Origin of the sequence: Nocardioides eburneiflavus (genome assembly GCF_004785795.1) — a bacterium.
Taxonomy (GTDB): domain Bacteria; phylum Actinomycetota; class Actinomycetes; order Propionibacteriales; family Nocardioidaceae; genus Nocardioides; species Nocardioides eburneiflavus.
Window position 1 is genome coordinate 113,306 of record NZ_SRRO01000001.1, and the last position, 56,071, is coordinate 169,376.

General features: G+C 72.5%; 53 protein-coding genes and 4 tRNA genes (2 of these 57 cut by a window edge). 24 read left to right on the forward strand and 33 right to left on the reverse strand.

Annotation, left to right across the window (positions count from 1 at the left end; genetic code table 11):
- The 3 genes from EXE59_RS00535 to rplJ all read right to left on the reverse strand — a co-directional run.
- Window positions 1–353, reverse strand: the start of a protein-coding gene (locus tag EXE59_RS00535; protein ID WP_135837159.1) for a methylenetetrahydrofolate reductase. The gene continues 499 nt to the left of window position 1, outside the view; only the first 353 of its 852 coding nucleotides appear in the window; it begins with the start codon at window positions 351–353; the stop codon falls past the left edge of the window.
- A gap of 145 nt (window positions 354–498) precedes the next feature.
- On the reverse strand, window positions 499–891 hold the full coding sequence (rplL, locus tag EXE59_RS00540; RefSeq protein WP_056907137.1) for a 50S ribosomal protein L7/L12: 393 nt from the start codon (window positions 889–891) through the stop codon (window positions 499–501).
- A 79-nt stretch (window positions 892–970) separates the two neighbouring features.
- A complete protein-coding gene (gene rplJ, locus EXE59_RS00545; protein WP_135837160.1) occupies window positions 971–1,636 on the reverse strand; it encodes a 50S ribosomal protein L10 in 666 nt (221 codons plus the stop codon).
- A gap of 288 nt (window positions 1,637–1,924) precedes the next feature.
- On the opposite strand from rplJ, the gene EXE59_RS00550 reads away from it, so the two are divergent.
- The gene (locus EXE59_RS00550; RefSeq protein ID WP_135837161.1) at window positions 1,925–2,914 is read left to right on the forward strand and encodes a DnaB-like helicase C-terminal domain-containing protein; all 990 of its coding nucleotides are present in this window, start codon (window positions 1,925–1,927) and stop codon (window positions 2,912–2,914) included.
- Window positions 2,915–2,945: 31 nt separating this feature from the next.
- Here EXE59_RS00550 and EXE59_RS00555 read toward each other — a convergent pair whose 3' ends face one another.
- From EXE59_RS00555 to EXE59_RS00580, 6 genes are all read right to left on the reverse strand, one after another.
- Window positions 2,946–3,812: an SCO4651 family lipoprotein gene (locus tag EXE59_RS00555; protein WP_135837162.1), complete on the reverse strand. Its 867-nt coding sequence runs from the start codon at window positions 3,810–3,812 to the stop codon at window positions 2,946–2,948.
- Between the two features lie 134 nt (window positions 3,813–3,946).
- Complete coding sequence (gene rplA / locus EXE59_RS00560; RefSeq protein WP_135837163.1) at window positions 3,947–4,669, reverse strand: 50S ribosomal protein L1; 723 nt, start codon at window positions 4,667–4,669, stop codon at window positions 3,947–3,949.
- A 95-nt stretch (window positions 4,670–4,764) separates the two neighbouring features.
- The gene (gene rplK / locus EXE59_RS00565) at window positions 4,765–5,196 is read right to left on the reverse strand and encodes a 50S ribosomal protein L11 (RefSeq protein WP_135837164.1); all 432 of its coding nucleotides are present in this window, start codon (window positions 5,194–5,196) and stop codon (window positions 4,765–4,767) included.
- Window positions 5,197–5,390: 194 nt separating this feature from the next.
- On the reverse strand, window positions 5,391–6,182 hold the full coding sequence (gene nusG / locus EXE59_RS00570) for a transcription termination/antitermination protein NusG (RefSeq protein ID WP_135837165.1): 792 nt from the start codon (window positions 6,180–6,182) through the stop codon (window positions 5,391–5,393).
- 93 nt (window positions 6,183–6,275) lie between these two features.
- Entirely contained in the window at window positions 6,276–6,530 is a 255-nt protein-coding gene (gene secE, locus EXE59_RS00575) for a preprotein translocase subunit SecE (RefSeq protein ID WP_135837166.1), read from the reverse strand.
- Window positions 6,531–6,581: 51 nt separating this feature from the next.
- Window positions 6,582–6,654: transfer RNA gene (locus EXE59_RS00580), tRNA-Trp, on the reverse strand.
- 128 nt (window positions 6,655–6,782) lie between these two features.
- On the opposite strand from EXE59_RS00580, the gene EXE59_RS00585 reads away from it, so the two are divergent.
- A complete protein-coding gene (locus tag EXE59_RS00585) occupies window positions 6,783–7,823 on the forward strand; it encodes an adenosine deaminase (RefSeq protein ID WP_135837167.1) in 1,041 nt (346 codons plus the stop codon).
- Window positions 7,824–7,888: 65 nt separating this feature from the next.
- Here the strand turns inward: EXE59_RS00585 and EXE59_RS00590 are convergent, their stop codons facing one another.
- The 7 genes from EXE59_RS00590 to EXE59_RS00620 form a co-directional block, all read right to left on the reverse strand.
- The gene (locus EXE59_RS00590; RefSeq protein ID WP_135837168.1) at window positions 7,889–8,938 is read right to left on the reverse strand and encodes a UDP-N-acetylmuramate dehydrogenase; all 1,050 of its coding nucleotides are present in this window, start codon (window positions 8,936–8,938) and stop codon (window positions 7,889–7,891) included.
- On the reverse strand, window positions 8,931–9,344 hold the full coding sequence (locus EXE59_RS00595; RefSeq protein ID WP_210428837.1) for a MaoC/PaaZ C-terminal domain-containing protein: 414 nt from the start codon (window positions 9,342–9,344) through the stop codon (window positions 8,931–8,933). The genes EXE59_RS00590 and EXE59_RS00595 overlap by 8 nt, the downstream gene beginning before the upstream one ends.
- Window positions 9,341–9,754 carry an FAS1-like dehydratase domain-containing protein gene (locus tag EXE59_RS00600; protein ID WP_135837169.1) on the reverse strand — a complete coding sequence of 138 codons (414 nt, stop codon included), beginning with the start codon at window positions 9,752–9,754 and terminating at the stop codon, window positions 9,341–9,343. Before EXE59_RS00600 ends, EXE59_RS00595 begins: the two co-directional genes overlap by 4 nt.
- Window positions 9,755–9,863: 109 nt before the next feature.
- Complete coding sequence (gene rpmG, locus EXE59_RS00605; RefSeq protein ID WP_135837170.1) at window positions 9,864–10,034, reverse strand: 50S ribosomal protein L33; 171 nt, start codon at window positions 10,032–10,034, stop codon at window positions 9,864–9,866.
- Between the two features lie 53 nt (window positions 10,035–10,087).
- Window positions 10,088–10,164: transfer RNA gene (locus tag EXE59_RS00610), tRNA-Met, on the reverse strand.
- 37 nt (window positions 10,165–10,201) lie between these two features.
- Window positions 10,202–10,274, reverse strand: a tRNA-Thr gene (locus EXE59_RS00615).
- Window positions 10,275–10,332: 58 nt separating this feature from the next.
- A complete protein-coding gene (locus EXE59_RS00620; protein WP_135837171.1) occupies window positions 10,333–11,748 on the reverse strand; it encodes an amidase in 1,416 nt (471 codons plus the stop codon).
- A gap of 85 nt (window positions 11,749–11,833) precedes the next feature.
- On the opposite strand from EXE59_RS00620, the gene EXE59_RS00625 reads away from it, so the two are divergent.
- Entirely contained in the window at window positions 11,834–12,565 is a 732-nt protein-coding gene (locus EXE59_RS00625; protein ID WP_135837172.1) for a class I SAM-dependent DNA methyltransferase, read from the forward strand.
- A 12-nt stretch (window positions 12,566–12,577) separates the two neighbouring features.
- On the opposite strand, the gene EXE59_RS00630 is transcribed toward EXE59_RS00625, so the two are convergent.
- From EXE59_RS00630 to EXE59_RS00640, 3 genes are read right to left on the reverse strand one after another with little or no spacing between them, the layout of a single operon-like run.
- The gene (locus EXE59_RS00630; RefSeq protein WP_135837173.1) at window positions 12,578–13,165 is read right to left on the reverse strand and encodes a DNA-3-methyladenine glycosylase I; all 588 of its coding nucleotides are present in this window, start codon (window positions 13,163–13,165) and stop codon (window positions 12,578–12,580) included.
- A gap of 5 nt (window positions 13,166–13,170) precedes the next feature.
- Window positions 13,171–14,088 carry a pirin family protein gene (locus tag EXE59_RS00635; RefSeq protein WP_135837174.1) on the reverse strand — a complete coding sequence of 306 codons (918 nt, stop codon included), beginning with the start codon at window positions 14,086–14,088 and terminating at the stop codon, window positions 13,171–13,173.
- Window positions 14,089–14,129: 41 nt separating this feature from the next.
- Window positions 14,130–16,541, reverse strand: a complete 2,412-nt coding sequence (locus tag EXE59_RS00640; RefSeq protein WP_281280279.1) for an FdhF/YdeP family oxidoreductase — start codon at window positions 16,539–16,541, stop codon at window positions 14,130–14,132.
- 102 nt (window positions 16,542–16,643) lie between these two features.
- Here EXE59_RS00640 and nemA point away from each other — a divergent pair, with 102 nt between their 5' ends.
- From nemA to EXE59_RS00655, 3 genes are all read left to right on the forward strand, one after another.
- On the forward strand, window positions 16,644–17,738 hold the full coding sequence (gene nemA, locus EXE59_RS00645; RefSeq protein ID WP_135837175.1) for an N-ethylmaleimide reductase: 1,095 nt from the start codon (window positions 16,644–16,646) through the stop codon (window positions 17,736–17,738).
- 74 nt (window positions 17,739–17,812) lie between these two features.
- Entirely contained in the window at window positions 17,813–19,693 is a 1,881-nt protein-coding gene (locus EXE59_RS00650) for an ABC transporter transmembrane domain-containing protein (RefSeq protein ID WP_135837176.1), read from the forward strand.
- Window positions 19,690–21,621, forward strand: a complete 1,932-nt coding sequence (locus EXE59_RS00655) for an ABC transporter ATP-binding protein (RefSeq protein ID WP_135837177.1) — start codon at window positions 19,690–19,692, stop codon at window positions 21,619–21,621. Before EXE59_RS00650 ends, EXE59_RS00655 begins: the two co-directional genes overlap by 4 nt.
- 43 nt (window positions 21,622–21,664) lie before the next feature.
- On the opposite strand, the gene EXE59_RS00660 is transcribed toward EXE59_RS00655, so the two are convergent.
- Both EXE59_RS00660 and EXE59_RS00665 read right to left on the reverse strand, forming a co-directional pair.
- Complete coding sequence (locus tag EXE59_RS00660) at window positions 21,665–22,891, reverse strand: multidrug effflux MFS transporter (protein WP_135837178.1); 1,227 nt, start codon at window positions 22,889–22,891, stop codon at window positions 21,665–21,667.
- Between the two features lie 59 nt (window positions 22,892–22,950).
- Complete coding sequence (locus EXE59_RS00665) at window positions 22,951–24,225, reverse strand: homogentisate 1,2-dioxygenase (protein ID WP_135837179.1); 1,275 nt, start codon at window positions 24,223–24,225, stop codon at window positions 22,951–22,953.
- 65 nt (window positions 24,226–24,290) lie between these two features.
- On the opposite strand from EXE59_RS00665, the gene EXE59_RS00670 reads away from it, so the two are divergent.
- Genes EXE59_RS00670 through EXE59_RS00685 form a run of 4 tightly spaced genes read left to right on the forward strand, consistent with a single transcriptional unit; the run spans window position 24,291 to window position 28,053 of the window.
- Window positions 24,291–25,169 carry a hypothetical protein gene (locus EXE59_RS00670; RefSeq protein ID WP_246056402.1) on the forward strand — a complete coding sequence of 293 codons (879 nt, stop codon included), beginning with the start codon at window positions 24,291–24,293 and terminating at the stop codon, window positions 25,167–25,169.
- Window positions 25,169–26,398 (forward strand): fumarylacetoacetase, encoded by a 1,230-nt coding sequence (gene fahA / locus EXE59_RS00675; RefSeq protein ID WP_135837180.1) that lies wholly within the window; start codon window positions 25,169–25,171, stop codon window positions 26,396–26,398. Before EXE59_RS00670 ends, fahA begins: the two co-directional genes overlap by 1 nt.
- Before the next feature lie 23 nt (window positions 26,399–26,421).
- On the forward strand, window positions 26,422–27,330 hold the full coding sequence (locus tag EXE59_RS00680; RefSeq protein ID WP_135837181.1) for a phosphodiesterase: 909 nt from the start codon (window positions 26,422–26,424) through the stop codon (window positions 27,328–27,330).
- 42 nt (window positions 27,331–27,372) lie between these two features.
- A complete protein-coding gene (locus tag EXE59_RS00685; RefSeq protein WP_135837182.1) occupies window positions 27,373–28,053 on the forward strand; it encodes a histidine phosphatase family protein in 681 nt (226 codons plus the stop codon).
- Between the two features lie 142 nt (window positions 28,054–28,195).
- On the opposite strand, the gene EXE59_RS00690 is transcribed toward EXE59_RS00685, so the two are convergent.
- On the reverse strand, window positions 28,196–29,536 hold the full coding sequence (locus EXE59_RS00690) for an MFS transporter (protein ID WP_135837183.1): 1,341 nt from the start codon (window positions 29,534–29,536) through the stop codon (window positions 28,196–28,198).
- Window positions 29,537–29,555: 19 nt separating this feature from the next.
- Window positions 29,556–31,097, reverse strand: a complete 1,542-nt coding sequence (locus EXE59_RS00695; protein ID WP_135837184.1) for a hypothetical protein — start codon at window positions 31,095–31,097, stop codon at window positions 29,556–29,558.
- A gap of 125 nt (window positions 31,098–31,222) precedes the next feature.
- Between EXE59_RS00695 and EXE59_RS00700 the strand changes: the two genes are divergently transcribed.
- Window positions 31,223–32,224: a hypothetical protein gene (locus EXE59_RS00700; protein ID WP_135837185.1), complete on the forward strand. Its 1,002-nt coding sequence runs from the start codon at window positions 31,223–31,225 to the stop codon at window positions 32,222–32,224.
- Between the two features lie 5 nt (window positions 32,225–32,229).
- Here the strand turns inward: EXE59_RS00700 and EXE59_RS00705 are convergent, their stop codons facing one another.
- Window positions 32,230–33,519, reverse strand: coding sequence for a protein kinase domain-containing protein (locus EXE59_RS00705; RefSeq protein ID WP_210428838.1), 1,290 nt, complete (start codon window positions 33,517–33,519; stop codon window positions 32,230–32,232).
- Between the two features lie 89 nt (window positions 33,520–33,608).
- Between EXE59_RS00705 and EXE59_RS00710 the strand changes: the two genes are divergently transcribed.
- The 12 genes from EXE59_RS00710 to EXE59_RS00765 all read left to right on the forward strand — a co-directional run bounded on the left by EXE59_RS00710 (window position 33,609) and on the right by EXE59_RS00765 (window position 47,592).
- Entirely contained in the window at window positions 33,609–34,286 is a 678-nt protein-coding gene (locus tag EXE59_RS00710) for a vWA domain-containing protein (RefSeq protein ID WP_135837187.1), read from the forward strand.
- Window positions 34,283–35,491: a PP2C family serine/threonine-protein phosphatase gene (locus EXE59_RS00715; protein ID WP_168218346.1), complete on the forward strand. Its 1,209-nt coding sequence runs from the start codon at window positions 34,283–34,285 to the stop codon at window positions 35,489–35,491. The genes EXE59_RS00710 and EXE59_RS00715 overlap by 4 nt, the downstream gene beginning before the upstream one ends.
- Window positions 35,492–35,596: 105 nt before the next feature.
- Window positions 35,597–35,860 carry a WXG100 family type VII secretion target gene (locus tag EXE59_RS00720; protein WP_129456180.1) on the forward strand — a complete coding sequence of 88 codons (264 nt, stop codon included), beginning with the start codon at window positions 35,597–35,599 and terminating at the stop codon, window positions 35,858–35,860.
- A 1-nt stretch (window position 35,861) separates the two neighbouring features.
- Window positions 35,862–36,161, forward strand: a complete 300-nt coding sequence (locus tag EXE59_RS00725) for a hypothetical protein (protein WP_129456179.1) — start codon at window positions 35,862–35,864, stop codon at window positions 36,159–36,161.
- A 1-nt stretch (window position 36,162) separates the two neighbouring features.
- Window positions 36,163–37,209, forward strand: coding sequence for a hypothetical protein (locus EXE59_RS00730; RefSeq protein WP_135837189.1), 1,047 nt, complete (start codon window positions 36,163–36,165; stop codon window positions 37,207–37,209).
- Entirely contained in the window at window positions 37,206–37,796 is a 591-nt protein-coding gene (locus EXE59_RS00735) for a hypothetical protein (RefSeq protein WP_135837190.1), read from the forward strand. The genes EXE59_RS00730 and EXE59_RS00735 overlap by 4 nt, the downstream gene beginning before the upstream one ends.
- Before the next feature lie 20 nt (window positions 37,797–37,816).
- Complete coding sequence (locus tag EXE59_RS00740) at window positions 37,817–38,524, forward strand: hypothetical protein (RefSeq protein WP_135837191.1); 708 nt, start codon at window positions 37,817–37,819, stop codon at window positions 38,522–38,524.
- Window positions 38,525–38,541: 17 nt separating this feature from the next.
- Window positions 38,542–39,255, forward strand: a complete 714-nt coding sequence (locus tag EXE59_RS00745; RefSeq protein ID WP_135837192.1) for a hypothetical protein — start codon at window positions 38,542–38,544, stop codon at window positions 39,253–39,255.
- Window positions 39,252–39,935 (forward strand): vWA domain-containing protein, encoded by a 684-nt coding sequence (locus tag EXE59_RS00750; RefSeq protein ID WP_135837193.1) that lies wholly within the window; start codon window positions 39,252–39,254, stop codon window positions 39,933–39,935. Before EXE59_RS00745 ends, EXE59_RS00750 begins: the two co-directional genes overlap by 4 nt.
- A complete protein-coding gene (locus tag EXE59_RS00755) occupies window positions 39,929–44,014 on the forward strand; it encodes an FtsK/SpoIIIE domain-containing protein (RefSeq protein WP_135837194.1) in 4,086 nt (1,361 codons plus the stop codon). Before EXE59_RS00750 ends, EXE59_RS00755 begins: the two co-directional genes overlap by 7 nt.
- A gap of 39 nt (window positions 44,015–44,053) precedes the next feature.
- Complete coding sequence (locus EXE59_RS00760) at window positions 44,054–46,456, forward strand: FHA domain-containing protein (protein WP_135837195.1); 2,403 nt, start codon at window positions 44,054–44,056, stop codon at window positions 46,454–46,456.
- Complete coding sequence (locus EXE59_RS00765; RefSeq protein WP_168218347.1) at window positions 46,453–47,592, forward strand: BTAD domain-containing putative transcriptional regulator; 1,140 nt, start codon at window positions 46,453–46,455, stop codon at window positions 47,590–47,592. The genes EXE59_RS00760 and EXE59_RS00765 overlap by 4 nt, the downstream gene beginning before the upstream one ends.
- A 4-nt stretch (window positions 47,593–47,596) precedes the next feature.
- Here the strand turns inward: EXE59_RS00765 and EXE59_RS00770 are convergent, their stop codons facing one another.
- The 4 genes from EXE59_RS00770 to EXE59_RS00790 form a co-directional block, all read right to left on the reverse strand.
- Window positions 47,597–48,754 carry a hypothetical protein gene (locus EXE59_RS00770; protein ID WP_168218348.1) on the reverse strand — a complete coding sequence of 386 codons (1,158 nt, stop codon included), beginning with the start codon at window positions 48,752–48,754 and terminating at the stop codon, window positions 47,597–47,599.
- A 511-nt stretch (window positions 48,755–49,265) separates the two neighbouring features.
- Window positions 49,266–50,210: a carbohydrate kinase family protein gene (locus EXE59_RS00780; RefSeq protein ID WP_135837199.1), complete on the reverse strand. Its 945-nt coding sequence runs from the start codon at window positions 50,208–50,210 to the stop codon at window positions 49,266–49,268.
- Window positions 50,211–50,217: 7 nt separating this feature from the next.
- Window positions 50,218–51,462 carry an AGE family epimerase/isomerase gene (locus EXE59_RS00785; protein WP_168218349.1) on the reverse strand — a complete coding sequence of 415 codons (1,245 nt, stop codon included), beginning with the start codon at window positions 51,460–51,462 and terminating at the stop codon, window positions 50,218–50,220.
- 65 nt (window positions 51,463–51,527) lie between these two features.
- A tRNA-Tyr gene (locus tag EXE59_RS00790) sits at window positions 51,528–51,609 on the reverse strand.
- 84 nt (window positions 51,610–51,693) lie between these two features.
- On the opposite strand from EXE59_RS00790, the gene EXE59_RS00795 reads away from it, so the two are divergent.
- Window positions 51,694–52,185, forward strand: a complete 492-nt coding sequence (locus EXE59_RS00795) for a YajQ family cyclic di-GMP-binding protein (protein ID WP_135837200.1) — start codon at window positions 51,694–51,696, stop codon at window positions 52,183–52,185.
- On the opposite strand, the gene EXE59_RS00800 is transcribed toward EXE59_RS00795, so the two are convergent.
- The 5 genes in view from EXE59_RS00800 to EXE59_RS00820 are tightly spaced (at most 59 nt apart) and all read right to left on the reverse strand, a layout consistent with a single transcriptional unit that may run on beyond the window.
- On the reverse strand, window positions 52,169–52,819 hold the full coding sequence (locus tag EXE59_RS00800) for a cobalamin B12-binding domain-containing protein (RefSeq protein ID WP_135837201.1): 651 nt from the start codon (window positions 52,817–52,819) through the stop codon (window positions 52,169–52,171). The genes EXE59_RS00795 and EXE59_RS00800 overlap by 17 nt on opposite strands.
- A gap of 59 nt (window positions 52,820–52,878) precedes the next feature.
- Window positions 52,879–53,880, reverse strand: a complete 1,002-nt coding sequence (locus EXE59_RS00805) for a sulfate/molybdate ABC transporter ATP-binding protein (protein WP_135837202.1) — start codon at window positions 53,878–53,880, stop codon at window positions 52,879–52,881.
- Window positions 53,881–53,890: 10 nt separating this feature from the next.
- Complete coding sequence (locus EXE59_RS00810) at window positions 53,891–54,763, reverse strand: sulfate ABC transporter permease (RefSeq protein WP_135837203.1); 873 nt, start codon at window positions 54,761–54,763, stop codon at window positions 53,891–53,893.
- The gene (gene cysT / locus EXE59_RS00815; RefSeq protein ID WP_135837204.1) at window positions 54,756–55,607 is read right to left on the reverse strand and encodes a sulfate ABC transporter permease subunit CysT; all 852 of its coding nucleotides are present in this window, start codon (window positions 55,605–55,607) and stop codon (window positions 54,756–54,758) included. Before cysT ends, EXE59_RS00810 begins: the two co-directional genes overlap by 8 nt.
- 21 nt (window positions 55,608–55,628) lie before the next feature.
- Window positions 55,629–56,071, reverse strand: the 3' end of a protein-coding gene (locus tag EXE59_RS00820; RefSeq protein ID WP_135837205.1) for a sulfate ABC transporter substrate-binding protein. Its footprint extends 595 nt past the window's final position; only the last 443 of its 1,038 coding nucleotides appear in the window; the start codon falls outside the window, past its right edge; the stop codon is at window positions 55,629–55,631.

The following is a 56,071-nucleotide window of genomic DNA, read 5'->3' on the forward strand; positions in this document are numbered from 1 at the left end:
AGCAGCGCGAGCGCGTCGGGGTAGTCGCCGACGGCCTCGGCGTCGCCGCCGGGGACGAACACGCTCGTGATGCCCTTGCCGCGGAGCCGCTCGGCGATCTCGGCCAGCTCGCCGCGACCGGAGACCATGCGTGCCGCGAGGTGCGGCACCGTGGGATAGCCGTGACCGGTGAGCCGCTCGGCCAGGTCGAGCGTGGCCTCCAGCCCCTTGGAGGGCGAGGCCGTGACGGTGATCGTACGGTCGCGGGGCACGTGCTCGAGGACCTTCTCCTCCGTGGAGGCGGTCGGCAGGACCTCGTAGCGTGCGTTCTCGAGCAGCCGGACGAGTGTGGCCGTGGTTCGCTTGTTGCGCATGGAGCAACTCGTTTCGTGATGCGCATTCCAGTGGCCCCACTGTAGTGGCTCCGCGGCCCGGCTGACAGTCGTGGCGCACCCCGAAATGGCAACGAGGGGCGGCCACCTCACGGTGACCGCCCCTCGTGGCGCGACTAGCGGATCGTCACTTGACGGTGACGGTGGCGCCGGCGGCCTCGAGGGCCTCCTTCGCCTTGTCCGCGGCAGCCTTGTCGACGTTCTCGAGGATCGTCTTGGGCGCGGCCTCGACGAGGTCCTTGGCCTCCTTCAGGCCGAGGGAGGTGAGGGCGCGCACCTCCTTGATGACGTTGATCTTCTTGTCGCCGGCGGCCTCGAGGACGACCTCGAAGTCGGTCTTCTCCTCGGCGGCGGCGTCGCCACCGGCGGCACCACCGGCGGCCGGGGCGGCGGCCACGGCGACGGGGGCGGCGGCGGTCACGCCGAAGGTGTCCTCGAACTGCTTGACGAACTCGGAGAGCTCGATCAGGGTCATCTCCTTGAAGGCGTCAAGGAGCTCGTCGGTGCTGAGCTTCGCCATGGTGGCGGTTCCTTCCGTGTGTGGCCCGCCCGCGTGGTGCGGTCGTGCCGGATTTCAGGTGGTGTACGTCGGCCTGGGCTCAGGCGTCGGTGGACTCGGCGGCCGGCTCGGCAGCCTCGTCGGTCGCCTCGGGCTCGTCGGCTCCCTCTGAGGGGGCGGCCTCCTCGACCGGGGCGTCCTCGGCAGCGGGAGCAGCCGGCGTGCCGGCACCACCTGCGAGGATCGTGGGGTCCTGCTCGGCCTTGGCCTGCAGCGCACCCGCGAGACGGGCGGCCTGGGCGATCGGCGCGTTGAGCAGGTAGACGGCCTGGGACAGCGAGGCGAGCATCGCGCCCGCCAGCTTGCCCATGAGCACCTCGCGCGACTCGAGGTCGGCCAGCTTGGCCACCTCGGCAGCGTCGAGCGGCTTGCCGTCCAGGACTCCACCCTTGATGACAAGGGCGGGGTTCGCCTTGGCAAAGTCACGCAGACCCTTGGCGGCCTCGACCACGTCTCCATTGATGAAGGCGATGGCGGTGGGGCCGGTCAGCAGGTCGTCGAAGCCTTCGATGCCCACCTCGGTGGCGGCGATCTTGGCCAGCGTGTTCTTGACCACGGCGTAGTTGGCGTTCTCGCCGAGGGAGCGCCGCAGGTCCTGCAGCTGCTTCACGGTGAGCCCGCGGTACTCGGTCAGCACAGCGCCGGCGGAGTCGTTGAGGGACTCAACGATCTCTGCGACGGCGGCAGTCTTTTCTGGCCGCGCCATGGGTCTCCTTCCGGGGTTGACCACCGGCGTCGGGCCCACAGACGACGAACGCCCTGAGCACAGGCTCAGGGCGTGGGGCGGGATGTTCCGCTCTGCTCTGTCACCTGCGCCGGCCGCCCGCTGCTGCGGACCTTCGGTCACGAGCATGGCGCTCACGACAACCTGCGGTCTCTGGTTTCGAGTGGGAACTGTACGCGCCGCTGCACGGACCCGACAAATCGGCGAGGTCGACCCGGCAAACCGGGCAATCGGCTCCCGACGGGGGCCCTTCACTGGTTCCATTGTCGCGTGGACCACCAGCTCATGACCGTAGGGGCCTCCCTGGCCCGCAGCGACGAACGCATGCTCACCGGGCGCAACGCCGCCGGGCGGGTGTGGAAGACCGGCTTCCAGGGCCTCGACCCGCTGATCGGCGGAGGGATGCGCGCCGGGTCACTCGTCCTCCTCGCCGGCCCCCAGGGCCTCGGCAAGTCGACCTTCGCGCTGCAGGTCGCGCGAAACAACGCCGCGACCGGACGCCCCGTCCTCTACTTCTCCTACGAGCACGACGCCGAGGACCTCACCCAGAAGCTCATCGCCATGGAGGCCGGCGAGCTCGACGACTCCGACCAGGTGCGGGTCAACAGCATCCGGTCGATCTTCGACGACCTGTGGGTGAGCTCCCTGGAGCACCGGCTGGAGTCGGTGCCCTCCGGCGTCGAGGCGCTGACCAAGGTGTCGCACTACTCCGAGATGCTGTTCGTGCACCGCTCGACCGGCACGCGTACGGACCTCTCCGCCATCGAGGCGGCCATCGAGGCCGTGCGCGAGCTGTCGGGCACCACGCCCCTGGTGATCGTCGACTACCTCCAGAAGGTGAAGTCCACGCACGAGGACGAGGAGTCCAGCACGACCCAGATCGTGGAGGGGCTCAAGGACCTCGCCATCGACATCAACGCCCCGGTCCTGGCCATCGCCGCCGCCGAGAAGGAGGCGCTGCGCTCCGGCAAGCGGATGCGCGCCAACGACCTGCGCGGGTCCAGCGCCCTCGCCTACGAGGCCGACGTGGTCCTGGTGCTCAACAACAAGTTCGACATCGTCGCCCGGCACCACCTGACCTACGACCTCGGCAACGCCGAGCGGTTCCGGGAGTACGCCGTGCTGACGATCGAGAAGAACCGGTTCGGCCGCGACGGTGGCGTGCTGCAGTTCCGGACCCGCTTCGACCAGGGTCGCTTCGAGCCCGAGGGCAGCGAGGTCAAGGAGCAGCTGATCGACGAGCGGGTCTTCCGGGAGTAGCGCGCAGCGCTTCACGCTGACACGGCCTCGGTCACAGACCCGGCTGCTCGGTGACCTCGCTGGCCGGCGGCTCCTCGATCTCGACCTCGGTGCCGAAGTCGGAGTAGGTGCCCTCGGTGGTCGAGGTCGTGGGCTGCCCGCCGCCCATCGCCGGGACCTCGGTGGTCTGCGCGAACTTGCGCGGCAGGTTGTCGGCGTCGACCCACATCTCGGTCACCAGCTCCTTCGGGAGCATCTCGGCCATCGCGGCGGGGAACTCCATCGCCTCGAGGTACTGGGTGGGGTCGAGGGTGATCCGGTAGTGGTTGGTCTCGACGCCGTCGACCTCCTCTGCGCCGACGAGCTCGAGCTTCTTCGGGGCCTCCATCGCCTTGAACACGACCTCGGGGTCGGTCGCCTTGCCGATCATCCCGAACAGCGAGCTCGGGTCGCTGAGGTCGATCTTGAGCCACTTGTCGCCCGTGCCGAGGGCGGGCGACCTCATGTACATCGCCTGGCCCAGCAGGATCATGTCCATCGCCTGCGCGCCGGTGCCGGTGGCCTGCATCGCGATGCCCTCGTCGCCGAAGCGCGCCGTGCCGGACATCGTCTGCGTCTGGCCGGCGGTGTCGGAGGTGGTCTCGAACGCGAACGTCTCGGCGTCCTGGAGCGCCCCCATGACCGCTGGGTAGAAGTCGGCCGCGGACAGCTCGGCCAGCGACGGCTCCGTCGACTCCTCGGTCTCCTCGCTCTCCTCCGCGGAGTCCGTGGACTCCTCGGTCCCGTCAGCGCCCGTGTCGGTCGCCGAGCTCGATGAGTCGGAGGAGCCGGAGTCGTCGCTGCACGCAGCAAGCCCGGCTCCCAGGGTCAGCACCAGAGCGGCGGAGCCGAGGCGGCGGGCGAGGGGCGTGACGCGCATGTGTGTCTCCTGGGACGAGTGGTACGACGATCCGAGCGGCTGGTTGCCTGCGGACGTTCTACCCGATCGTTCCACAGCCAAACGGCCCGGCCGCCCCGTGGAGGGGCGACCGGGCCGTGTGCGGCTCCTGGAGGTCAGGCCTGCGCGGCCTCGTCCTCGGACGCGACGTTCTTCACGCGGTTGGGGTCGACCTGGATGCCGGGGCCCATCGTCGTGGAGACGGTGACCTTCTTGATGTAGCGGCCCTTGGAGCTGGCCGGCTTGAGACGCAGCACCTCGTCGAGCGCCGCGGCGTAGTTCTCCGCGAGCTGGACCTCGGTGAAGGAGGCCTTGCCGATGATGAAGTGCAGGTTGGCGTGGCGGTCGACGCGGAACTCGATCTTGCCGCCCTTGATGTCCGTGACGGCCTTGGCGACGTCGGGGGTCACCGTGCCGGTCTTCGGGTTGGGCATGAGCGAGCGCGGGCCGAGGACGCGGCCGAGGCGACCGACCTTGCCCATCATGTCGGGCGTCGCGACGACGGCGTCGAAGTCGAGCCAGCCGCCGGCGACCTTCTCGATCAGCTCGTCGCCACCGACGAACTCGGCGCCGGCCTCACGGGCAGCCTCGGCCTTCTCGGCGTTGGCGAACACGAGGACGCGGGCGGTCTTGCCGGTGCCGTGCGGGAGGTTGACGGTGCCGCGGACCATCTGGTCGGCCTTGCGCGGGTCGACACCCAGGCGCATGACGACGTCGAGGGTCTCGTCGAACTTCTTCTTGGAGGCGCCCTTGGCGATCTTGATGGCGGCCAGCGGGGCGTAGAGCTCGTCCTTGTCGAACTGCTCTGCCGCCGCGCGGTAGGTCTTGCTGCGCTGCATTGTCTTCTCGTTTCTCTGGTGCGAAGGACGTGGTTTAGGCGAGCCAGCGCGGCTCTCCCACGGTCGGAGCTTGTCTGCTGAGCTCGCGAGCTCGCTCAGCTGTCGGTCGTGACGCCCATCGAGCGCGCAGTGCCCTCGACGATCTTCATGGCCGCGTCGATGTCGTTGGCGTTGAGGTCGGGCAGCTTGGTGGTCGCGATCTCGCGGACCTGGTCCTTGGTCAGCTTGCCGACCTTCTCCTTGTGCGGGACGCCGGAGCCCTTGGAGAGACCGGCAGCCTTCTTGATGAGCTCGGCGGCCGGCGGGGTCTTGGTGATGAAGTCGAACGAGCGGTCCTCGTAGATGGTGATCTCGACGGGGATCACGTTGCCGCGCATGGACTCGGTCTGGGCGTTGTAGGCCTTGCAGAAGTCCATGATGTTGACGCCGTGCGGGCCGAGCGCCGTACCGACCGGCGGGGCCGGGGTGGCCGATCCGGCCTGCAGCTGCACCTTGACGAGTGCAGCGATCTTCTTCTTGGGAGGCATTGCCTTCTACTTTCTGTCGTGTGGTCCTGACGAGGGCCGATGCCCCCTGCCACGGGTTGTCGCTACTGCATTGTCGCTTCTGTACGGCCTGCTCGGGAAATCGAGCCGTGAGGTTGGGTCTCGACCCGCGGTCACGGCTTCGCGAGCTCAGCCGTGCGCTCGCTCGACCTCGCTCGGTTCTGCCCGCTCCGCGGTCAGACTCGCTGAATCTGGCTGAAGGAGAGCTCGACCGGGGTCTCGCGGCCGAAGATCTCGACGAGGGCCTTGACGCGCTGCGACTCTGCGTTGATCTCGGTGATGGTCGCGTGGAGCGTGGCGAAGGGGCCGTCGACCACCATGACGGAGTCGGAGACGTCGAAGTCGGCGACCTCGACCGGCTTGCGCGGCGTGGTGGAGGAGCCCTTGTCGCCCGCGGCGGCGGCCTCGGCCTCGGCGACGGCCACGACGGCCGGCGCGAGCATGTCCTCGACCTCGCTCATGCTCAGCGGCACGGGCTGGTGGCTGTGGCCGACGAAGCCGGTGACCGACGGCGTGTGGCGCACGGCGGACCAGGACTCGTCGGTGAGGTCCATGCGGACCAGGACGTAGCCGGGGAGCACGGTGCGCGTGACCATCTTGCGCTGGCCGTTCTTGATCTCCGCGACCTCCTCGGTGGGGACCACGATCTCGTGGATGTAGTCCTCCATGTTGAGGGAGATGATGCGGTTCTCGAGGTTGTGCTTGACCCGCTTCTCCATGCCGGAGTAGGTGTGCACGACGAACCAGTCGCCCGGCTTGGCCCACAGCTCGCGGCGGAACGCCTCGAGGGGGTCGTTCTCCTCCGCCTCGGCGGAGGCGTCCTCGGCGGCCTCGTCGCCGTCGACCTCGTCGGTCACGGCGTCGTCCTCGGTGTCCGCGACGGCGTCCGCGGAGGCGTCCTCCGGGGTCGCCTCGTCGAGGGACTCGACCTGGTCGTCGACCTGGTCCACGTCATTGTTCTCAGACACGTTCACTCCGTACGTCGTTGCTGGGCCCGGTCTCCGGGACCGGGGCCGGGATCACCCGGCGGGATTCACGAGTTGTGGGTCACTGCCGTGTCGTCACTGGGTGTTGCTGCCGGTGAAGACCTCGAAGACCAGCTTTCCGAATGCCAGGTCGAGCAGCGTCACGATCGCCATCACCACGACGACGAAGACCAGCACGACGAAGAAGTAGGTGATCAGCTGCTGCTGGGTGGGCCACACCACCTTGCGGAGCTCGGCCACCACCTGTCGCAGGAACGTGGCGGGGCTGGTGCGCCCACGGTCGTCGCCGCGCGAGTCGCGCCGGTCCTGAACCGCGTTGCCGTCGGCCACGTCATCCACCTTCTCGTTGTTGCTGTGCGTGTTGCTGGTGCAGTGATCTCGCAGGGCACGAGGGACTTGAACCCCCAACCTTCGGTTTTGGAGACCGATGCTCTGCCAGTTGAGCTAGTGCCCTTCGGCGGTCCCGACCCCCATCGCTGGGGGCATGCCGAAGCATGTGGCGAAACCACCACTCGGGAAGCATACGGGGCCGATCCAGCCCGCGTCGAACCGAGGTCGCACCCCCTGCCTACGATGCGGGGCATGACGGCAACGGGGGCGGGCGGCGTACGGCCCCTGCGCGACGTGTCGCGCCTGCCCAAGGCCCACCTGCACCTGCACTTCACCGGCTCGATGCGGCACGCCACGCTCCTCGAGCTCGCCGAGCGGGACCAGGTCGTGCTCCCGGACTCGCTCGTCGAGGACTGGCCGCCGCAGCTCAGCGCGGCGGACGAGAAGGGCTGGTTCCGGTTCCAGCGGCTCTACGACGTGGCGCGCTCGGTGCTGCGCACGCCCGAGGACGTGCGCCGACTGGTCCTCGAGGCCGCCGAGGACGACGTCCGTGACGGCGGCCGCTGGCTGGAGATCCAGGTCGACCCGAGCGGCTACGCCGCCAGGTTCGGCGGGATCACCGCCTTCACCGACCTGGTCCTCGACTGCGTGCGCGACGCCTCCGAGCGCACCGGCCTCGCGATGGCCGTCGTCGTGGCGGCCAACCGCACCCGCCACCCCCTCGACGCGCGCACGCTCGCCCGGCTCGCCGCCCAGTACGCCGGGCGCGGGGTGGTCGGGTTCGGCCTGTCCAACGACGAGCGCCGCGGCAGCACGGCCGACTTCGAGGGCGCGTTCCGGATCGCCCGACAGGCCGGCCTGCTGCTCGTCCCGCACGGCGGGGAGCTGCGCGGCCCCGACCACGTCCGGCAGTGCCTCGACAGCCTCGGGGCGCACCGCCTCGGCCACGGCGTACGCAGCGTCGAGGACCCCGCCCTCCTCGAGCGCATCGTCGCCGCCGGTGTCGCGCTGGAGGTGTGCCCGACCTCCAACGTCTCGCTGGGCGTCTACTCCGACCTGACGTCGGTGCCGCTCCCGCAGCTGCTGGCCGCGGGTGCGACGGTGGCGCTCGGGGCGGACGACCCGCTGCTGTTCGGCTCCCGCCTCGCCGGCCAGTACGCCACGATGCGCGCCGCGCACGACCTCGACGACGCCACGCTGGCCCGGCTCGCGGAGATGTCGTTCGAGGCCTCGCGTGCGCCCTCGGACGTCGTCGCCGCGGCCAAGCGTGACATCGCCGCCTGGCTCGACTGAGACATCTGAGGACGTGGTGGACGTGCGAACGGCCTCAACCCGTCCAGGACGTCCTCAGATATCTCCTAGAGGGAGCAGCCGACCGTCACGGGCTCGTTGACCAGGCTGATGCCGAAGCGGTCGCGCACGCCGTCGCGCACCTCGCGCGCGAGCGTGAGGAGCTCCTCGGTGGTGGCGTCCCCACGGTTGGTGAGGGCCAGGGTGTGCTTGGTCGACAGGCGCACCCGCTCCCCCGCGGCAGGGCTGGTGTAGCCCTTGCCGAAGCCGGCGTGCTCGATGAGCCACGCGGCACTCGACTTCCACGTCCCGTCGGGCTGCTCCCACCGCGGCGCACCGTCGGGCAGGGCGGCCGCCTGCTCGGGGGTGAGGAACGGGTTGGTGAAGAACGAGCCCGCGCTCCACGTGTCGTGGTCGGCCGCGTCGAGGACCATGCCCTTGCCGCGCCGCAGCCCGAGCACCGCCTCGCGGACGTCGGCGAGCGGCGCCCGCGTCCCTTCGGCCACGCCGAGCGCCCGCGCCAGCTCGGCGTACGCCACGGGCGCGCCCAGGGTGCCCATCCGGAGCTGGAAGGTGACGTCGAGGACGACGTGGCGTCCCGGGTCGGCCTTGAACCGGCTGCTGCGGTAGCCGAAGTCGCACTCGCTCGCGGCGAAGGTGCGTACGCCGCGCAGCACGCGGTCCCACACGCGGACGCGAGCGACGGTCTGGGAGACGTCCTGGCCGTAGGCGCCGACGTTCTGGATGGGGGTGGCACCCACCGAGCCGGGGATGCCGGACAGCGCCTCGATCCCGACCCAGCGCCGCTCGACGGCCGTGGCCACGAAGCCGTCCCACGGCTCCCCCGCGGCCACCGTCACGGTGGCCCCCGAGCACGACGGGTCGCCGGAGTCGTCGACGTCCGCGGCCACACCGGTCGTGACGACCTGGACGACCCGCCCGTCGAAGCCGGCGTCGGCGACGACGAGGTTGGAGCCGCCCGCCAGCACGAGCACCGGGGTGCCTGCCGCATCGGCGTCGGCCACGGCAGCGACCAGCTCCTGCTCGGTCGTCGCGCGGACCCACTCGCGACCGGGACCACCCAGGCGCAGGGTGGTGTGGTCGCGCAGGTCAGGCACCCGTCGGGTCCTTCACGACGGCCTTGGGCATCCCGAGCACCTTCTGGCCGCCGCAGGTCACCTCGAGGGCGAGCGTGACGAGGCCGTCGGCGACGGACTTCACGGTGCCGCCCACGACCACCTCGGCACCGCCCTCGGCGGGCACGACGACGGGGCTGGTGAACTTCGCGCCGAGGTCGACCACCTCGGCGCCGTCGGTCCACTCCGCGACGGCGCGGCCGACCAGCGCGAGGGTGTACATGCCGTGGGCGATCACGCCGGGCAGGCCGACGCTGCGGGCGACGTCCTCGTCCTGGTGGATCGGGTTGTGGTCACCGCTGGCGTCGGCGTACGCGACGAGGTCGGCGCGCGTGATCGTGAAGGTCGACGGGCCGAGCACGTCGCCGGCGGCGAGCTGGGTGGTCACTGGGCGCTCTCCGCTCCGGACGAGTGGACGAGGGTGGCCTTGCCGGTGCACACGACGGCGCCGGTGGCGTCGGTGAGCTCGCTGGTCGTGGCGATGATGTCCGCACCGCCGATCTGGCGCAGGCCGGTGACGGTGAGCGTCGCGCTGAGCTCGTCACCGACCGCGAGCGGGCGTACGTAGGCGAAGCGCTGCTCGCCGTGGACGATGCGGTGCAGGTCGATGCGCTCGGCGTCGAGGAACGCCTGCATGGCGTCGAAGGCGAGCACTATCGGGAAGGTCGGCGGCACCGCGCCCGACGCACTGTCCGGATGGCCGACGGCCGCGGCGAAGGCGGCGACCCGCTCGGACGTGACGGTCAGGGGCGCCGGCGCGGGGAACTCACGCCCCACCAGCGAGGGGTCGACAGGCATGCCCCGACCCTAGCCGGGCGCGAGGCACCAGCGCACGGCGTGGTGCGCCCCGGACACACAACGACCCGTCCGAGGTCTCGGACGGGTCGGAGGTGGAGAAGACGAAGCGTCAGCGGGTCTCGCGGTGAGCCGTGTGCGTGCGGCAGCGCGGGCAGAACTTCTTCAGCTCGATGCGGTCGGGGTCGTTGCGACGGTTCTTCTTCGTGATGTAGTTGCGCTCCTTGCACTCGGTGCACGCGAGCGTGATCTTGGGGCGAACGTCAGAAGACTTGCTGGCCATGGGAGAACCTTTGCGTTGGCGGGTGGTGCGGGGTGGAGCTTGCTGGACACTGGTGGTAGCGGGGGCGGGACTCGAACCCGCGACACCACGATTATGAGCCGTGTGCTCTAACCACCTGAGCTACCCCGCCGCGGAGGTCGGGGGCTCCCGGAGGAGACCCGACCCAGAGCCCCTTTACGGAATCGAACCGTAGACCTTCTCCTTACCATGGAGACGCTCTGCCGACTGAGCTAAAGGGGCAACGACGGAGAACGATACACACGCCCTGCCACGATGAGAAATCGACTCGGGCACGGCCTCATCCGGCCTCTCCGGACCCCTGGATCCGGGGCCATCCGACCGCCTCCTCGAGCTCGTAGGCGAGGCCCAGCAGGCGTGCCTCCCGCCCCGGTCCGGCGCCCAGCATCATGCCCTGCGGGAGCCCGGCGGCGGTGGTCGCGAGCGGCAGCGAGATCGCGGGCTCCCCGGTGGCGTTCTGGAGCGGCGTGAACGCCACCCAGTCCATCAGCCGGGCCATGATCTCCTCGTAGTCCTGGTCCGGCCGCAGGTGGCCGACGCGCGGGGTCTCGGTGGCGAGGGTGGGCGTGAGCGTGATGTCGTACGACGCCCGGTGGCGGGCGGCGAGGTGCTGGGAGCGACGGAGCACCGCGATCGAGAACGGCTGCTTGTGCAGGTTGCGCGCGGCGTGCCTGGCGAGGCCGAGGGTGAGGTTGTCGAGCCTGCCGGGGTCGAAGGTGTCGCCGTAGTCCTTGCGGCCGCGCTTGGCGATGACGTAGGCGAGGAGCGACCAGAAGCGCACGAAGTGGTCGGGGAAGCTCGCCGGGACCGGGTTCTCGACCTCCTCGACGTGGTGGCCGAGGGACTCCAGCAGGGCGGCCGTCGCGAGCGTGAGCTCGCGCACCTCCGGGCTGCAGTCGCGGCCGATGCCCCGGGTCACCACGGCGACGCGCAGCCGCGCCCGGCCGGGGCGGGTGATGCCCCCCACCGGCGCGAGCAGCGGGTTGCGCCAGACCTTCTCGGCCTCGCGGTAGAACGCTGCGGTGTCGCGGACGCTGCGGGTCAGCACGCCGTCGGAGACGATGCGCACGGGCATGTCGCGCATGATCCGGTCCTGGGCGAGGCGCCCGCGGGTGGGCTTGAGGCCGACGAGGCCGTTGACGGCCGCCGGGATGCGGATCGAGCCGCCGCCGTCGTTGGCGTGGGCGATCGGCACCGCCCCGGCGGCGACGAGGGCGGCGGACCCCGCTGAGGAGGCGCCGGCGTAGTGGTCGGGGTTCCACGGCGAGCGCACCGGACCGAGGCGTACGTGGTCGGCCGCGCCGGAGAACCCGAACTCGGAGAGCTGGGTCTTGCCCAGCGGGATCAGCCCGGTGGCGAGGTACATCCGCGCGAAGTCGCCGTCGGCCTGCCGCGGGGTCCCGGTGAACGCGTCGCTGCCGTGCTGGGTGGGCATGCCGGCCACGTCGACGTTGTCCTTGACGAACGTCGGCACCCCGGCGAACCAGCCGCCGCGCGGGCTCCGCGCCTCCTCGCGAGCCCGGTCGTAGGCGGCGTACGCGACCGCGCCGAGGGCCGCGTCGACCCGCTCGGTCCGCGCGATCGCGGCCTCGACCACCTCGGGCACCGAGACCTCCCCCGCCCGGAGCGCCGCCACGAGCCCGGTGGCGTCGAGGTCGGTCAGGGCGTCGTCGGAGAAGGCGTGCACGCGCGTCATAGCGGGGCAGCCTACGGACTGGTCGCGCGCGGCGGCAGGGGTGAAATCGGTTGTGGCCCTCGGCCTCGGCCGGCAGCGTGGGGCCATGACGAGCAGTGACGTGTGGGATGCGGAAGCCGCGGCGAGCTATGACGAGAGCTCGGCCTTCATGTTCGCGCCCGAGGTCCTCGACCCGGCAGTCGACTTCCTCGGGGCGCTCGCCGGCGGCGGCCCGGCCCTCGAGCTGGCGGTGGGCACCGGCCGAGTCGCGATCCCGCTCGCCGACCGTGGGATGCGCGTCAGCGGCATCGAGCTGTCGCAGCCGATGGCCGACCAGCTGCTCGCCAAGCGGCCGGGCTTCGACGTCGTGGTGGGCGACATGGCCACGGCCCGGGTGCCGGGCGAGTTCGGCCTCGTCTACGTGGTGTGGAACAGCATCGGCAACCTGCGTACCCAGGCCGAGCAGGTGGCCTGCTTCGCCAACGCGGCGCGGCACCTCGCGCCGGGCGGCCGCTTCGTCGTCGAGCTCGGGGTGCCCGGGATCCGGCGGTTCCCTCCCGGCCAGAGCGCGGTGCCGTTCCACGTGGGCCGTCGTCACGTCGGCTTCGACACCTACGACCTGACCACCCAGCAGGGGACGTCCCACCACTACCGCCGCCACGACGACGGCACGGTGACGTACGGGCAGAGCAACTTCCGCTACATCTGGCCGGCCGAGTGCGACCTGATGGCACAGCTCGCGGGCATGTCCCTCGAGCGACGCGTCGCCGACTGGCACGGCGCACCCTTCACCAGCGACAGCGACAGCCACGTCTCGGTCTGGCGCAGGCCCGCCTGACGCCGACCCGCGTCAGAGGTCGGCACACCCGCGGCGGTGGCAGTCCTCGAGGTGGTCGTCGACGAGGCCGATGGCCTCCATCAGGGCGTACAGAGTGGTGGGACCGACGTGGGCGAACCCCACCTTCTTGAGCGCCCTGGACAGCGCGAGCGACTCGGGCGAGGTGGTCGGCACGTCGGCGGTGGTGCGCGGCGCCGGGCCGGGCTCGGGGCGGAAGGACCAGATGAACGCCTCGAGCCCGCCCTGCTCGCGCAGTGCGACGGTGGCGCGGGCGTTGGCGATCGCGGCGTCGACCTTGCGACGGTTGCGCACGATGCCGGCATCGGCCATCAGCCGGTCGACGTCCAGGGGACCGTACGCCGCGACGGCGTCGGCGTCGAAGCCGGCGAACGCGGCACGGAAGTTGTCCCGCTTGAGCAGGATCGTGTGCCACGACAGGCCCGACTGGAACGCCTCCAGGGTCAGCCGCTCGAGGTGCGCGGACTCACCGGAGACCCGCAGCCCCCACTCGGTGTCGTGGTAGGCGAGGTTGACCGGGTCGCCGGCACCCCAGGGGCAGCGGGCGACGCCGTCCGGCCCGACGACCGCGGGAGATCCCATGCCGGTCAGTGCCGGAGCTTGAGCCGGACGTTGGGCATCTCGGGGGCGGGGATCGAGTCCATGTCGATGTCGACCACCCCGAACCGCCCGTCGACCTGCCGGCCGCCACGGATCTGCTCCTGCCACTCCTCGCGGAAGCCGACGATCTCCTCGTGGGTGCGGCCGATGAAGTTCCACCACATCACGATCGGCTCGCCGAAGGGCGGCCCGCCGAGCACCAGCAGCCGGGCCTCCTCGTGGGCGGTGACGGTGAGCGTACGAGCGCCCGGGGCGGAGTAGGCGAGGTCGCTGGGCTTGAGCTCGGTGCCGTCGACGTCGACCACGCCGACGTCGAGCAGCACGCCGTGCTCGAACGACTCGTCCACCTCGATCTCGAGGGCCTTGCCGGTCGCGAGCATCACCTCCGCACCCAGCAGCGGGGTGTGGGTGGCCACCGGCGACTCGGCGCCCAGGAGAGAGCCGAGGAACACCCGGGCCTCCCACCCGGGACCGCGGACGGCCTGCGGGGCGAAGTGCTCGAAGCCGGGGTCAGTGTCGCGGGTGCCGTCGGGCAGCGCGATCCAGAGCTGGGCGCCGTGGAGGACGGACGTGCCCTCGGTCGAGACCTCGCTGTGGGAGATGCCGCGCCCGGAGGTCATCAGGTTGAGCTCGCCGGGCCGCACGACGGCACGATTGCCGGCGGAGTCACGGTGCTCGATCTCGCCCTCGAAGAGCCAGCTGGCGGTCTGCAGCCCGGTGTGCGGGTGCGGCGCGACCACCATGCCGCCGGTGTGCTCGACCTCGTCGGGGCCGTAGTGGTCGACGAAGCACCACGCGCCGATGAGCGAGCGGTGGCGTTGCGGGAGCGTGCGGCGTACGCGCATGGCCCGGGGACCCCCCAGCGGGACCTCGCGCGAGGTGAGCACGTCGATCTGCGCGGTCATCGTCGCTCACGCTACCCAATGGGGTGAACCCGCGGGCCGGGTCAGCTCAGGTGGTGCGGCTCGTCGTCGCGGAGCGACCCGGATCCCTGGTCGGACGACCCGTGCCCGCCGCGGTCCTCCTGCCCGTCCGAGCCCGGCCGGTCGAGCCGCACGACGACCGACTTGTAGACCGGGGTGTTGCTCTTCTCCGCCGTGGAGTCGAGCGGCACGAGCGCGTTGGCCTCGGGGTAGTAGGCGGCGACGCAGCCGCGCGGCTGGTCGTAGGGGACGACGCGGAACGACCGGGCCGTCCGCTCGACGCCGTCCTTCCACTCGCTGACCAGGTCGATGACGTCGCCGTCGGCGAACCCGAGGTCGCGCAGGTCGTCGGGGTTGACGAAGACGACCCGCCGGCCGCCCTTGACCCCGCGATAGCGGTCGTCGAGGCCGTAGATGGTGGTGTTGAACTGGTCGTGCGAGCGCATCGTCTGCAGCAGGAACCGCCCGCGTGGCACGTCGAGGACCTCGAGCGGGGTCGTGGTGATGACCGCCTTGCCGCTGGGGGTCTCGAAGACCCGGTTGTCGCGGGGCGGGTGGGGCAGTACGAAGCCGCCGGGCTCGTGCACCTTCTCGTCGTACGCCGCGCAGCCGGGGACCACGCGTGCGATCCGCCGGCGGATCTCGCCGTAGTCGGCGCGGAAGGCCGCCCACGGGACGGGCGAGTCCTCGCCGAGGGTGGCGAGGGCCAGCGAGCAGACGATGTCGACCTCGGACTTCAGGTGCTCCGACGCGGGCTCGAGGGGGCCGTGGGAGGCGTGGACCGCGGACATGGAGTCCTCGACCGTCACTCGCTGCACCTGCCCGCCGGTCAGGTCCTTCTCGCTGCGCCCGAGGGCGGGGAGGATCAGCGCCTCGCCGCCGTGCACGACGTGCGACCGATTGAGCTTGGTCGACACGTGCACCGTGAGGGCGGCGTTGCGCATGGCGGCCTCGGTGGCCTCGGTGTCGGGAGCGGCGCCGACGAAGTTGCCGCCCATGCCGAAGAACACCCGGACCCTGCCGTCGCGGAGCGCCTGGATCGAGCCGACGGTGTCGAGGCCGTGCTCGCGCGGCGGCTCGAAGCCGAACTCGTCGCGGATCGCGTCGAGGAAGTGGTCGGGCAGCCGCTCCCAGATGCCCATCGTGCGGTCGCCCTGCACGTTGGAGTGACCGCGCACCGGGCACACGCCGGCGCCGGGCCTGCCGATGTTGCCTTGGAGCAGCGCGACGTTGACGATCTCCTTGATCGTCCCGACCGCGTTGTGGTGCTGGGTGATGCCCATCGCCCAGCACGTGATCGTGGCCGGCGAGTCGGCGAACATCCGGGCCGCCTCGGTCACCTGCTCGCGCGACAGACCGGTGGAGGCCTCGACCTTCGCCCAGTCGAGGTCGGCGACGTGGGCGACGTACGCCTCGTAGCCGGTGGTGTAGCGCTCGAGGAAGTCGCGGTCGACGGCGTCCCACTCGACCAGCAGCGAGCCGATCGCCTGGAAGAGCGCCAGGTCGCCGTTGAGCCGGATCGGCAGGTGCAGGTCCGCGAGTGCGGTACCGACCGTGAGCCCCTTGGCGTGCTGCGGGTTCTTGAAGCGGACCAGGCCCGCCTCCTTGAGCGGGTTGACCGCGACGATCCGCGCCCCGCGGGACTTGGCCTCCTCGAGCGCCGACAGCATCCGCGGGTGGTTGGTGCCGGGGTTCTGCCCGACCACGACGATGAGCTTGGCCTGGTGGATGTCCTCGAGGCTGACCGAGCCCTTGCCGATGCCGATGGTGTCGACGAGCGCCGACCCGGACGACTCGTGGCACATGTTCGAGCAGTCGGGCAGGTTGTTGGTGCCGAAGGACCGCACGAACAGCTGGTAGGCGAACGCTGCCTCGTTGGAGGTCTTGCCCGAGGTGTAGAACGTCGCCTGGTCGGGGTGGTCGAGGCGGTTCAGATGACCGGCGACCGTGGCGAACGCGTCGTCCCACGAGATCGGCGTGTAGTGGGTCGCGCCCGGACGCAGCACCATCGGCTCGGTGAGACGGCCCTGCTTGCCCAGCCAGAACTCGGTGCGCCCGGCGAGGTCGGCGACCGAGTGCGTGGCGAAGAACTCCCGGTCGAGCAGCTCCTTGGTCGCCTCCTCGGCGACGGCCTTGGCGCCGTTCTCGCAGAACTCGGCCGCGTGCCGGTGGCCCGGCGCCGGGTCCGGCCAGGCGCAGCCCTGGCAGTCGAACCCGTCGACCTGGTTGAGCCTGGTCAGCGTCGAGGCGGTGCGGCGCACCCCCATCTGGCCGATGGCGCGTCGCATCGCGACCGCGACCGCCGTCGCTCCCGCGGCCGCGTGGGCGGTGGACTCGACCTCCACCTCCGTCTCGTCGATGTCGTCGGTGGGCACCTGCCGGGACTCGTTGCGGAGCCGGGCGGGCACGTCTCGCAGCTGGGAGAGGAAGGTCACCGCCCCATCCTGCCTCGCCCGTGGTGCTGCGCACACCGCCCGTACGGACCGTGGGGGCGACCGCAGGAATAGGGGCCGTCGACGATGGCGTTGGTCGCTGACATGGCCTCCCTCTTCGAGCCCCTGTCCCTCGGCGCCGTACGCACGGAGAACCGCGTCCTCATGGCGCCGCTGACCCGGATGCGTGCGACCGTCCCCGGCGACGTGCCCAACGACCTGATGCGCGAGTACTACGTGCAGCGGGCGAGCGCGGGGCTGCTCATCTCCGAGGGCACGCAGGTCAGCCCCGAGGGCAAGGGCTACATGGACACCCCCGGCATCCACAGCGACGAGCAGGTCGCGGGCTGGCGGAGGGTCACCGACGCGGTCCACGAGGCGGGCGGGCTCATCGCCGCGCAGCTGTGGCACGTCGGCCGGGTCTCGCACGAGTCCTTCCACGACGGCGCACTGCCCGTCTCGGCGAGCGCCGGCCCGTACCGCAACCGCACCACCGTCCGGGGCGAGGACGGGCGGCCGACCCGGGTCGCGTGCCCCGTGCCCCGCCCGCTCGACCTCGACGAGATCCCGCGCGTGGTCGAGGACTACCGCCGTGCCACGCTCAACGCCCGCGAGGCCGGCTTCGACCTCGTCGAGATCCACGGCGCGCACGGCTACCTCCTGCACCAGTTCCTCGCCGCGGACAGCAACCTCCGCGTCGACGCGTACGGCGGGCCGCTGGAGAACCGCGCGCGGCTCATGCTCGAGGTCACCGACGCGGTGGTCGACGCCTGGTCCGCGGACCGGGTGGCCGTACGGATCTCGCCGATCGGGTCGTTCAACGGCACCGAGGACCCCGAGGGCGCGGAGGCCGGCCTGTACGTCGCCCGCGAGCTCGGGCGCCGCGGCCTCGCGTTCCTGCACCTGTCCGAGCCCGACTGGGCCGGCGGGCCCGAGCTCGACGACGACTACCGCCGGGCCCTGCGCGAGGCGCACCCCGGCCCGATCGTGGGCGCCGGCAACTACGACCTCGCCAAGGCCCAGCGACTCCTCGACGCGGGCCTGGTCGACGCCGCCGCCTTCGGCCGGTCGTTCATCGCCAACCCCGACCTGCCGCGCCGGCTGGCCGAGGGACTGCCCCTCAACCCGCCCCGCCCGGAGTCCTTCTACGGCGGGGACGCCGAGGGCTACACCGACTACCCGGAGCACGGCGCGGCCTGAGGCGTGGGGCGGGGCGGGCGTCCTCGTTATTGCGTCGTCCCGACCGGTCCCGAGCGCCTAGGCTCCTCGGTGACATGCAGGACTTCCCACCCCGGACCGCGACGTTCTTCTCGGGTCAAGACGACGCCCCCTCCCCGGACCCCGACACCCGGACCCCTGCCGCGTTCCTGAGGTGGGTGCTCGGCCAGCAGAAGGCGCTGATCGCGCTGTCCTCGCTCTGCTACGCGCTGTGGTTCCTGCCGATGACCCTCGGCCCGTGGATCTTCGGTCGCGCCGTCGACGACGGCATCGTGGGCGGCTCGACGGCGGCCCTGCTCGCCTGGGCCGCACTCTTGCTCGGGGTCGTCGTGGTCGGTGCCGTCTTCGGCATCGTGTCGCACACGCTGGTGGTGCGCACGTGGCTCGTCGGCCTCTACGGCGCGCTCGAGATGGTCACCCGCAAGGTCGTGCAGATGGGGCACGTGCTGCCCCGCCGCTCGCCGACCGGCGAGGTGCTCAGCGTGGCCTCGAGCGACTCCGACGAGTTCGGCGCGCTCACCGAGATCCTGGCCCGCAGTGTCGGCCAGCTCGTCTCCTACCTGACCGTCGCCTTCATCGTGCTGACCATGTCGTGGCAGCTCGGCCTGCTCACGCTGGTCGCCGCCCCCGTGCTCGTCGGCGCCGCGCTGCCGCTGCTCCGGCCGCTGCACCGCCGCCAGCAGCTCGAGCGCTCGCGCACCTCCGATCTCACCTCGCTGGCCACCGACATCGTCGCCGGCCTGCGGATCCTGCGCGGCATCGGCGGCGAGCAGACCTTCGGCGCCAACTACGACCGCCAGTCGCAGTCGGCGAAGCAGGCCGGCGTCGCAGCCGGCATCTGGCAGGCCGTCGTCGAGGCGGTCGGCGTGCTGCTCTCCGGCGTCTTCCTCGTCGCGCTGGTCTGGCTGGGCACCCGTCAGGTCGAGGCCGGCACCCTCACCGTCGGCCAGCTCATCACGTTCCTCGGCTACGGCCTGTTCATGGTCGGGCCGATCCGTACGTTCTTCGAGTTCGCCCAGAAGGGCGTGCGCTCGATGGTGAGCGCCCGCAAGGCCATCGCGATCTTCGAGCAGCGGCCGCCGTGGCGCGGCCCGGCGGACCCCGTCGCCCTCGACGGCACCGCCGCCCTCCACGACGCGGCCAGCGGCCTGACGGTGCAGCCCGGCATCCTCACGGTCGTCGTCAGCGCGGTCCCCGAGCAGAGCTCGGCGCTGGCCGACCGGCTCGGGCGCTACCTGCCCGCCGACACCGAGCCCGTCCCGGAGGACGGCGAGGACGGCACGCGGGGCCGCGCCGCCCGACGCGCCCGCGCCGAGAAGGCCCGCGAGCGCGCCCGGATCGCCGCCCTCGACGAGGAGCGCGCCGGGCGCGACTGGGGCGTCGCCCTCGGCGGCGTCGACCTGGCCCGTGCGGACCTGGCCGACGTACGCCGCCAGGTGCTGGTCAGCGACACCGGCAGCCAGCTGTTCGCCGGGACCCTCCAGGACGCCATCGACCCGCACGGCCGGCTCAGCCGCGAGCAGGCCGAGCACGCCCTGCGCGTCGCCAACGCCGAGGACGTCTACGACGCGCTGCCCGAGGGGTGGCAGGGCCAGCTCGACGAGCGAGGCCGCGGACTCTCCGGCGGCCAGCGCCAGCGGGTGGTCCTCGCCCGGGCGATCGCCGCGGACCCTCCGGTCCTGGTGCTCGTGGAGCCCACCTCGGCCGTCGACGCCCACACCGAGGCCCGGGTCGCCGAGCGGGTCGCCGAGACCCGCCGGGGCCGCACGACGGTGGTCACGACCGTCTCGCCCCTGTGGCTGCACCACGCCGACCGCGTCGTGCTGCTGCACGACGGCACGGTCGTGGCCGAGGGCCGGCACGCCGACCTGCTCGAGGTCGACGACTACCGCCGCGTGGTCGCCCGCGCCCTCGACGAGGAGGAGGCCGCCCGATGAGCACCAGCCACGACCTCCTCGCCACGTCGGCCGCCACCTGGCGCGACCGGGCCGAGGACCCGCCCGCCATCCCGCACGAGCTGCGCCCGCCGCAGGGTGTCGGCGCGCGGGAGCGCCACCGGGCGCTGTGGCAGCGCCACGCCCTGCGCCGCCAGCGCGCCGAGGACGTCTACGCCGCCTCCCGCAACCCCGCGCGCGGCTGGCCGGTGTCGGGCAACAGGGCGGTGCTCGCCTTCTTCGGCGACCTGGTGCGCAGCCGCAAGCGGTCGTTCGCCCTGCTCGTCGCCCTCAACGCGCTCGCCGCCGGCTCCGCGCTGGTGGTGCCGCGGCTGCTCGGCGAGCTGGTGAACCGCGTCCAGACGCAGGGCGCGGCCGTCGAGGGCCTCGACACGCTGGCGCTCGTCGTCGTCGGCGTGGTCCTGCTCCAGGCGCTCTTCACCTTCGGTGCCCAGCGCACCTCCACGCACTTCGGCCAGGACCTCCTCGCCTCGGCCCGCGAGTACATCGTCGGCACGATCCTGCGGCTGCCGGTCGGCCGGGTGGAGGGCGCGAGCACCGGCGACCTGGTCACCCGCGTCACCCGCGACGTCGGCACCATGGCCCGCAGCGTGCAGTGGGGCGTACCCCGCCTGCTGATCTCGCTCCTGACGGTCGTGCTGTCCGTGGTGGCGATGCTGCTCAACTCCCTCGTGCTCGCGGTGCCGGCGCTCGTGGTGTTCGCCCTGTGCGCGCCGGCGGTCCGCACCTACCTCACGCGCGCCCCCAAGGCGTACATCACCGAGGGTGCGACCTACTCGCGGATCAACACCACCCTCACCGAGACCGTCGAGGGTGCCCGCACCGTCGAGGCGCTCGGGCTCTCGGCCGCGCGGGTGCGCGCCGGCTCCGACGACATCGAGGTCTCTGCGCAGGCCGAGCGCTACGGCATGACGCTGCGCAACGTGCTCTTCGCCGCCCTCAACGGCGCCTTCCAGGTCCCGCAGGTGGTCACGCTGCTGGTGGGCGCGTACGCCTACAGCCGCGGGTGGGTCGACCTCGGGCAGATCACCGCCGCGATGCTCTACGTCGTGGCGCTGGGCGAGCCCCTCGACGCCGTCATCGGCGAGGTCGACCGGCTCCAGGTCGGGGCCGCCTCGACCAGCCGCCTGCTCGGCATCGCGGAGGTGCCGCCCGACCGCGAGCCCGGCGACCGGCTCCCCGACGGCGTCGAGCTGGTGGGCGAGGACCTGCGCTTCGCCTACCGGGAGGGCCACGACGTGCTGCACGGCGTCGACCTGCGGCTGCGTACGGGCGAGCGGCTGGCGGTGGTCGGGCCGAGCGGCTCGGGCAAGTCGACGCTCGGCCGGCTGCTGTCGGGCATCAACCGCCCCCGCACCGGGTCGGCCCGGGTCGGCGGCGTCGACCTGGTCGACCTCCCGCTCGAGGTGCTGCGCACGGAGGTCGCGCTGGTCACCCAGGAGCACCACGTCTTCATCGGCACGGTGCGCGACAACATCGTGCTCGCGCGCGAGGACTCCTCGGACGACGCCGTGCGCGAGGCGCTGCGCGCGGTCGGCTCCCTCGCCTGGGTCGAGCGGCTCCCCGACGGCCTCGACACCATGATCGGGTCCGGGCGCTTCGCCCTCACCCCGGCGCAGGCGCAGCAGGTGGCACTCGCCCGGCTGATCATCGCCGACCCTCACACGCTCGTGCTCGACGAGGCCACGTCGCTGATCGACCCCCGCACCGCGCGCACGCTCGAGGGCTCGATGAACAACCTGCTCGAGGGGCGGACCGTCGTCGCGATCGCCCACCGCCTCCACACCGCCCACGACGCCGACCGCATCGCGGTGGTGATGGACGGGCTCGTGGTCGAGCTCGGCAGCCACGACGAGCTGCTCGAGGTCGACGGGGAGTACGCCGCGCTCTGGCGGGCCTGGACCTCCTGAGGGCTCCGGGTGGCTGGCGACGGCAGCGGGTGGACAGACCCGGTCAGGCCGGGACCGACGTGCGCGAGATGTGCTGGTGCCAGCCCCAGCACGCCCAGCCGAGGAGCACGCACACGGCGGCGGCGACGGCGAAGCCGAGGACGGAGCGGCCGGCGTACGGGGCGAGCACGGCCGCGCTGACCGCGTTGAACACCAGCGTGACGAACGACGACGCCGACATGACCGCACCTCGACGGGTGGGGACGAGGTCGAGCATCAGCAGCTGGATGTTGGGGAAGGCCAGGCCGTTGCCGAAGGCGACCAGCGCGATGCCGGTCGCCGCCCACGGCAGCACCTCGCCGGCGGGGGTCAGCGCCACGACGACGCCGAGGAGCGCGCCGGCGGCGCTGGCGGCGTACCCGGCGGACACCAGCTGGGAGCTGGTCACGAGCCGGCCGAGGCGACCGCTCAGGACCGAGCCGACCACCATCGCCCCGATCATCGGCAGGAAGAGCTTCCAGAAGTCCAGCTCGCCCTCGCCGAGCAGGTCGACGACGAAGATCGCGGCGCCGCCGATGTAGAGGAACTGGGCGCCGAAGACGAGCGTGCCGGCCCAGGCCATCCGGTGGAAGGCGGGCACGACGACGACGGCGGCGAGGCCCGCGACGATCTCGCCGACCCGGAGCGGGACGCGGCGCTCGGGCGGGTGGCTCTCCGGCAGCAGCGCGAGCGTGCCGGCCAGGAGGACCACCGCGAGCGCCGCCATGAACCAGAAGACCGTCTCCCAGGGACCGACCTGCACCAGCAGCCCGCCGACGACCGGGGCGATCGCCGGGGCCAGCCCGAAGATCACGGCAACCTGGCTCATCAGGCGTTGCGCCTCGGCGCCGTCGAACAGGTCGCGGATGATCGTGCGGCTCACGATCGTCGAGCCGCCGGCCGCCAGCCCCTGCACCACGCGCCCGACGAGCAGCCACTCGAGGGTCGGCGCGAACGCGCACGCAGCGGAGGCGACGGCGTACGCCGCCAGCGACCAGACGATCACCGGCTTGCGGCCGACCGCGTCGGACAACGGTCCGTGGAAGACGCTCATCGCCGCGAACGCCAGCATGTAGGCCGTCACCACGAGCTGCAGCTCCCCGGCGGAGACGTCGAGGGCGTCGCCCATCTGCGAGAACGCGGGGAACGGGGTGTCGATGCTGAACGGGCCGATCATGGACAGCAGCGCCAGCACGAACGGGACCAGCGCCAGGGTGCCGCGGGCCGGGCGGGTCCCCGGCGCGCTGGTCATGCGTCGAGGCTACGGTCCGGGTCGGTCGCGGCACTGATGGGGCCGCGGCAGCGGCGCGCTCAGCTGTTGCTGAAGACCGCCGGGCCGCCGTCCTCGTCCGAGGCGGGTCCCGACGGGTTGGGACCGCGTCCGGCCCAGGTCCAGGCGTACGCCGGGTCCTCCACGGCGAGGCCGCCCTCGCCCAGCTCGAGTGGGGCGAAGGTGTCGACCATGACGGCGGACTCCTCGAAGTACTGCACGCCGAGCGACGCCTCGATCGCACTCGGCTGCGGGCCGTGGGCGTGGCCGCCGGGGTGCAGGCTGATCGAGCCGATCCCGATGCCGGAGCCCTTGCGCGCCTCGTAGTCGCCGCCGACGTAGAACATGACCTCGTCGGAGTCGACGTTGGAGTGGTAGTAGGGCACGGGGATCGCGAGCTCGTGGTAGTCGACCTTGCGGGGCAGGAAGTTGCAGATCACGAAGTTCCAGCCCTCGAAGACCTGGTGCACCGGGGGCGGCTGGTGGACCTTGCCGGTGATCGGCATGTAGTCCTCGATGTTGAACGTGTAGGGGTAGAGGCAGCCGTCCCAGCCGACCACGTCGAACGGATGGGTGGCGTAGGTCAGCCGGGTGCCGACGATGCCGGCACTGGTGCGGTGCTTGACCAGCACCTCGACGTCGGTGCCCTCGGCCTGGAACGTCTCGGCCGGGCCGTGCAGGTCACGCTCGCAGTAGGGCGCGTGCTCGAGGAGCTGGCCGAAGCGCGAGAGGTAGCGCTTGGGCGGGTGGATGTGGCTGTTGGCCTCGATCGCGTAGAGCCGGGAGGCCTCGGCCGGCACCCAGCGGTGGTCGGTCGCGCGCGGGATCACCACGTAGTCGCCAGAGCGGTAGGGCAGGACGCCGAACACGGTCTCGACGGTGCCGCTGCCGGACTCGACGTAGACGCACTCGTCACCGATGGCGTTGCGGTACAGCGGCGAGGGCTCGGTGCCGGTGACGACGTAGGCGATGCGGACGTCGTTGTTGCCGAGGACCAGCCGGCGGCCCTCCACGGGGCAGCTTCCCGTGGTGTCGACACGGGCTCGTCCCTCGCCCTGCTCAACCACCGGGAAGAGGTCGTGCAGCTTGAGGTGGCGCGGCTTGAGCGGGTGGTTGGGGGTGCGGGCCTGGTCGCCGAGCTCCCAGACCTGGCTGTCGGTGATCGCGCTCGGGACGCCGCGGCGGTAGAGCAACGAGGAGTCGGACGAGAATCCCTCCTCGCCCATCAGCTCCTCGCGGAAGAGCTGCCCGTCCTCGTCGCGCAGCTGCGTGTGGCGCTGGCGCGGCAGCCGGCCCAGTGCTCGGTAGTAGGCCATCGGCGCGATCCAATCATCCGATTATCGAACATGTACGTCCGCTATCTGGTGGTTAGAGTAGACCCGTGACGCCCTCCCCCGCACCTGTCGATCCCGGACCCGTCGACCCCGGCGCCCCGGACTGGCCCGAGGAGTGGAGCGGCCTCGTCGACGATGCGGCCATCTTCCCGCCGGGCGACGCGCCGCTCCACGACGCGACCGCGGCGTACGGAGCCCGGCGCGAGGAGTGGTGGGCCGACCTCGTCGGCAGCTTCGTGCTCCGCGACACCGACCTGCCGCTGGTGCGCGGCTTCGTCGGCCCGCTCTCCGTGGTCGTCACCGGCGGCGCCGGCCAGCTCGCCGGTCCCCTGGGCGCGGCATCCCGGCTCGGGCTGCACGTGGCCGCCGTCGAGATCGTCGTCCGCGACGTCGACGACCCGGTGGGCAACGTCCGCCGCATCGACGCCGCCGCCCGCGACGCCGACCTGGACGTGCCCCTCTTCATCGAGCTCCCCGGCCCCGCGACCGCCGCCTGGCTCGCGGCCGCCGACGAGGTCGCGGCCTGCGACCACCGGCTCAAGCTGCGCCTGGGCCACGTCGACCACGACCTGGTGCCCGACTCCGCGACCGTCGCCGCCTGGATCGACGCCGCACTCGACCGCGAGACCGCGTTCAAGGCGACCGCCGGCCTGCACCGTGCCGTACGCCACGATCCCGAGGGCGGTGGCATGCACGGCTTCCTCAACGTGGCCGCCGCGACGACGGCGCTGTGGGACGGCGGCTCCGTGGAGGACGCGGCCGCCGTGCTCGAGCAGCGTGACGGCGCAGCACTGGCCGCGGACCTCGCCGACGGGGGCGTGGCCGCCGCCCGCCGCTGGTTCACCTCGTTCGGCTCGTGCTCGGTCCTCGAGCCCCGCGACGACCTGATCGCCCTCGGGCTCCTGCCCCACCGGAAGGACGCCTGATGAGCACCCCCGCCACGACCCCGACCAGCTGGGTCGAGGGAGCCGCCGGCTCCGGCTTCGACGTCGACCACCTGCCCTACGGCGTGGTGGCGCGGCCCGGCGAGCGACCGCGCGTCGCCGTCCGGATCGGCGACCAGGTCCTCGACCTCAGCGTCGTCGCAGCCGCCGACATGGTCGACACCCACGCCTTGTTCGACCAGCCGACGCTCAACGCGTTCATGGCCGCCGGCCCCGCGGTGTGGGACTCCACCCGCGCGTGGGTGCGCGGCCTGCTGACCGACGAGACCGAGCGCGACCTCGTCGAGCCCGCGCTGGCGCCGCTCGACTCGGTGACGATGCTGCTGCCCTTCACCGTCGGCGACTACGTCGACTTCTACGCCTCCGAGCACCACGCCTCCAACGTCGGCCACATGTTCCGGCCCGACGCCGAGCCGCTGCTGCCCAACTGGAAGCACCTTCCCGTCGGCTACCACGGCCGCTCCGGGACGGTGGTCGTCTCGGGCACCGACGTCGTGCGCCCGTGCGGGCAGCGGAAGGCGCCCGACGCCGACCTGCCGACGTACGGCCCCTCCCAGCGCCTCGACATCGAGGCCGAGCTCGGCTTCGTCGTCGGCGTGCCGTCGACGATGGGCGAGCGCGTCACCACGGCCGACTTCGCCCGGCACACGTTCGGCGTCGTCGGGCTCAACGACTGGTCGGCGCGTGACATCCAGGCCTGGGAGTACGTCCCGCTCGGCCCGTTCCTCGGCAAGTCGTTCGCCACCTCGATCAGCGCCTGGGTCACCCCGCTCGCGGCCCTCGCCGCGGCGTGGACCGACCTGCCCGGCCAGGACGACCCGGCGGTGCTCGACTACCTCCGCGTCGACCGCCCGGCCGGCCTCGACATCGAGGTGGAGGTCGTGCTCGACGGCGAGGTCGTGGCGCGCCCGCCCTACCGCACCATGTACTGGTCGCCCGCGCAGATGCTGGCCCACACCACGGTCAACGGCGCGAGCGTGCGTACGGGCGACCTCTGGGGCTCGGGCACCGTGTCCGGCCCCGAGCGCGACCAGCGCGGGTCGCTGCTCGAGCTGTCGTGGGGCGGCAAGGAGCCGTTCACCGCCGCCGGCCGCGAGCGCACGTTCCTCGAGGACGGTGACGAGGTGACCCTGCGCTACAGCGCGCCCGGCACCGGTGGGGGCCGGATCTCGCTGGGCGAGGTCACCGGGCGCATCCTGCCCGCCCGCTGAGGCGCGGGTCCTAGGCTGGCGCCGTGAAGCAGCTGGGACAGTACGCCGCCCCCCGGCACGTCGTCGCGCACCTCAGCGACCCGCACCTGATCGGTGGCGGGGCCCTGCACTACGGCGTCATCGACAACGTCGCGCACCTGCGTCTCGCGCTCGACCGGCTGGCGGCCGTACGGCCAGCCCCGCACGCGCTGGTGTTCACCGGCGACCTCGCCGACCGCGGCGAGCCCGATGCCTACGAGACGCTCCGGTCGATCGTCGAGCCGTTCGCGGCCGACATGGGCGCGGTCGTCGTGTGGACGATGGGCAACCACGACGAGCGCGAGCCCTTCGCCCGCGGGCTCTTCGACTCCGACGACGCGGGCCCGCAGGACCGGGTGCACGAGGTCGACGGCCTGAGGATCGTCGCGCTCGACACCAGCGTGCCCGGGCACCACCACGGCGAGCTCACGCCCGCCCAGCTGGCCTGGCTGGCCGACGTCCTCGCCACTCCCGCCGAGCACGGCACCCTGCTGGCCATGCACCACCCGCCGCTCCCGATCCCGATGCTGCGCGCCGCCGAGCTGATCGAGCTGCACGACCAGCAGGCGCTCGCCGACGTCATCGCCGGCACCGACGTGCGCGGCATCCTCGCCGGCCACCTGCACCTGTCGACGTGGTCGACCTTCGCCGGCGTGCCGGTCTCGGTCGCGTCGGCCAGCTGCTACACCAGCGACCCGGCGCCCGTCGACCGCTTCGTCTCGGGCGTGGACGCCAACCGGGCCTTCACGATGGTCCACACCTACGACGACCGCCTCGTCCACACGCTCGTCCCCATCGAGCGCGGTGTCGAGGTGAGCCACGTCGGCTCCGACGTCGCGGAGGCGCTGGAGGGCGTGCCGCTGGAGCAGGCCCGCGAGCTCGCCTCGAGCAAGACCTCCCAGTTCAACAACTGACCCGCCACCGCTGCCCGATCGACCCCTGCCGAGGACCTTCCCTTGCGACTGCTGCTCATGCGCCACGGCCAGACCCACGCCAACGTGTCCGGCGAGCTCGACACCGCCCACCCCGGCCTCGACCTGACCGACCTCGGACGCGCCCAGGCCGAGGCAGCCGCCAAGGCCATCGCCGAGCACCACCTCGACGCGATCTACGTCTCCAGCCGGGTGCGCACCCACCAGACGGCCGCCCCGACCGCCGAGCACCGCGGCCTCACCCCGACCGTGGTCGACGGGCTCGAGGAGATCGCGGCCGGCGACTTCGAGATGCGCAGCGACCACGACGCGGTCGCGGGCTACATCGGCTCGGTGGCGACGTGGCTCGAGGGCGATCTCACCCACCGGATGCCCGGCGCCGAGACCGGCGAGGAGTTCCTCGCCCGCTACGACGCCGCCGTCCGTACGATCGCCGCGGCCGGTCACGACGCCGCACTCGTCGTCTCGCACGGCGCCGCGCTGCGTACGTGGGTCTCCACCCGGATGACGCCACACCCGGACGCACCGTCCGTCCACCAGCCGCTCCACAACACCGCGCTCATCGTGCTCGACGGCCACCCGGATGCCGGCTGGGAGATGGTGTCGTGGCAGGGCCACCCGGTCGGCGGCGAGCTCCTGGAGGACCCGACCGCCGAGGACCCGACCGGCGACCTGGACTCCGACGACGACGGCGAGATCGGCTGAGGTGTTCGGCTGGCCCGTGGCTACAGCCGAGGACCCGATGGACTTCCACGCGTACGGGTGGAACTTCATCTGCGGCTGAGCGTGGAACCCGGGTCCCCGCTCTGAACTTCCACCCGTACGGGTGCGAGTTCATCCGCGTACCTCAGACGCCCTCGGTCCCGATCCCCGGGTGCACGAACGGCTGCCCAGCCCGCATCTGCTCGACCGAGCCGGGGTGCACGCGGGCGAGGTGGGCGAGCCCACGGCGCCGGTAGCGGAGGGTCTGGACGATCCCGAGCGCCCAGAAGAGGTACTGCACGGCCATCGCGAGCTTGAAGTCACCGAGCGTGTAGGACTCCATCCCGCCGCTCGCCGACAGGTCGAGGACGACGCCGATCAGCGCCATCGTCAGCAGCGAGGCGGTGAAGCCGCCGATGTTGACCAGCCCGTTGGCGCGACCGGTCTCGTGCGCCGGCGTGAACGACCGCGCGAGGTCGAAGCCGACCATCGCGGCCGGGCCGCCGCTCGCCGTGGCGAACGCCATCACCACCACCAGCCAGGTCGGAGCCACGCCGGGCCACAGCAGCACGCCGGTCCACGGCACCACCATCGCGATGACGACGCCGACCACGATCCACGAGCGGTAGTAGGGCAGTCGCGCCACCAGCCGCGCGAGGACGAGGCCGCTCACCACGGCCCACGCCGTCATCGCCATCAGCAGGGTGCTGGCGCCTCGCGACGACCAGCCCAGCCCCTGCACGAGGAACGGGTATCCCCACAGCAGGGCGAAGACGGTGGCGGAGAACTGCGAGGCGAAGTGCGACCACATGCCCAGCCGGGTGCCGGGGTTGCCCCACACCGTACGGACCGACTGCGCGAGGGCGCGCAGCTTGACGGCCACGACGTCGTCGCGCTCGTACGGGGAGTCCTTCACCAGCGCGACCACCCCGACGAGCAGCACCAGGCCGACGCTGGACGTGAGCGCGAACGTGCGGGTCCAGCCGAGCTCGTGGAGCAGGTACGCCAGCGGGCCGGCCGCCGCGATCGCGCCGAGCTGTCCGGTCAGGCCGGTGAGCTGGGTGACCAACGGCGCCTGCCGCACCAGGAACCAGATCGTGACGAGCCGGATCACGCTGACGAAGACCATCGCATCGCCCGCACCGACCACGGCCCGCGCGGCCACCGCTCCGGCGAAGGACGAGGAGAAGGCGAAGCCGAGCTGTCCCGCCGTCATCAGCGCCAGGCCCACGAGGAGCATGGTCCGGGAGCCGTAGCGGTCGAGGAGTACGCCGACCGGCACCTGCATCCCGGCGTACACGACGAGCTGGAGCACCGTGAAGGTCGCCAGGCTGGTGGCGCTGATGTCGAAGCGGTCGGAGGCGATGATGCCCGCGACGCCGAGCGAGCTGCGGTGGAAGACCGCCAGCACGTAGACCGCGAGCGCGACGAGCCAGATGACCCAGGCGCGGCGACGACCGATGTCGTGGATCTGCTCGGCCGTCACCGCGCCAGCATGTCAGCCCTCAGGGCTCGGTCCGCGCCTCCCCCTTGGGCGTGCCGGTCCCGACCCGCCCCTCGACCCCGCCCGCGACGGTGCCGGCGGCGGCGCCACGCGTGTTCGTCGGCCGCGGCGGGGGCTTGGGCGCGTCGTCCGGAGGAGGCGGGGGCGGCGGGAGCGTGATCGCGTTGGCGGGCTCCGGAGTCGGGTCGGGCTGCTGGGGCGGCGGCTGCGAGGGCGCCTTCGGCGGCGGGACGTACTTCTTGACGACGACCTTGACCGTCTTGGTGGTCGTCCCGACGTTGGTCCCGGTCGAGTCGACCTGGAGGCGCACCTTCCACTTGCCGACCTTCCTGGCCCGCGTCGACAGGTCGAACCATCCGCCCTTCCGGGTCCTCGTGACGGCGATGGTCTTCCACCCCCCGCCGGCCTTGCGCTGCAGGGACACCTTGACCTTCTTGGCTGCCGGCAGGATCTTGCCCTTGACCGCGAGCCTCTGTCCCTCCACCAGCTTCTTGTCCAGGACCTTGGCCTTCACCCTGGACTGCACGAACACCGACAACGGGTTCGACGTGGCCGCCGGGTGCGGGGCGTGCGCATCCACCGCGAAGGTGTAGATCGTGTTCCGCGTCGGAGCCACCTTGAGCGCCGCGTACTTGCTGGGGTCGAAGGCGCCCCGGAGCGCGACGCTGGGATCGCCCTTGGCGGGGGTCTGCCAGAGCGTGCCGATGCCCGAGTACCAGGAGTTCGTCCCGTCGGCGTAGTGGACGTGGCTGTGGCCGAGCATCCACAGGCTCTGCCCGTAGCGGATGGTCACCGCGTTGCCCGTCTGCACCGTCGTCCCGTCGGACGACCACTCCATGTGCGACATGAGGTGGCCGTGGTCGTGCACGTGGGGCTCGGGTGCCTTCTCGAAGTCGTACGACACCTGGTGGGCCGCGTGCCGGACGGCCAGTGCGTCGAGGTAGAACGGCTGGCCGTTGCAGCCCAGGAGCACGTCGAAGGTGGCCTGTGCGATGGCGCCGCTGTCCCCGGCGAAGCCCTGCACGGTGTCGGTCGGCTGCCCCTGGTAGACGCCGTCGATCCACCAGTCCCAGGTGTAGGTCCGGTTGGTGACGTCGAGGCTCTGCCACGACCCGGATGCGGGGAGGGTCACCTGCGCCCACCCGTCGTTCTGGACGAACTCGGTCCCGTCGCCGTTGTCCTCGAAGTAGACGTGCACCCAGCCCGTGGTGCCGCTGGGGGCCAGGACGTCGACCTTGAAGGTGTTGAGCGTCGTGGGGTCCCCCGCGAGGAGGACCCGCGGGCCGAGCGCGGAGCCGGCCGGTGTCTTCTGCCAGCCGAGGGCGGAGGTCCCGACGGTCCCGCCGTCGCGCTCGAGGCGGGTGGGCGCGACGTCCGGTGCCCCGTCGTAGCAGAGGTAGGTGGCTTCGCTGATGCCCGGCTGCGCACTGACCGGATGGCCCTTGACGACGTAGGCGTTCGAGGCGGCCTGGGCAGCCGGTGGCGAGATGAGCCCGATGCCGAGCACCATCGTTGCCAGCGCTGCGATCACTGTCCTGCGCATGGGGATCTCCGTCAGTCGTCGGGCGTGCGTCTCGCAGACGCTAGGAAGACCCGCTGAGGTCCCGCTGAGGCCCGACCTCAGCAGCGCCTCAGCGCGGCCTCAGCGCGCTCGCCGAAGGTGTCCGCGTGCAGGACGTCTCCGAGGACTTCAGGACCATGCTGGCCGCGTTGCGGGTCGCGGTGGCCACGCCTGCCGACGCCGACCGGCCGGGCCGCCTGCGGCAGCGCCTCGACGAGGCGCTCGGTCCGGAGGACAGCGTGCGCCTGCGCCGGCTCGCCCACCAGGTCGTCGCGGCGTCCGAGGAGAACCTGCCGCACGACCTGCGCCGCATCACCCCGTTGACCACCCAGTCGCTCCAGCGCCTCAGCGAGGACCTGGCCGCCGCCCGCGGGTGGTCGTCCGAGGCAGCCCAGCGGACGACCCAGCTGTGGGCGTCCGCGCTGGGGTTCGGCGACCTCGCGGCCTCGTCGTGGCCGCGCGACGGGTCCTCGGCCCCCCCATCGGCCCCACCGAGCGCGTTCCCGCCGGCGGCACCCCTCCCGCTCTCGGCGACCCTCCTCCCCGGGGCGCGACCTGCCGCCACCCCGCCAGCGGGTCCGCCACCAGGTCCGCCACGTCCGTCACCGGGTCCGCCGCCGGGTCCCGGTCCCCGGCCACCGGGACCAGCCCTCTCGTGGCCGCCGGTGCCGAAGAACCTCGCCCGTCACACGGCCAACCTGGCCGGCGAGCCCGCGCTGGGCGTCACCCTCGCCTACGCCGGGATGAGCCTGCCGTTGTGCGTGGCACTCGGCGTCGCCATGACGGTCGTGCTGTGCCTGCCCATCCTTGTCATCGGTGCCGCCGGCGGGATGCTGTCGATCGTGGCGATCGGCGGCGCCAAGCTGCTCGTCTCGGGGCTGCGACGCGGCGCCCTGGTCGCTTCGACGAACGGTCTGGAGTTCACTCCGTACGACACGTCGCTGCGCAAGCCGAAGCCTGACCAGTCCTTCGGTGCGGTGTGGTCCCAGGTCACGGTCGAGGAGGGCCGGGTCAGCGTGCTCAGGCTGGCCGGCCGGCGGGTCCAGGTGGGTCCGCGCAACCGCGCGTTCGTCGCCGCTGCCGCGGCTCGGGCGAGGAGCGTGCGATGAGCGGCTCAGGCCTCGATCGTCGCGGTCACCCCGCCGATCTGCAGCGTCGCCCCGGGCAGGAGCCCGATGCTCCGGCCCGGGCCGACCTCCTGCGCGCTGCCGTCGGGCGCGGCGACGCTCCAGGTGGTGGTCGTGTGGTTGCGCAGGCCCCACAGGTCCGGCCGCGAGGGGTGGACGACGACCTCGGCGACCGTGTCGTCGTGGGCGTAGTCCCGGCGCAGGTGGTGGCCCGTGACGCGGGTGCCCGCGTTGAGGACGAGCACCCGCGGACCGAACCGGAGCCGGACCGGCGGCGGCAGGGCGACCCCGCACGACCAGCAGGACCCCATGGGCACTCCGTCGTCGGTGAGGTTCTCGCGACCGCAGGCGCACACGACGATCCCGTCGAGCAGGCGGGAGAGGTGGGAGCGCCACACCCCCTCCCGCACCCGGCGCGACGGCTCGCGCAGGCCGACGGTGAAGGCACGGGTGAAGTCGTCGCGCAGGTAGCGCGGGTAGAGCGGCCAGTACTGGAGGACCGCGCCGTGGACGACCGGGTCAGGGGCGTTCGAGTTGTCGTCGGGGTCGAAGACGAACAGCGGTTCGGTGCCGAAGAGCTGCCGCTCCACGTCGCGGTCGAAGCACGCGTGCTCGAGCTCGCGCCGCCCCTGGAGCGGGTGGTGGAACATCAGCAGGTAGAAGATCAGGACGGACAGCGAGTAGAGGTCGGTGCCCGTCGAGGGGAGTGCGTCGCCCACCACGACCTCGGGTGCCATGAAGCGCGACGTGCCCAGCACCCGCGCCTGGTCGCGCCCGTCGATGCCGACGTTGTCGTTGTCGCAGACGAGCGGGTCGCCCGAGACGGGGTCGAAGAACACGTTGCCCAGGCTGATGTCGCGGTAGCACAGGCCCTGGGCGTGCAGCTGGAGGAAGCTGTCGGCCAGTCCCATGCACAGGCGGGTGACCGTCGAGAACGGCGCGTCCACCCGTCCGGTCAGCAGCTCGGCGACCGGGACGTGCCCGGCCGGGCGCAGCGGCATCACGTAGCCGAACCCGCCGTCCGGTCCGGAGATGACCTCCACCGGCCACAGGAACGCCGCGGACGGTGCCGGCAGCTGTGCGAGGCGTACGAGCGCGGCGTGCTGCTCGGGATGGGCGGCCTCGGCGCGGTACCACTTCAGTGCCAGGCTCGGGCCCTCGCCGTCCACGGGGTCGAGGGAGAACACCGCCCCCTGGCCGCCCTCGCCGAGCAACGAGCCGACGCGCCAGCGACTGCCGTGCCGCGGGAGGTCGAGCTCGGTGCCCACGGACAGCACGCCCACCACCCCCTCTCGACGCCCAGGCGCACATCATCACCCAGGGCAGGCGGTTGCACCACAGGATCCGGCGCACGAGGGGGGCGGCCATGACGGAGCGTCCGGGTGCCCGGCTCGCCCGCCGGCCCTTGCACTTCTTCCTCCTGCTCGACTGCTCGGGCTCGATGGCCTCGCGTGGGAAGATGACGGCGCTCAACACGGCCGTGCGCGAGGTGCTGCCACACCTGGCCGAGACGTCGTACGGCAACCCGCACGCCGAGGTGTCGGTGCGGGTGGTGGCGTTCTCGACCGGCGCCCACTGGCACGTCGAGGCGCCGACGCACCCCGACGAGCTGGTGTGGCGTGACCTCGAGGCCGGGGGCTACACCGACCTCGGCGCGGCCATCGACCTGCTCGGGACGGCCCTCACCGTTCCGCCCATGGAGGACCGCGCCCTCCCGCCCGCCGTCGTCCTGGTCTCCGACGGGATGCCGACCGACGACTTCGAGTCGGCGATGGCGCGGCTGCTGACGCTGCCGTGGGGGGCTCGGGCGGTGCGGATGGCGGTGGCGATCGGCCAGGACGCCGACTACGGGACGCTGGCCGCCTTCATCGCCGACCCCGCGCTGGAGCCTGTCACCGCGTCGAACCCCGAGCAGCTCCTGATGGCGCTGCGCTGGGCCACGGTGCACGTTGCCCGTGCCGCCTCGTCGCTCGCACCCGCCGCCCCTCCGCCCGTGCACGTCACCGCCTGGTCGGCCGATTCCGGTGAGGAGACGGTGTGGTGAGCGGCGCGGCGACCACGGGGACCAGCGCCTGGCGAGCCGTCAGCGCCTCACGGCGCGGGTCCGCCCACGGCGAGGGCGTGCCCAACCAGGACGCCGTCCAGGTCCGGCGCGTCGCCGGCGCGCACGGCGACGTCTGGGTGGTCGCCGTCGCCGACGGCCACGGTGGCGCCCGCTACGTACGCTCCGACGTCGGCGCCCGGACGGCCGTGGACGTCGCGGTCCGGCAGGTGGCCGAGGCGCTGTCCGACCGGGACGATCCCCCCGCCGTCCTGCGCGAGGTCGTGCCTCGCATCGTCGAGGAGTGGCGGACGCAGGTCGCCGCCGATGCCCGTGATCGTCCGCTCACCGACGACGAGCGCGCTCGTGGCAGCGACGGGAGCGCGACGGCGTACGGCGCCACCCTGCTCGTCGCGGTCGTCGGCGGGCACGGGGTGGCCGTCGCACAGGTCGGTGACGGCGACGCCCTCGTGCGCAGCCACGGCTTCGCCACCCGGCCGGTCCCCGGCGACGACCGGCTCGTCGCCGGCGAGACCACCAGCATGTGCCTGGAGTCCGCCGTCGACGACTTCCGGTACGCCGTGGTGCCCGACAGCGCGGAGCCCGACCTGGTGCTGCTCTCGACCGACGGCTACGGCAACTCCTTCGCCCAGGCCGACTGGTGGCACGGCCTCGTCGACGACCTGGCCGACTTCGTGGTCCGGTCCGGCTTCGACCGCGTCGCCGACGAGCTGCCCGGGTGGCTGGAGGAGTCGGCGCGCGTGGGTGGGGACGACGTGTCGGCGGTGCTGCTGGTGCGCGACTCCCTCTCCGACGACCGTGTGGCGACCCCGCCGCGCACGCGCGAGCTCTCCACGGTCCCGGACGAGGCATTGCCTGCAACCGCTGCGCCGCCCGGGCGACGGCGACGCGCCGGCCTCGTCGCCGTCATCGCTGCGGCGGCCGCGGTGCTCGGCGTCGTGGCCACGCTGTTCCTGCTCGGTCCCGGGCGATCGGAGGCACCCCCCGTCGAGCCCGCCGAACCGACCACGTCGGTGACGTCCACCACGCCCGACGGGACGCCCACGGTCGAGGGGACCGGTAGATCCGACCAGGGCCGCAAGAAGGACACGCGCCCCGACGGGCCGAAGGACACGCAGAAGAAGGACGGGAAGGGCGGCGACACGGGCAAGGACGAGCCGGCGAGGCCGCTCTCCGGCCAGGAGTGAGAGGTCCGCCGTGACCTCAGCGACGCCTCAGCGCCCCACGACACAGTCATCCCACCGCCGGATCCGGCGGACCAACCAGGCACATCACACACGGAGGTAGGAACCATGGCACGCATCGGTGGAGAGCTCGAGCAACTGGTCACCCTGCGCGGCGTCTTCGACCGCGAAGCGGGATCGGTCGACGAGCTGACGCGCAGCATCCGGGGCCAGCTGGCCTCGACGACGTGGGAGGGCCCGGCCGCGGACCGCTTCCGCCAGATGTGGGACGGCGAGTTCGAGCCGAGCCTCTCCAAGCTCCGCACGGCCCTCCAGGACGCCGCGATGGAGGTCTCGCGCCGCCGCGAGGCACTGATGCAGGCAGGCAGCTGAGATGTACCTCGCGCCCGGTGACCCCGCGAGCATGCGGGCGGCCGCCGCCCAGCTCCGCCTCCGCGCGGAGACGCTGGGCCGGGTCGCGAGCAACGTCGACTGCGACGTGGCCGCGCTCACCTACGTGGGCCCGGCCGCCGACCGCTTCCGGGAGGCGATCGCCACCAGCAGCTCCAGCCTGCACTCGATGTCGGCGCGGATGGTCAACGTCGCCGACACCCTCACCCGCCAGGCGGCCGTGGTGGAGGAGCAGCAGCTCCTCCAGGCCGCCCGGCTCCAAGCAGACCAGGGGATGTACTGACATGGACGAGCACATCTGGACCACGACGTCGCGGATCTCGGTGTCCGGCCCGGCGGGCTGGGCTCCGGTGGAGCAGCTCGAGGTCCCGCACGCGAGCGGTCGGGCGTTCGTGCGGGTGGAGCGGTACCACGTGACGCCGGACGCCGACATCGACTCCCTGGCGGCGCTGCACGCGGCCAGGACGGCGGTCGAGGGCGGGACCGACTCCGGGACCGGCCCGCACGAGGTGCTGGGCTCTGCCGACGGCCGCCGCCGGACGGTCACCTGGTCCGACGGGGACGGTCGGTTGCAGGCCGTCGTCGACTACGCCCTCGACCGGGGTCGCCTGGTGGTCGTCACCACCGTGACCCCGGTCGACGATCCCGCCCTCACCGACGCAGCCACAGGAGTCGTGGCATCGGTCCGCATCAGCGAGCCGGTGCACATGCCCGAGGACCAGCTGCCCCTCCGTCCCGGCCGGGTGGACCTCGGCGAGGTCGCCCGCACCTGGCGCGAAGGCACTCGGCCCGAGCCCGGCGAGGAGCACGTGATCACGACCGAGGAGTCGTTCGGCGCCGCGAAGCACTTCGGCGTCGCGATGCTCCCCGGGGCCGACACGAGTCGGTGGGACCAGCTCGACATGGCGCAGCGCGACCTCGCGGCCGCGGTGGCCTGGCACAGCCTCGAAGCGCGTGGGGCGACCGGCGACACCGATCTCAGGGAGGCGCTGGAGCTGGCCGCCAGCCACGACCTCATCGTGATGGTCACCGAGCGTCGTGGCGAGGAGTCGAGCACGCAGTGGTTCGCGGCCCGGCCCGACCGCATGGTCCGGCTCCGCCCCGCGGGCACCGGCCGCATCACCCTGACCACGCACCCCACCGCCGACCTGGCCGACCTCGTCCTCACGAGCACCGCTCAGGACGCCGAGGTCAGCGCGTCAGCCGTCTACCGGGCCGACGGCCACGTCGTCGGTGACGAGACCTCGTGGCACGGGGACGACGCGCCCGACGGCGTACGTGAGGCGCTCGGCCGCCTGGTCACGCAGGTCCATGCCGGTGGTGCGTCGTGAGCGCCGTCTTCCTCGACCCCGTCGCGATGGACGCGACGGCAGGTGCGATCAGTGAGCACGCCAGGGAGGTCGACGCGGCCATCGGCGACCTGCAGACCGCGTGCGACGCCGAGGTGCCGCCGTCCCTGGCCGGCTGGCTCACCGAGGAGCTGCGCGACATCACCCTCCACGCCCGCCTGGCGCAGCTGCTCTACGTCGTCGCCGCACTCGAGACCGCCCTCCGCGCCGAGCAGATCCGGGCCGACCAGTCGCTTGCCGCCGCGATCTCCGCGATGGGTGCTCCTGTCGCAGCGTTCTCGGCGGGCGGGGTCGTGCTCGGGGCTCCGAGCGGCTCGTCGTACGTGGGGCCGTCTGCGCCGGCGACCGGGTTCGTGCTCGACATGGACCCCGCCTTCACCCCGTCAGGCAACGGCTACCTGCTCAACAACGTTCCGACCTACCACCCGGTGACCCCCGGCACCTACTCGGGCGGGGTCTCGCCGAGCGGGAACAACCGGATCGTCGAGGAGCAGGCCACGACGCTCCAGCTCATCGGCATGGAGGCCAAGAGCTGGTCCGCACTCAACCGGTCGATGTCCCGATTCTGACCTGAGGGGAGGAGAGACACATGAGCACCATCTACCTCGACCCCGTCGCGATGGACGCGACCGCAGGTGCGATCGGCGAGCACGCCAGGGAGGTCGGCGCCGCCATCGGCGACCTCGAGAGCGCGTGCGACGCCGAGGTTCCGCCGTCCCTGGCCGGCTGGCTCGCCGAGGAGCTGCGCGACATCGTCGTCCACGCCCGCCTGGCGGAGCTGCTCTACGTCGTCGCCGCCCTCGACACCGCCCTCCGCGCCCAGCAGATCCAGGCCGACCAGTCGCTCGCGACGGCGTGGCCTCCCCTGGGGACCGCGGACGCCGGGGTCACCACGACGTACGACCTGGGCGCGGTCCTCGCGGGCTCGACGGTCGTGGGCGGCACTGGTCCGGCCTTCGTCAACGATTTCCCTGGCCTCGGCCCGACCACCGTCGGCGGCTTCTTCCTCGGCGCGAGCTCGCCGACGGGTGTGAGCATGCCGGGACTCTCCAGTGCCGCGTTCGCGGCGCAGAACCCGTTCATGGGCGCGGCGATCCTCGGCCCGTTCGGCGCGGGTGGCTTCGGAGCGGGGCCGTTGGACTTCGCCGGTGCCGTGGCGAACCGCGCGATCGCCAACATCCTGGCGCCCGACGGGCTCGACGTCGTCTCCCCCGGCATCTACGAGGACGAACGAGGACGACAGGGACGGCTCAGCCAGACGTACCGCGACCCGGTCACGAACCGTCTGGAGTTCTGAGGGAGGAGGACGGACAAATGAGCGCGATCTACCTCGACCCCGCCGCGATGGACGCCACCGCCGGCGCCGTCGCCGAGCACGCGCGCGAGGTCGACACGGCGATCAACGACCTCGAGAGCGCGTGCGCCGCCGAGGTGCCGCCCTCCCTGGCCGACTGGCTCGCCGACGAGCTGCACGACATCGCCGTCCACGCGCGACTGGCGGAGGTGCTCTACGTCGTCGCCGCCCTCGACACCGCCCTCCGCGCCCAGCAGATCCAGGCGGACCAGTCGCTCGCGACCGCGCTGCCAGCTCTGGACGCGCCGTCGCTGGGCGACGTGGTCACGTCGTACGACCCGGGTGTCCGCCTCGGCCCGGGGGTGGTCGTCGGGACGCGCCCGTGGGACACGTCGGTCACGTTCGTCGACCCCGGCCCTCTCGTCATGGGGAGCACTCCCTCCGTCGCCGTCGGGGCCGTCCCTGCGGGCCAGGGGGTCACGTTCATCGACCCCGGCCCGCTCGTGATCGAGACGTCGACTCCGGTGACGTCCGGGGCGCGACCCGATGACAGCCTCGTCGGACAGACATGGGCAGCGCCCTACTGGAACCATGCTGGGAACGTTGCCGACGCCACCTCGCCTGTTGGACTCATCTATCTCCAAGGGGGGACGTACGCCGACGCCCACGGGCGTGAGGGCTCGCTCGGCACGGCTCACACGAACCCGGTCACCGGACGCTTGGAGTTCACATGACCTTCCGCCCCGGAGCCCGCCTCGCCGGCCGGCCACTGCACTTCATCTTCCTGCTCGACGCGTCGGGCTCGATGTCCGTCGACGGCAAGATCGACGCGCTCAACCAGGCGATCCGTGACGCCCTCCCCCACCTGCGCGAGCTCGCGTCGCAGAACCCGTTCGTCGAGATCATGGTCCGGGCCGTGGCGTTCTCCGACGGTGCGCGCTGGCACATCGCAGATCCGTCACCGATCCACGACGTGTCCTGGCCGCCCGTCGTGGCCGGCGGCTACACCGACCTCGGGGCCGCCCTGGTGAAGGTGGCGGAGGTGCTGACCGTTCCCCCGATGGAGGCGCGGGCGTTCCCACCGGTCCTGGTGGTCGTCTCGGACGGACGGCCCACCGACGACTTCGAGGCGGGACTGGACCGGCTGATGGCCGAGCCGTGGGGGCGGCGCGCGGTGCGGCTGGCCATCGCCATCGGCGCCGACGCCGATCTCGACGTGCTCGCCCGCTTCATCGGGGACCCCGACATCCCGCCCTTCACCGCAAACGACCCCGAGCAGCTCGCCTATCTCGTCAGGTTCGTGTCCACCGCGGCGTCCCAGCTGGCGTCCTCGCCCGCGGGGGCCGAGTCGTCGCGCGTGATCCCCGCCCCCGACGTGCCCGTGGCCGCCGACGGAAGCCTGCTGGTGTGGTGACCGGCGAGGGCGCACCACGGCTGCGGGTCGAGATCGAGGCCTCGCGCCCCGGCGTGGCGGCACGTCGCCTCGCGGTCACCGCACCCGCCGAGGCGTCGACCGGCACCGTGCTCGACGTCCTCGGCGCCCACCTCGGCCTCGTCGGCGCCGCCGGGGCCGTCCAGGCGCGGTCCCTCATCAGCGGCGCCTGGCTCGACCGGTCCTCACCGATCGGTTTGACCGGCCTCCTGCGCGGAGAGCGGTTGAGCCTCGTGGTGGGACTGGCCCCCGGCGAGCCGCCTCGGCCGCTGACCCGGTGGCCGGGCTGGCGTACGGACACGACGGCGACCACCGACGGACGCATCCCTGTCAACCGCCCTCCCCGTACGGTGCGCCCCGAACCGGCCGCGACCGTCCACGTGCCGTCCCGCAACCGGGTGCGCAAGCCCCGGCGGTTCCCGCTGGCCGCCATGCTCGTCCCGCTCCTGATGGGCCTGGTGCTGGTCGTGTTCCTGCGCCGGTGGGAGATCGCGCTCTTCTCGCTGTTCTCCCCCGTCATGGTCGTGTGGAACCACCTCGAGGAGCGCCGCGCCCACCAGGACGAGGTGTCCGAGTTCGGCCGCTCGTACGACGACGCGGTCGCCGCCACCTTCGAGCAGGTCCGGGCGGCCACCGCCGACTGGACCGCGTGGATGCACAAGCACCATCCCGCGCCGGGTGAGGTGACCGACGTGGTGCGTACGGCCGGCGACCGCCTGTGGGAACGAGTTCCGGGGGACCCGGACTTCCTCCACGTCCGGCTCGGCACGGCGTCGCGCCGGGCGCCCGTGACCCTCCGTGACGACCAGGCCGGGGCCGGCCCGCGCACCGACCGGCCGGACTACGAGGCGGCCGCCGGCACCGAGGCGGTGCCTGCCCACGTCGACCTGGCGGCCGCCGGCGTGCTGGCGGTCCACGGCGACGACGGCGACCTCGACCGCGTCGGCGACTGGATCCTCGCGCAGGTCACCGCGCTGCACAGTCCTGCCGACGTGGTGGTGGCCGGGGCGCTGTCGGACGCGTCGACCCGCGAGTGGTGGCAGTGGCTCCCCCACCTCGCCACCGACCTGCTCCCCTGCTCGCCCGTGGCCGCCGACCGCCGCAGCGCCGATGCGCTCCTCGAGGCCGTCGCCGATCTCGGCGCCGCCCGGCGAGCGGCGCGCGACTCCCGGCGCCGTACGACCGGGTCCGGCGCGACGCTCCTCGTGGTGGTCGACGACCGGCTCGGCCCCGACCCGTCCCTGCTGCGGGCGGTGTGCGAGCACGTGGGCGAGGGGATCTGCGTGGTGTGGCTGGGGCGGGACGCCCGATCGGTGCCGACCAGCGCCCCTGTGGTGCTGGCTGTCGAGAAGGGAGGTGCCCGCGCCGAGCTGGTGGACCACACCGGCGGCAGCCGGCTCGACGTGACGCCGGACCGGGTCGGACACAGCACCGCCCTCGACCTCTCCACCTCCCTCGCGGCCCTGCGCGACGCCGCAGACGCCCGGCAGGCGCGGTCGCTTCCCGAGCGCCTGTCGCTCGAGGACCTCGTCCCCGACCTCGCGTCGCCGGCGGCCATACGGCGGCGGTGGGAGTCGGCGCCCGTCAACCGGCTCGTCGCCCGGCTCGGGGTCTCCACCGATGGCCCGGTGGAGCTCGACCTCGGTCCCGAGGGGTCGCACGCGCTGGTGGGCGGCACCACCGGCGCCGGCAAGAGCGAGCTGCTGCAGACGATGGTGGCGTCGCTGGCGGCGGAGTACCCGCCGAGTCGCGTCGGCTTCCTCCTGGTCGACTACAAGGGAGGCGCCGCCTTCAAGGACGCGCAACGGTTGCCGCACTGCGTCGGTGTCGTCACCGACCTCGACGAGCACCTGACCCGACGGGTCCTCCAGGCCCTGGACGCCGAGATCCGCCGACGCGAGGAGCTGCTGGCCGGCGCCGGCGCCCGTGACCTCACCGAGCTGCGCGCACACATCGGCGAGGAGGCCCCGGAGGACCTCCTCATCGTGGTCGACGAGTTCGCCACCCTCGCCAAGGAGATCCCCGAGTTCGTCGAGGGCGTGGTCGACATCGCTGCCCGTGGACGATCCCTCGGGCTCCGGCTGGTCCTGGCCACACAGCGGCCGGCCGGCGTGATCAACGACCGCATCCGCGCCAACGTCGGGGTGCGGGTGGCGTTGCGCCTCAACGACGAGGCCGACAGCCACGACGTCATCGGGCAGCCCGAGGCCGCCCACGTGCCACGCACCCTCCCCGGGCGTGCGTACCTGAAGGTCCACCGCCACGTCATCGAGCTCCAGAGCGCCTACGTGGGGGGCGAGGCCAGGACCGGTGTCGCGGCAGCCATCCAGGTGCACGACCTCGACGGCGCCGTCGCCGTCGCGACGGACCGCGACGAGGGCGGCACGACGGTCCTCGAAGCCGTGGTCGACGCCACCCTCAAGGTCGCCCAGCTCGGCCGATGGCGTCCCCCGCACGTCCCATGGCTGCCCCCCCTCCCCGCTGCCGTGCCTGCCGCGACCCTCAGCGCCCGGGCGCCGACGGGACCGTGGAGCGCCGTGCTCGGACTGGCCGACCTGCCCAGGAGGCAGTCCCAGCCCGTCGTCACCTTCGACCTGGCCAGGCACCAGGGCCTCCTGGTCTTCGGCACCTCCCGCAGTGGCAAGACCACCGCGCTCCGGACGCTTGCCGCAGGGATGGTCGAGGGCACGGGACCCGAGCACCTCCAGCTCTACGGGCTCGACTTCGCCGGCCACGGCCTCCACGTGCTGGAGGGCGCACCCCACTGCGGCGGCGTGGTGGGTCCGGACGACCCGGGCCGGGTGGACCGCCTCCTCAACCGGCTCGGTCGACTGGTCGAGGAGCGCAAGCGGGCCATGGCCTCGGCCGGGCTCACCGGGTTCGACGACCTCGCACGAGCGTGGGCGACCCCGGTGCCCCGGGTGGTCGTGCTGCTCGACGGGTACGGCGGGGCGGCGTCCGCACTCGAGCGCCTCGACGGCGGACGCCTGCTGAAGAAGCTCGAGCGACTCGTCGCCGACGGGCCGTCGGTGGGTGTGCACTTCCTCATCACCGCGGACCGCCGGGCGGCCGTGCCCAGCGCTCTCGTCAGCGTGCTCACCACCCGGCTCGTCCTCCGCATGGCAGAGCGGGAGGAGTACGCCTTGCTCGGCCTCGACAGCTCCGCCGTCCGCGCCGTACGGCTGCCCCCGGGCCGCGGCTTCATCCAGGGGTCCACCGAGGTGCAGGTCGCGGTGCTCGCCTCGGGAGACTCCGACGTCGAGCACCGGGCGATCCTCGACGTCGCCGAGCGCGCCCGCTCACGGTGGCCGGACCGCACCCCACCCCTCGCCCCCATGCCACCCAGCGTCGGCACCTGCGAGCTGCCCGACCCCGTCACCCCGTGGGTGCTCCCGTTCGCCATCGGGGACGCCGAGGTCGCGCCGGTCGCCCTGGACCTCTCCGACGCGCACGCACTGGTCGCCGGACCGCCGCGCAGCGGACGTACGACCGTGCTGGACGGGCTCGCCGTCGCGGCGCGGCGAGCCCCGTCCCCGGTCTCCCTCGTCCGCATCGCCTCACGCCGCCGCCACGACCCGGAGCCCCTGGCCTGGGACGTGGGACCCGTGGACGCCCACGACAGCGGCGAGCTCACCCGCGCCCTCGCGACGGTCTCCGCACTCGCCTCCCAGAGCCGGCCGGTCCTCTGCCTCGTGGACGACGCCGACGCCCTGCCCGACAGTGCCTCGTCCGCCCTCGCTGACCTGGCGCGTCGCGGCCGCGACGAGCTCGTGAGGGTGGTGGCCGCTGTCGACAACCGGTGGGCGGCGCGGGCGTACGGCGGGGTGGTGCCCGAGGTCAGGAAGTCCAAGCTGGGCGTGCTCCTCGCGCCGGAGGTCGAGCTCGACGGCGACCTCGTCGGCGTCCGGCTCCGCACGCCTCTCGAGCGGCTCGGCCCACCCGGGAGGGGGTATCTCGTCCAGCACGGGGTGACCGAGCTGGTCCAAGTCGCCCAATTTGATGACGACGGCGCGAACGATCGAGAGGGACCCTCGGCACCAGTGGGAGCACTCGGGACCTAGCCACAACACAGCCGCCGTCGAGGTGGGAGGAGTGCCCTGATGGGTGAGGTTCCGGAGTCCCCACGCGCGGCTGCGGTTCGCCGCCAGCTCATCGACCTGGTGCGGAGCCAGGGCCCCGGTCTCCTCGACGACAGCAGGCGCGTCCGCGCCATGCTCGCGGACGCCGTGGCCGGGGCGACCGCCGAGGCCAACCTGATCGCCCTGGCGCTCGCCTCGGGAGTGCCCGCGCGACTCCGCGACGCCGAGCGGGATCCACGTGGCCCGGCATCGGCGATGGATGCGATCGCCCAGGACCTCCATCGTGGCAGCTCGGTGCAGCCCGCCGACGCCATCTGGGCCGTGGAGTCGATCGCCGCCTCCCTCGGGATGCTGACCATGTCCGCCGCACCGTCCCGGGCCGGCGCCCAGGCGGCGAACCCCCCGAGCCCGGCGCCCGCGCCTGGGTCGGGGCCGGGACCGAACGACCTGGTGATCCGGGTGGGCGAGCGACAGCACGTCGCGCCGGCGAGCACGGTGGTCACCATCGGGCGCGACCCCGACTGCACGATCACCGTGGACAGCCCGGCAGTGAGCCGCCTGCACGCCCGGGTCTCGTACGGTCCGGGTGGGTGGGAGCTCCACGACGAGGGCTCGACCCAGGGCAGCTTCGTCAACGGGGTCGCTGTCACCACGGCCGCCCTGCGCGGCGACACCACCGTGACCCTCGGCCAGGGTGAGCACGCCGTCGTCGTCCGGTTCGCCCCGTTCGGTGAGGCGATGACCCGTGCCCCGCAGCGACCCCGGCCTGCACAGGCGACCGAGCTCCCCGGTGCGCGACCCGGCGGCGCACTGGCCGGGGGCGCACCTGCCACCGAGCTCGGCGGGGGCGGTCCCGCGGGTCCGCCGCTGACGGTCACCCTCAACGGCACGACCCGCACGCTGCGTCCCGGCAGCAGTCTGACGATCGGCCGCGAGGACGACAACGACCTCGTCGCGCCACAGACCACCGTGTCGCGACACCACGCCCGCATCGAGCACGCAGGCGGTGCCTGGCGCCTGAACGACCTCGGATCGACCTCCGGCACCTGGCTCAACGGCACACGGCTCACCGCGCCCGCGACGCTGTCGGGGCGCCAGGACTTCGTCCTCGGCGATGCGGGCAGCGGTGACCGTCTCCGCACCGAGACGGCACGCAACGGCTCGGAGGGCGTACGTCCGACCGGGCGCACCGCGGTCCGGACCGTCGGCAGCCGGCGCCGGCTCGCGGTCGCAGGTGCCGTCGCGCTCGTGCTCGCGCTGGTGGTCAGCGGGCTGGGCCTGTGGTGGTTCCTCGGAGGCACGCCGGAACCGGAGGGTCCCGACCCCGCGCCCGCGCCCGAGGCCGTGACCGTCTCGCGCGACGACCTCGCCCGCGCGACGGTCCAGCTGTCCACCGACAGCGGGCGTGGCTCCGGCGTGGTGATCGACAGCGAGCAGGGACTGATCCTCACCAACGCACACGTGGCAGCCCCGTCCGCGCCGGGTCTCGGGGTGTTCCTCGGCGAGTTCTCCGACGACCAGGACCCCAACCCGGACGAGATCCGCGTCGACGTCTCCGACGGCCTCGACGAGTCCGCCGAGCCGCGCTTCTGGGCCGAGCTCGTCGCGGTCGACGGCTACCTCGACGTCGCAGTGATCCGGGTCCGCAGCAAGCTCTCCGGAGCCCCGGCCGAGGAGGACGACCTCGACCAGCTGACGGAGGTCCCGCTCGGCGACTCCGACGAGCTCGGCACCTCCGACGAGATCTCGTTCTACGGCTACCCGGCGGCGAGCGAGTCGTCCGCTCCGACCTTCACCACCGGGGTGGTGTCCGGCCCGGTCCAGGACGAGCGGCTCGACCAGTTCCGGGCCGTCATCAACACCACGGCCGACCTGTCGCCGGGCAACTCCGGAGGACCGGCCGTGGACGAGTCGGGGCACGTCGTCGGAGTCGCCACGTGGCGCACCTTCAACGACCGCGGGGAGACCGCCTTCTCCCGGATCCGCCCCATCAACCTGGCGAAGCCGGTGATCGACGCCGCCCTGGCCGGGGAGACGTACCGGTCGCCGTGGGCCCGGCGCGGACCTCGATCGGCGAGGATGCCGTTCTGGGACTACGGGGCGCCTGGGACCCGGGGCGCCGTCGACGAGGAATGTCGCGACGCCGGTCCCGGGGCCTCCCCGACCACCATCAACATGGACTACAAGGGCTTCCCTCGCGGGGAGAGGCACACCGACGTGATGGCCACGCTCTCCGTCCCGTCGGGTGGGGACTGGGTCCCGGTGGCCTGGAGCTCCTCGCCCTACCCGACCAGGCTGCCACCCAAGGGCTGCTTGTCGCTCACGTTCAGCGAGGACGTCGTCCCCGGCACCTACCGGCTGCGGATCGGGGTGGGTGGCGACCTGCGGGTCGTGATCGACATGGCCGACTTCACCATCGAGTGAGCGAGGGCGACATGGGCACCGAGGGGGACGGTCGGGTCAGGGTCGAGCTGCTCGGGCCGTTGCAGGTCACGGTCGACGGCCGGCTCGTGGCGGCGGGCGGCCCGAAGCTGCGTGCCATCTCGGCCGTGCTCGGGCTGGCCGGCGGTCGGGTGGTCAGTGTCGACGAGCTCCTCGCTGCCGTGTGGGGCGAGGACCTACCGGCCACCGCTCGCAACACGCTGCAGTACCACGTGGGTGTCCTCCGCAAGACGCTCGCGGCCCAGGGCGCGGCGAGCTGCCTCACCACCCGCGACCCCGGCTACAGCCTGCGGGCGGACACCGACGTCGCGGAGTTCAAGGCGTACGTCGCGGCCGGCTCGCGTGGCGCCGCGCTGGGCGACCACACGACGGCTGCCGAGCAGTACGCCGCCGCGCTGTCGCTCTGGCGTGGCAGGGCGCTCGCGGACCTGTGGCAGTTCCCCTTCGCCGAGGCGCGGGCCGTCGCACTCGAGAGCTGTCGGCTGACCTGTGCAGAGGCGTGGTCGGACGCGGAGCTCGCCCTCGGTCGCTCCGAGGACCTCATCTCCCCGTTGCAGGACCTGATCGCCGAGAACCCGACCCGCGAGCGCCTGTGGGAGCAGCTGATGGTGGCGCTCTACCGCACCGGTCGCCAGGACGCGGCACTGTCGTCCTACCGCACTGCCCGGAAGGTGCTCGACGACGAGCTCGGCGTGGCACCGTCGGCACGGCTGAACCGCGTCCACGAGGCGGTGCTGCGCCAGGAGTCGTGGTTGTGGCCCGACCGGGCCGTGCCGGCCGGGGGCGGCCACACGATGGTCCCCACCCGGCTCGTCACGTCCGAGCCCCAGGACGCGCCGCCGACCCTCGTCGCTCACGGAGGGCAGCGGATCGTGCTCGCAGGATCCCCCGTGGTGCTCGGGCGCCAGTCCGACTGCGACCTGGTCCTCCAGGACGACCAGGCCTCCCGCCGCCACGCCCAGGTGGAGCCCGGGCCGCACGGATTCGTCCTGGTCGACCTCGGGTCGACGAACGGCACGCTGCTCAACGGTCGGCCCATCGCGGGACCGGAGTCGCTGGAGCCCGGCGACCGGATCCTCGTCGGCGACACCGTGGTGCGTTTCATCGGCGCCGGCTGACCTACTAGCCGAAGGTCAACGTGATCGACTTCCTCGTCAGGGTGCGGGTGAACTGCGTGCTGCCGCTCACGACGGGATAGCTGCCACCGCCCAGCACGAGCCGTCCGCCCTTCAGCCCCGCCGGGACCTCGAAGACCGCGTCGACGCCGCCGTCGCTCTCGTCCAGGTCGCGCGCCTCGTACGTCGTGCCGTCGCCGGCGACGAACACCATCTCGCGGGCTTCGAAGGCGTTCTCGACGCCGGCGTAGGAGCCGAGGGGGATGGTGTAGGACGACCTCACCTTGAGGAAGGCCTTGCGCGGGGAGCTCGGGCGGGCGTCGTCGTGGAACCAGATCAGCTCCGCGCGCGACACCGTGACGACGCGCGGCACGCTCACGCGGTCGACGCCGTCGTAGCTGAACGGGGTGCTCGTGCGCTCGGTCATGGTGAATCGCGCCCCCACGCGGTCCAGGCGGCCGCTGCGTGCCAGCACGGCGATGTTGCCCCGGCCCGGCTTGGCGTCGAGCAGCGAGAGCGTCTGCGTCAGGCCGTCAGCGCGCATCACGAGGTCCACCTCGCGAGCGTCGGCCGGAACGGCCACGACGAAGGTGTCTCTGCTCGCGGCCGTCGGGAGGGCCTGCCGCACACCGTCGACGGACACCTTCAGCCCGAGCTGGTCCCAGGGTCGGCACTTCTCCGAGCCGCACGCCCACCTCGCCAGCCGGAACGCCACCAGGCGCCCGCCCTCGGGCGCGGACCGCTCGACGCCGTCCACGACGACGGTGTCGACGTCGCCGAGCCGGGCGACGCGTACGCCTCCGGTTCGTCCGGCCATCGCCAGCACCTTCTCGACGCCCGGTGCCTCGACGTCAGGCGCCGCCAGCACGAGGCCGGGGTCGGCCGGAGCCGGCTCCGGCTCCGGCACCGGCTGGGGCTCGTCTGTCTCGCCGGACGCACCGGTATCCGAGACGCCGGCGCCCTTCGGCGGCTCTCGATCCTTCTCGCCACCGGTGAGCGCCACCGCCGTGGCCACGCCGCCGGCCATCAGCACCAGCACGGCTCCGGCCACAGCGAGGGCGCGCCCGGACGGGCGGCGACGTGCCGGCGGGGTCGGGCGTACGGGGCCGGACGTCTCGAGCGGCGGGAGGACGGTGGCGTCCTTCGCGGGGACGGGGGGCGCCATGGTGACGTCGGGCTCGGGCGGCGGTGTCGCTGCCGGGGGAGGGCGGTGGGCTCGGGCGCCTGGGGCATGGTGGCGGGCTCGGGTGCTGGGGGCATGGTGGCGGGCGGCTTGATCGTGGCGGCCGGCAGGTGCGTGGCCCACGTCCTGACCGCCCACGCGGCCGGCGCCGGGGCCAGGCCCCACTCGGCGAGCCGGGTCGTGAGGTCCGGCAGGACGTCGTCGAGGTTCTCCCGCCCGGCGTCGAGCAGGTCGGTGACGACTCCCTCCTCGACGGCGAGCACCACGGCGTCGACGGCGGCCCGGTGCTCGTCGGCCTCCGCCCCCAGGACGTCGTTCAGGCTGCCCCGGAGCCGCCGAGCACTCGCGGCTACGTCCCAGCCGTGGTCGCGGAGCACCTCGCCGAGCGCCCGTGCCACTGCCTCGTCGGACCTGCCTGCCACGGCTCCTCCTCGCACGCGTCATCGTCGTGGTGCAGGTGACCACGGCTCGCTGAGGTCGCGCTGAGGGTGCGTCAGTCGCCGAGCGCGGCACCCAGCTCGGCGCGCGACGGCGGGTCCGCGCCCGGTCGCGAGACGTTGATCGCGGCACCGATGGCGGCGGTTGTCACGGCCCCGAGGACGTCGCGGTCCGACAGGGCGCGCAGCGCGTCGCCCGCCTCCGTCCCGTGCACGTCGAGGGAGATGAGCGCGTCGACCAGCACGCCGCTGAAGGTGTCGCCGGCGCCGACCGTGTCGGCGACCGTGACGGGCACGCCGGGCACCTCGAGCGTGGTCCCGCCCGGGCGTACGGCGACGGCGCCGGCACCACCGCGGGTGACCACGACGAGCCCGGGACCGGCGGCCGCCCAGCGGGTCGCGGTGGCGACCGGGTCGTGGTCGGGGTGCAGCCAGGCGAGGTCCTCGTCGCTCACCTTGACCACGTCGGCGAGGGCGACGAGCTCCTCGACGCGGGCGACCGGGCCCGTTCGGTCGGGGGTGATGGCGGGCCGGGCGTTGGGGTCGAGCGACAGCAGCGCGCGTCCCCTGTGCGCCTCGAACGCGGCCAGCACGGCGTCGGCGCCCGGGTCGAGCACGGTGGCGATCGAGCCGACGTGCAGCACCTCGCACGGCTCGTCGGGCACCGCGGGGAGGTGCCAGTCGAGGTCGAAGACGTAGCTCGCGGCGCCCGACTCGTCGAGCGTCACGACCGCGCTGGACGTGCGACCCGAGCCGGTGGGCCCGGCGAGGACGACCACGTTGCTCGCCTCGAGCCAGGCACGCACGGCGGCACCGCGCGCGTCGTCGCCGAGCAGGGTCACCAGGCGTACGTCGCGCTCGAGCCGGCCGAGGGCGATGGCGACGTTGGCGGGGCTGCCGCCGGGGTGGTCCCGGGGCTGCCCGTCGGGACCGGGGACGACGTCGACGAGCGCCTCGCCGACCACGAGGACCCGGGGCTGCCCCGGCACGGTGGGGGTCATGGCCCCATCATGCCGGGGCGGACCAGCCCTGCGACAGGTTCACCGCGCTGGCGAGGCCGGGCGCCAGCGGCAGTCGCGGCAGCAGCGTCGCCTGCACCGCGTGGTAGAGGTCCGGCTTGCCCGGCCAGACGCTCGCGCGCGGACGGTTGGCGGGGTCGAGCTCGTGGTGCCACGACCCCCGCTCGAGGTCGAGGAGGTGCTCGGCGGCGTACGCCCACCACGCGGCGTAGCGGCGTGCGTAGGCGTCCTCACCCGTACGCCGGTGCAGCGCCGCCGCGGCTGCGATCCCCTCGGCGGCGACCCAGTGCATCCGCTGGCGCACGACGGGCGTGCCGTCCCAGTCGGTGGTGTAGACGAAGCCGGGAGCGCCGTCGGCGTGCCAGCCGTCGGCGACGGCGCGGTCGAACAGCAGCCGCGAGGTGTCGAGCAGCCCGGCGGGTGCGTCGGCGCCGAGAGTCGCCTCGACGTGGAGCAGCAGACGTGACCACTCCAGACCGTGGCCGACGGTCGCGCCGTACGGCTTGAACGGGTCGTCGGGGCGGTCGCGGTTGAGCTGGAGGTCGACCGACCAGTCGGGCCCGAAGTGCTCGGGAAGCCTCCCGTCGTGCGCCGCCGCGAGGTCGACGACCAGGCCGGCCAGGCGGCCGGCCCGCCGGTGCCAGCCCGGGTCACCGGTGGCGTCGCCGACCGCGAGCATCGCCTCGACGGAGTGCATCGTGGAGTTGAGGCCGCGGTAGGGGGTGGGCTCGGTCCAGCCGCGGTCCCACTCGTCGACGACCCGGCCGAGGTCCTCGTCCCAGAAGTGACGCTCGAAGACCGCCGTCGCGTCGGCGAGCAGGTCGTCGGCGCCGGGCAGCCCGGCGACGGTCGCCGTGGAGGCGGCCAGCATCACGAAGGCGTGGTCGTAGCAGGACTTGCCGGTGCCCTCAGGCTCCCCGTCGGCACCGATCGCGCCGAACCAGCCGCCGTGCTCGCCGTCGCGGACGGTCGTCCGCAGCCCGTCGAGCGCCGCGGTCGCCACCGGCGCGCAGCCCTCGACCCCCAGCAGCGAGCCGAGGCCGTACACGTGCACCGTGCGGCTGGTGATCCAGGTGTGCACGGGGCGGGAGAGGTCGGGAGCGCCGTCGTCGTCGAGCCAGGCCGCGCCGCCGAGCGGGTGGGCGATCCGACGGCCGAAGTCGAGCAGGCGGCGGCACTCGGCGTCGAGCCACGCGTCGTCGGGCGGGGCGTCGGAGAAGCTCTGGTCGCTCACACGGTGAGTCAAATGCACGAGACCCCCGCCTGTCGACGGGGGTCTCGCGACTGGACTGCGTCCAGTGGCAGGTAGAGGATTCGAACCTCTGTAGGCAATGCCGGCTGATTTACAGTCAGCTCCCTTTGGCCGCTCGGGCAACCTGCCGGGCCGTGCGGAACAATAGCAAGGCACTGACTTCTCTACGAATCGCCGGGGCACCCCCAGAAGGACCCCACAAGGAGGCACACCATGGCTGACTCGAGCTTCGACATCGTGAGCAAGCTGGACCGCCAGGAGGTCGACAACGCGCTCAGCCAGGCGGCCCGCGAGATCGCCACCCGCTTCGACTTCAAGGGCACTGGCGCGTCGATCGAGTGGAAGGGCGAGAAGGCCATCGAGATCACCGCCTCCGCCGAGGACCGCGCCAGCGCCGTGCTCAGCGTCTTCCAGGACAAGCTGATCAAGCGCAACCAGAGCCTGAAGATCCTCGACGCCTCCGAGCCGCGCCAGTCCGGCCAGGTCGCCAAGATCGACATCGCGCTCAAGGAGGGCATCACCTCCGAGGACGCCAAGAAGATCTCCAAGCTGATCCGCGACGAGGGCCCCAAGGGCGTCAAGGCGCAGGTGCAGGGCGAGGAGCTGCGCGTCTCCTCGAAGAAGCGCGACGACCTCCAGGCCGTCCAGCAGCTGGTGAAGTCGCAGGACTACGACTTCGCGGTGCAGTTCACCAACTACCGCTGACTGCGGCCAGCTCACCCACGAGCACCTCGACCGCACGCACCGGGTCGGCGGGCAGCGTCCGCGCCCCGACCTCGGCGGCGGTCTGCTCGTCGGCGCCCCGCCCGGCGGCGTACACCGGGTGGTCGGCGGCGAGCTTGCGCAGCGCGGAGGCGTGGGCGGTGAACATCGTCGGCCGGGTCGCAGCGAGCACCACCGCGTCGGCGCCGGTGCGGCGGGCGGCGGTGAGCACCGCCGGGATCGGGGTGTCCGCGCCGAGGAAGCGCACCCGTACGCCGCGCTCGCGCAGCATCAGCGCCACGCAGAGCAGCACCATGTCGTGCCGCTCCCCCGGTGGGCACGCGAGCAGCACGACAGGTGCGAGCGCCGGCGTCCCGTCCTCCGCCCGCGGCGGCACCGCGGCGAGGGCGCTGAGCTTGCGCCGGAGCATGTCGCTGACGAAGTGCTCGTGGGCGACCGAGAGCGTGCCCGCCTCCCACCGGTCGCCGACCTCCTGGAGGAAGGGCAGCACGACGCCGGTGACCGCCCCGGACAGCGGTACGTCCCACAGGAGCCGGGCGATCGCGATCTCCGCCGCCTCCGCGTCGAAGGTGTCGACGGCTGCCCAGAGCTCGTCGGAGGTCGTCGTGATCGTCACAGGCGCACGCTAGCCCGCATCGCGGGTGGGCGCGGCGTTCTGGGAGAGCGGTCCGGAGGTCAGACGGCCGCCGCCATGCGCGGGACCACCGTCGCTCCCGCCGCAGGGGTGAGCCACACCGTGCTGCCCTCCTCGAGCCGCTGGGAACGGGCGTGGGCACGGGTGACCACCACCGACACCTCGTCGCCGTCCACCGTGAGCACGGTGAGCCGGACCTCGAAGCCGATGCGGACGAGCCGGGAGACAGTGCCCTCGACGCTGCCGGCGAGCGACGGCGCGGTCTCCAGCTCGATGTCGTGCGGCCGGAGCGACAGTCCGCCGAGGTGGGTGACCTCGCCGAGGAACGACATCACGAAGTCGTTGGCCGGCTCGTCGTAGAGCTGGTCGGGCGTGCCGACCTGCTCCACGCGCCCCTCGTTGATCACGACGATCTCGTCGGCGACCTCGAGGGCCTCCTCCTGGTCGTGGGTGACGAAGACGGTCGTGACGTGCACGTCGTCGTGGAGGCGACGCAGCCAGTCGCGCAGCTCCTTGCGCACCTTGGCGTCGAGGGCCCCGAAGGGCTCGTCGAGGAGCAGCACGCTCGGCTCCACGGCGAGGGCTCGTGCGAGCGCCATGCGCTGGCGCTGGCCGCCGGAGAGCTGGGACGGCAGCCGGTGGGCGAACTGCGAGAGGTGCACCAGCTCGAGCAGCTCGCGGACGCGGTGCTCGATCTCCTCCTTGGGCCGCTTGCGGATCTCCAGGCCGAACGCGACGTTCTTGGCGACGGTCATGTGCTTGAAGACCGCGTAGTGCTGGAAGACGAAGCCGACGTTGCGCTTCTGCGCCGGCAGGTGGGTGGCCTCGACGCCCTCGATGCTGACCGAGCCGGTGTCGGCCTTCTCCAGTCCCGCGATGATGCGGAGCAGGGTCGACTTGCCGCCGCCACTCGGGCCCAGCAGGGCGGTGAGCTGGCCGGTCGGGATGGTGACGTCGACGTCGTCCAGTGCGACGAAGTCGGCGCGCCGCCCTGAGCCCGTCGAAGGGAACAACTTGTTAAGGCCTCGGACCTCGATGCTCATGACTGACCTTTCAGGGGTGGTTCTTGGGACGGATGATGGCGACGATGACGATGCAGGCGACCGACACCATCGCGAGCAGGAAGGCGGTGGCGTAGGCGCCCTGCTGGTCGAAGTTGAGGTACTTCTCCTCGACCGCCAGGGTCGCCGTACGGGTCTGGCCGAGCACGTTGCCCGAGACGACCTTCACCGCCCCGAACTCGCCGAGCGATCGCGCCAGCGTCAGCACGACGCCGTACGTGATGCCCCACTTGATGGAGGGCAGGGTGATCCGCCAGAAGCGCTGGAGCCCGTTGGCGCCGAGGCTCTGGGCCGCCTGCTCCTGCTCGATGCCGATCTCCTCGAGCACCGGCACGACCTCGCGGATCATCAGCGGGAGCGCGACGAAGGTCGTGGCCATGATGATGCCCGGCGTCGAGAAGATGACATCGAATCCCCAGCCGGCGAGCGTGGGCCCGAACCAGCCGTTGCGGCCGCCGTAGACCAGCACCAGGGCGAGGCCGACCACGATCGGCGAGACCGAGAGCGGGATGTCGAGCAAGGCGTTGAGCGCCCGCTTTCCCGGGAACTCGTAGCGGACGAGCAGCAGGGACATGCCGACGCCGAAGATCGCGTTGATGACGACCGACCACACGGCGACGTACGCGCTCAGCTGCAGCGCGACGACCATGTCGGGGTCCTCGAACAGGGCGCGGATCGAACCGAAGCCGTCGTCGAAGGTGTTGATCGCCACCAGCGACACCGGCCACGCCACCAGGAAGAACAGGTAGGCGGTGACGATGAACCGGAGCAGGTACGTCACCGGCGTCTTGCGGACCCGCGGCGGCCGACGGCGCTCCTCGACGGGCGGCGCCTCGGCGGTCGGGTGGATCAGCGTGTCAGCCACGTGCGGCCACCCGCCTCTGGATCAGGTCCAGGACGACGATCACCGCGAGCGAGATGGCCAGCAGCACCGTCGCGACTGCTCCGGCCGCCGCGACGTTGTCGTTCTCGATGCTGCTCAGGATCCGCACGGAGGTGACCTCGGTCTTGAACGGGAGGTTGCCCGAGAGCAGGACCAACGAGCCGTACTCGCTGACGCCGCGAGCGAAGGACAGGGCCGCGCCGGCGGTGATGGCCGGCGTGAGGCTGGGCAGGATGATGCGGCGGAAGGTGGTGAACCGGCTCGCGCCCAGCGACGCCGCTGCCTCCTCGACGTCGATGTCCAGCTCCTCGAGCACCGGCTGGACCATGCGTACGACGAACGGCAGCGTGACGAAGAGGAACGCGAGGAACACGGCCGGCCTCTCGTTGGCGATGTCGATGCCCAGCGGGCTGTCCGCGTTGCCGTAGAGGGACAGCAGCACCAGGCCGGCGACGATGGTCGGCAGCGCGAAGGGGATGTCGATCATCACCTCGAGCACCGACTTGCCCCAGAACCGGTCGCGGACCAGGACCCACGCGATGAGCGGGCCCATCACGACGTTGACGGCCGTGACGCCGGCGGCGGTGAAGACGGTGAGCTTGATGGCGGCGGCGGTCTGGCCGTTGGTGATGGTCGCCCAGAAGACGTCCCACCCGCCGTCGATGGCGGTGACGACGACGGCCGCCAAGGGGATCAGGACCAGCGCGCTGAACCAGATCATGGCGATGCCGAGCCCGAGCCCCGACGACCGCGTGAGCGTGGAGCGCGGACCCGACCGGCGAGGAGTCCTCGCCGGTCGGACCGCTGCGATCTCAGTTGAGGTCATGGTGTGGAGTGGTGGGACAGGTCACTCGAGGGAGAGACCGGCGCCGGTGATGGCCTCGAAGATCAGGCCGTCCTCCTCGTCGAAGAACTTCGTCGACACCTCGTCCCAGCCGCCGAAGTCCTCGTCGACCGTCAGCAGCGTCCCGACCTCGGGGAACGGGTTGGACGGGTCGGCCGCACCCTCGACCGTGCCGCCGAAGTCGACGTCGTCGCGGATCGGGCGGAAGCCGGTGAGCGCGAACTGCTTCTGGCCCTCGTCGGAGAGGACGAAGTCCAGCCAGGCCTGCGACGGCTCGGAGGCATCCTCGAGGATGGCGCCGGCGTTCTCGATGAGGAGCGTGGTGTCCGGCAGGACGTACTCGAAGCCCTCGTCGTTCTGCGCGGCGAGGATCGCCTCGTTCTCGTAGGCCATCAGTACGTCACCGGTGCCGCCGAGGAAGGCGGTGGTGGCGTCGCGACCGCTGC

Excerpts from the sequence above, each read along its gene's own strand:
- EXE59_RS00720 (WP_129456180.1), top strand. The coding sequence starts at position 35,597 with ATGGCACGCATCGGTGGAGAGCTCGAGCAACTGGTCACCCTGCGCGGC.
- EXE59_RS00635 (WP_135837174.1), bottom strand. The coding sequence starts at position 14,088 with ATGACCGCGCAGATCGACGTGCTCACCTCGCGCGAGGTCCCGCTGGGG.
- EXE59_RS00750 (WP_135837193.1), top strand. The coding sequence starts at position 39,252 with ATGACCTTCCGCCCCGGAGCCCGCCTCGCCGGCCGGCCACTGCACTTC.
- EXE59_RS00740 (WP_135837191.1), top strand. The coding sequence starts at position 37,817 with ATGAGCACCATCTACCTCGACCCCGTCGCGATGGACGCGACCGCAGGT.
- EXE59_RS00730 (WP_135837189.1), top strand. The coding sequence starts at position 36,163 with ATGGACGAGCACATCTGGACCACGACGTCGCGGATCTCGGTGTCCGGC.
- EXE59_RS00710 (WP_135837187.1), top strand. The coding sequence starts at position 33,609 with ATGACGGAGCGTCCGGGTGCCCGGCTCGCCCGCCGGCCCTTGCACTTC.
- EXE59_RS00600 (WP_135837169.1), bottom strand. The coding sequence starts at position 9,754 with ATGCCTGTCGACCCCTCGCTGGTGGGGCGTGAGTTCCCCGCGCCGGCG.
- fahA (WP_135837180.1), top strand. The coding sequence starts at position 25,169 with ATGAGCACCCCCGCCACGACCCCGACCAGCTGGGTCGAGGGAGCCGCC.
- EXE59_RS00795 (WP_135837200.1), top strand. The coding sequence starts at position 51,694 with ATGGCTGACTCGAGCTTCGACATCGTGAGCAAGCTGGACCGCCAGGAG.
- EXE59_RS00805 (WP_135837202.1), bottom strand. The coding sequence starts at position 53,880 with ATGAGCATCGAGGTCCGAGGCCTTAACAAGTTGTTCCCTTCGACGGGC.
- EXE59_RS00555 (WP_135837162.1), bottom strand. The coding sequence starts at position 3,812 with ATGCGCGTCACGCCCCTCGCCCGCCGCCTCGGCTCCGCCGCTCTGGTG.
- EXE59_RS00650 (WP_135837176.1), top strand. The coding sequence starts at position 17,813 with ATGCAGGACTTCCCACCCCGGACCGCGACGTTCTTCTCGGGTCAAGAC.
- EXE59_RS00630 (WP_135837173.1), bottom strand. The coding sequence starts at position 13,165 with ATGGGATCTCCCGCGGTCGTCGGGCCGGACGGCGTCGCCCGCTGCCCC.
- EXE59_RS00625 (WP_135837172.1), top strand. The coding sequence starts at position 11,834 with ATGACGAGCAGTGACGTGTGGGATGCGGAAGCCGCGGCGAGCTATGAC.
- EXE59_RS00620 (WP_135837171.1), bottom strand. The coding sequence starts at position 11,748 with ATGACGCGCGTGCACGCCTTCTCCGACGACGCCCTGACCGACCTCGAC.
- EXE59_RS00660 (WP_135837178.1), bottom strand. The coding sequence starts at position 22,891 with ATGACCAGCGCGCCGGGGACCCGCCCGGCCCGCGGCACCCTGGCGCTG.
- cysT (WP_135837204.1), bottom strand. The coding sequence starts at position 55,607 with ATGACCTCAACTGAGATCGCAGCGGTCCGACCGGCGAGGACTCCTCGC.
- rplA (WP_135837163.1), bottom strand. The coding sequence starts at position 4,669 with ATGCAGCGCAGCAAGACCTACCGCGCGGCGGCAGAGCAGTTCGACAAG.
- nemA (WP_135837175.1), top strand. The coding sequence starts at position 16,644 with ATGGCCTCCCTCTTCGAGCCCCTGTCCCTCGGCGCCGTACGCACGGAG.
- EXE59_RS00655 (WP_135837177.1), top strand. The coding sequence starts at position 19,690 with ATGAGCACCAGCCACGACCTCCTCGCCACGTCGGCCGCCACCTGGCGC.
- EXE59_RS00695 (WP_135837184.1), bottom strand. The coding sequence starts at position 31,097 with ATGCGCAGGACAGTGATCGCAGCGCTGGCAACGATGGTGCTCGGCATC.
- EXE59_RS00745 (WP_135837192.1), top strand. The coding sequence starts at position 38,542 with ATGAGCGCGATCTACCTCGACCCCGCCGCGATGGACGCCACCGCCGGC.
- rplJ (WP_135837160.1), bottom strand. The coding sequence starts at position 1,636 with ATGGCGCGGCCAGAAAAGACTGCCGCCGTCGCAGAGATCGTTGAGTCC.
- EXE59_RS00585 (WP_135837167.1), top strand. The coding sequence starts at position 6,783 with ATGACGGCAACGGGGGCGGGCGGCGTACGGCCCCTGCGCGACGTGTCG.
- EXE59_RS00725 (WP_129456179.1), top strand. The coding sequence starts at position 35,862 with ATGTACCTCGCGCCCGGTGACCCCGCGAGCATGCGGGCGGCCGCCGCC.
- rpmG (WP_135837170.1), bottom strand. The coding sequence starts at position 10,034 with ATGGCCAGCAAGTCTTCTGACGTTCGCCCCAAGATCACGCTCGCGTGC.
- EXE59_RS00780 (WP_135837199.1), bottom strand. The coding sequence starts at position 50,210 with ATGACCCCCACCGTGCCGGGGCAGCCCCGGGTCCTCGTGGTCGGCGAG.
- EXE59_RS00665 (WP_135837179.1), bottom strand. The coding sequence starts at position 24,225 with ATGGCCTACTACCGAGCACTGGGCCGGCTGCCGCGCCAGCGCCACACG.
- EXE59_RS00760 (WP_135837195.1), top strand. The coding sequence starts at position 44,054 with ATGGGTGAGGTTCCGGAGTCCCCACGCGCGGCTGCGGTTCGCCGCCAG.
- rplL (WP_056907137.1), bottom strand. The coding sequence starts at position 891 with ATGGCGAAGCTCAGCACCGACGAGCTCCTTGACGCCTTCAAGGAGATG.
- EXE59_RS00770 (WP_168218348.1), bottom strand. The coding sequence starts at position 48,754 with ATGGCGCCCCCCGTCCCCGCGAAGGACGCCACCGTCCTCCCGCCGCTC.
- rplK (WP_135837164.1), bottom strand. The coding sequence starts at position 5,196 with ATGCCTCCCAAGAAGAAGATCGCTGCACTCGTCAAGGTGCAGCTGCAG.